The organism is Massilia sp. BKSP1R2A-1 (assembly GCF_050586525.1).
Taxonomy (GTDB): domain Bacteria; phylum Pseudomonadota; class Gammaproteobacteria; order Burkholderiales; family Burkholderiaceae_D; genus Telluria.
On the sequence record NZ_JBOBRE010000003.1, the window covers coordinates 1 to 56,311 of the forward strand.

53 protein-coding genes and 5 tRNA genes (1 of these 58 cut by a window edge) are annotated in these 56,311 nt (G+C 65.2%); 7 read left to right on the forward strand and 51 right to left on the reverse strand.

Annotated features, from left to right (window positions below; translation table 11 throughout):
• Nucleotides 1–337: 337 nt before the first annotated feature.
• From ACQ7JA_RS05535 to ACQ7JA_RS05570, 8 genes are all read right to left on the reverse strand, one after another.
• Nucleotides 338–601: a DUF6959 family protein gene (locus ACQ7JA_RS05535; protein WP_430895406.1), complete on the reverse strand. Its 264-nt coding sequence runs from the start codon at nt 599–601 to the stop codon at nt 338–340.
• Nucleotides 602–994: 393 nt separating this feature from the next.
• Complete coding sequence (locus ACQ7JA_RS05540; protein WP_430895408.1) at nt 995–3,811, reverse strand: TonB-dependent receptor; 2,817 nt, start codon at nt 3,809–3,811, stop codon at nt 995–997.
• A 615-nt stretch (nt 3,812–4,426) separates the two neighbouring features.
• Entirely contained in the window at nt 4,427–5,392 is a 966-nt protein-coding gene (locus tag ACQ7JA_RS05545; RefSeq protein ID WP_430895410.1) for an extracellular catalytic domain type 1 short-chain-length polyhydroxyalkanoate depolymerase, read from the reverse strand.
• Between the two features lie 118 nt (nt 5,393–5,510).
• Nucleotides 5,511–6,128: a phasin family protein gene (locus tag ACQ7JA_RS05550; RefSeq protein ID WP_430895412.1), complete on the reverse strand. Its 618-nt coding sequence runs from the start codon at nt 6,126–6,128 to the stop codon at nt 5,511–5,513.
• Between the two features lie 241 nt (nt 6,129–6,369).
• A complete protein-coding gene (locus tag ACQ7JA_RS05555; RefSeq protein WP_430895414.1) occupies nt 6,370–6,585 on the reverse strand; it encodes a hypothetical protein in 216 nt (71 codons plus the stop codon).
• A 16-nt stretch (nt 6,586–6,601) separates the two neighbouring features.
• Nucleotides 6,602–7,219, reverse strand: a complete 618-nt coding sequence (gene trhA, locus ACQ7JA_RS05560) for a PAQR family membrane homeostasis protein TrhA (protein ID WP_430895416.1) — start codon at nt 7,217–7,219, stop codon at nt 6,602–6,604.
• Between the two features lie 45 nt (nt 7,220–7,264).
• Nucleotides 7,265–7,594 (reverse strand): hypothetical protein, encoded by a 330-nt coding sequence (locus ACQ7JA_RS05565; RefSeq protein ID WP_430895418.1) that lies wholly within the window; start codon nt 7,592–7,594, stop codon nt 7,265–7,267.
• A gap of 108 nt (nt 7,595–7,702) precedes the next feature.
• Nucleotides 7,703–10,102 carry a putative bifunctional diguanylate cyclase/phosphodiesterase gene (locus ACQ7JA_RS05570; protein WP_430895420.1) on the reverse strand — a complete coding sequence of 800 codons (2,400 nt, stop codon included), beginning with the start codon at nt 10,100–10,102 and terminating at the stop codon, nt 7,703–7,705.
• A 245-nt stretch (nt 10,103–10,347) separates the two neighbouring features.
• Between ACQ7JA_RS05570 and ACQ7JA_RS05575 the strand changes: the two genes are divergently transcribed.
• Entirely contained in the window at nt 10,348–10,536 is a 189-nt protein-coding gene (locus tag ACQ7JA_RS05575) for a hypothetical protein (protein ID WP_430895422.1), read from the forward strand.
• Nucleotides 10,537–10,686: 150 nt separating this feature from the next.
• On the opposite strand, the gene ACQ7JA_RS05580 is transcribed toward ACQ7JA_RS05575, so the two are convergent.
• The 3 genes from ACQ7JA_RS05580 to ACQ7JA_RS05590 are packed head-to-tail and all read right to left on the reverse strand — an operon-like array spanning nt 10,687 to nt 15,291.
• A complete protein-coding gene (locus ACQ7JA_RS05580; protein ID WP_430895424.1) occupies nt 10,687–12,672 on the reverse strand; it encodes a BCCT family transporter in 1,986 nt (661 codons plus the stop codon).
• A 37-nt stretch (nt 12,673–12,709) separates the two neighbouring features.
• Nucleotides 12,710–13,927 carry a hypothetical protein gene (locus ACQ7JA_RS05585; protein ID WP_430895426.1) on the reverse strand — a complete coding sequence of 406 codons (1,218 nt, stop codon included), beginning with the start codon at nt 13,925–13,927 and terminating at the stop codon, nt 12,710–12,712.
• A complete protein-coding gene (locus ACQ7JA_RS05590; protein ID WP_430895428.1) occupies nt 13,924–15,291 on the reverse strand; it encodes a chloride channel protein in 1,368 nt (455 codons plus the stop codon). The genes ACQ7JA_RS05585 and ACQ7JA_RS05590 overlap by 4 nt, the downstream gene beginning before the upstream one ends.
• A 288-nt stretch (nt 15,292–15,579) precedes the next feature.
• Here ACQ7JA_RS05590 and ACQ7JA_RS05595 point away from each other — a divergent pair, with 288 nt between their 5' ends.
• Complete coding sequence (locus tag ACQ7JA_RS05595) at nt 15,580–16,857, forward strand: DUF2254 domain-containing protein (protein ID WP_430895430.1); 1,278 nt, start codon at nt 15,580–15,582, stop codon at nt 16,855–16,857.
• Entirely contained in the window at nt 16,850–18,088 is a 1,239-nt protein-coding gene (locus ACQ7JA_RS05600) for a cation:proton antiporter (protein WP_430895432.1), read from the forward strand. The genes ACQ7JA_RS05595 and ACQ7JA_RS05600 overlap by 8 nt, the downstream gene beginning before the upstream one ends.
• A gap of 11 nt (nt 18,089–18,099) precedes the next feature.
• Here ACQ7JA_RS05600 and ACQ7JA_RS05605 read toward each other — a convergent pair whose 3' ends face one another.
• The 31 genes from ACQ7JA_RS05605 to ACQ7JA_RS05755 form a co-directional block, all read right to left on the reverse strand.
• Nucleotides 18,100–18,609, reverse strand: coding sequence for a DUF421 domain-containing protein (locus ACQ7JA_RS05605; RefSeq protein WP_430895434.1), 510 nt, complete (start codon nt 18,607–18,609; stop codon nt 18,100–18,102).
• Nucleotides 18,610–18,636: 27 nt separating this feature from the next.
• On the reverse strand, nt 18,637–19,098 hold the full coding sequence (locus ACQ7JA_RS05610) for a DUF305 domain-containing protein (RefSeq protein ID WP_430895436.1): 462 nt from the start codon (nt 19,096–19,098) through the stop codon (nt 18,637–18,639).
• 208 nt (nt 19,099–19,306) lie between these two features.
• Nucleotides 19,307–20,263: a mechanosensitive ion channel family protein gene (locus ACQ7JA_RS05615; RefSeq protein ID WP_430895438.1), complete on the reverse strand. Its 957-nt coding sequence runs from the start codon at nt 20,261–20,263 to the stop codon at nt 19,307–19,309.
• Between the two features lie 244 nt (nt 20,264–20,507).
• Nucleotides 20,508–20,581 (reverse strand) — tRNA-Cys (locus tag ACQ7JA_RS05620).
• Between the two features lie 76 nt (nt 20,582–20,657).
• A tRNA-Gly gene (locus ACQ7JA_RS05625) sits at nt 20,658–20,733 on the reverse strand.
• Between the two features lie 29 nt (nt 20,734–20,762).
• Nucleotides 20,763–20,838, reverse strand: a tRNA-Gly gene (locus tag ACQ7JA_RS05630).
• A 54-nt stretch (nt 20,839–20,892) separates the two neighbouring features.
• Nucleotides 20,893–20,968: transfer RNA gene (locus ACQ7JA_RS05635), tRNA-Gly, on the reverse strand.
• Nucleotides 20,969–21,049: 81 nt separating this feature from the next.
• Nucleotides 21,050–21,125: transfer RNA gene (locus ACQ7JA_RS05640), tRNA-Gly, on the reverse strand.
• Between the two features lie 107 nt (nt 21,126–21,232).
• On the reverse strand, nt 21,233–21,811 hold the full coding sequence (pgsA, locus tag ACQ7JA_RS05645) for a CDP-diacylglycerol--glycerol-3-phosphate 3-phosphatidyltransferase (protein ID WP_430895440.1): 579 nt from the start codon (nt 21,809–21,811) through the stop codon (nt 21,233–21,235).
• A 298-nt stretch (nt 21,812–22,109) separates the two neighbouring features.
• Nucleotides 22,110–24,014 carry an excinuclease ABC subunit UvrC gene (gene uvrC / locus ACQ7JA_RS05650; RefSeq protein ID WP_430896102.1) on the reverse strand — a complete coding sequence of 635 codons (1,905 nt, stop codon included), beginning with the start codon at nt 24,012–24,014 and terminating at the stop codon, nt 22,110–22,112.
• A gap of 183 nt (nt 24,015–24,197) precedes the next feature.
• On the reverse strand, nt 24,198–24,599 hold the full coding sequence (gene acpS / locus ACQ7JA_RS05655) for a holo-ACP synthase (protein WP_430895442.1): 402 nt from the start codon (nt 24,597–24,599) through the stop codon (nt 24,198–24,200).
• A gap of 1 nt (nt 24,600) precedes the next feature.
• A complete protein-coding gene (locus tag ACQ7JA_RS05660; RefSeq protein ID WP_430895444.1) occupies nt 24,601–25,374 on the reverse strand; it encodes a pyridoxine 5'-phosphate synthase in 774 nt (257 codons plus the stop codon).
• A gap of 10 nt (nt 25,375–25,384) precedes the next feature.
• Nucleotides 25,385–26,188, reverse strand: coding sequence for a DNA repair protein RecO (recO, locus tag ACQ7JA_RS05665; RefSeq protein WP_430895446.1), 804 nt, complete (start codon nt 26,186–26,188; stop codon nt 25,385–25,387).
• A 25-nt stretch (nt 26,189–26,213) separates the two neighbouring features.
• A complete protein-coding gene (gene era / locus ACQ7JA_RS05670) occupies nt 26,214–27,110 on the reverse strand; it encodes a GTPase Era (RefSeq protein ID WP_430895448.1) in 897 nt (298 codons plus the stop codon).
• Nucleotides 27,107–27,874, reverse strand: a complete 768-nt coding sequence (gene rnc, locus ACQ7JA_RS05675) for a ribonuclease III (RefSeq protein WP_430895450.1) — start codon at nt 27,872–27,874, stop codon at nt 27,107–27,109. The genes era and rnc overlap by 4 nt, the downstream gene beginning before the upstream one ends.
• Before the next feature lie 66 nt (nt 27,875–27,940).
• Nucleotides 27,941–28,357 (reverse strand): DUF4845 domain-containing protein, encoded by a 417-nt coding sequence (locus ACQ7JA_RS05680; protein ID WP_430895452.1) that lies wholly within the window; start codon nt 28,355–28,357, stop codon nt 27,941–27,943.
• Between the two features lie 14 nt (nt 28,358–28,371).
• Nucleotides 28,372–29,286, reverse strand: a complete 915-nt coding sequence (gene lepB / locus ACQ7JA_RS05685) for a signal peptidase I (protein WP_430895454.1) — start codon at nt 29,284–29,286, stop codon at nt 28,372–28,374.
• Nucleotides 29,286–31,079 (reverse strand): translation elongation factor 4, encoded by a 1,794-nt coding sequence (gene lepA, locus ACQ7JA_RS05690; protein ID WP_430895456.1) that lies wholly within the window; start codon nt 31,077–31,079, stop codon nt 29,286–29,288. Before lepA ends, lepB begins: the two co-directional genes overlap by 1 nt.
• A 288-nt stretch (nt 31,080–31,367) precedes the next feature.
• A complete protein-coding gene (locus tag ACQ7JA_RS05695; protein WP_430895458.1) occupies nt 31,368–31,640 on the reverse strand; it encodes a glutaredoxin family protein in 273 nt (90 codons plus the stop codon).
• Nucleotides 31,637–33,112 (reverse strand): DegQ family serine endoprotease, encoded by a 1,476-nt coding sequence (locus ACQ7JA_RS05700; protein ID WP_430895460.1) that lies wholly within the window; start codon nt 33,110–33,112, stop codon nt 31,637–31,639. Before ACQ7JA_RS05700 ends, ACQ7JA_RS05695 begins: the two co-directional genes overlap by 4 nt.
• 152 nt (nt 33,113–33,264) lie before the next feature.
• Nucleotides 33,265–33,699: an RseA family anti-sigma factor gene (locus ACQ7JA_RS05705; protein ID WP_430895462.1), complete on the reverse strand. Its 435-nt coding sequence runs from the start codon at nt 33,697–33,699 to the stop codon at nt 33,265–33,267.
• A gap of 29 nt (nt 33,700–33,728) precedes the next feature.
• The gene (gene rpoE, locus ACQ7JA_RS05710) at nt 33,729–34,331 is read right to left on the reverse strand and encodes an RNA polymerase sigma factor RpoE (RefSeq protein WP_258829207.1); all 603 of its coding nucleotides are present in this window, start codon (nt 34,329–34,331) and stop codon (nt 33,729–33,731) included.
• A gap of 63 nt (nt 34,332–34,394) precedes the next feature.
• Nucleotides 34,395–34,895, reverse strand: a complete 501-nt coding sequence (locus ACQ7JA_RS05715; RefSeq protein WP_430895465.1) for a hypothetical protein — start codon at nt 34,893–34,895, stop codon at nt 34,395–34,397.
• A gap of 146 nt (nt 34,896–35,041) precedes the next feature.
• Nucleotides 35,042–36,292, reverse strand: coding sequence for a beta-ketoacyl-ACP synthase II (fabF, locus tag ACQ7JA_RS05720; protein WP_430895467.1), 1,251 nt, complete (start codon nt 36,290–36,292; stop codon nt 35,042–35,044).
• A 32-nt stretch (nt 36,293–36,324) separates the two neighbouring features.
• Complete coding sequence (gene acpP, locus ACQ7JA_RS05725; RefSeq protein ID WP_020653257.1) at nt 36,325–36,564, reverse strand: acyl carrier protein; 240 nt, start codon at nt 36,562–36,564, stop codon at nt 36,325–36,327.
• A 181-nt stretch (nt 36,565–36,745) separates the two neighbouring features.
• A complete protein-coding gene (gene fabG / locus ACQ7JA_RS05730; protein ID WP_430895469.1) occupies nt 36,746–37,483 on the reverse strand; it encodes a 3-oxoacyl-ACP reductase FabG in 738 nt (245 codons plus the stop codon).
• 25 nt (nt 37,484–37,508) lie between these two features.
• Nucleotides 37,509–38,447 carry an ACP S-malonyltransferase gene (fabD, locus tag ACQ7JA_RS05735; protein ID WP_430895470.1) on the reverse strand — a complete coding sequence of 313 codons (939 nt, stop codon included), beginning with the start codon at nt 38,445–38,447 and terminating at the stop codon, nt 37,509–37,511.
• 178 nt (nt 38,448–38,625) lie between these two features.
• Complete coding sequence (locus ACQ7JA_RS05740; protein ID WP_430895472.1) at nt 38,626–39,612, reverse strand: beta-ketoacyl-ACP synthase III; 987 nt, start codon at nt 39,610–39,612, stop codon at nt 38,626–38,628.
• 25 nt (nt 39,613–39,637) lie between these two features.
• A complete protein-coding gene (gene plsX / locus ACQ7JA_RS05745; protein ID WP_430895473.1) occupies nt 39,638–40,666 on the reverse strand; it encodes a phosphate acyltransferase PlsX in 1,029 nt (342 codons plus the stop codon).
• A gap of 206 nt (nt 40,667–40,872) precedes the next feature.
• The gene (rpmF, locus tag ACQ7JA_RS05750; RefSeq protein ID WP_005666806.1) at nt 40,873–41,055 is read right to left on the reverse strand and encodes a 50S ribosomal protein L32; all 183 of its coding nucleotides are present in this window, start codon (nt 41,053–41,055) and stop codon (nt 40,873–40,875) included.
• Between the two features lie 221 nt (nt 41,056–41,276).
• Nucleotides 41,277–41,774, reverse strand: coding sequence for a YceD family protein (locus ACQ7JA_RS05755; protein ID WP_430895477.1), 498 nt, complete (start codon nt 41,772–41,774; stop codon nt 41,277–41,279).
• 175 nt (nt 41,775–41,949) lie between these two features.
• On the opposite strand from ACQ7JA_RS05755, the gene ACQ7JA_RS05760 reads away from it, so the two are divergent.
• Both ACQ7JA_RS05760 and ACQ7JA_RS05765 read left to right on the forward strand, forming a co-directional pair.
• Complete coding sequence (locus ACQ7JA_RS05760; RefSeq protein ID WP_430895479.1) at nt 41,950–42,567, forward strand: Maf-like protein; 618 nt, start codon at nt 41,950–41,952, stop codon at nt 42,565–42,567.
• Nucleotides 42,568–42,578: 11 nt separating this feature from the next.
• On the forward strand, nt 42,579–43,328 hold the full coding sequence (locus ACQ7JA_RS05765) for an SAM-dependent methyltransferase (protein ID WP_430895481.1): 750 nt from the start codon (nt 42,579–42,581) through the stop codon (nt 43,326–43,328).
• 33 nt (nt 43,329–43,361) lie between these two features.
• Here ACQ7JA_RS05765 and ACQ7JA_RS05770 read toward each other — a convergent pair whose 3' ends face one another.
• The 4 genes from ACQ7JA_RS05770 to aceA all read right to left on the reverse strand — a co-directional run bounded on the left by ACQ7JA_RS05770 (nt 43,362) and on the right by aceA (nt 48,348).
• On the reverse strand, nt 43,362–44,627 hold the full coding sequence (locus tag ACQ7JA_RS05770; protein ID WP_430895483.1) for an EAL and HDOD domain-containing protein: 1,266 nt from the start codon (nt 44,625–44,627) through the stop codon (nt 43,362–43,364).
• A 119-nt stretch (nt 44,628–44,746) separates the two neighbouring features.
• Nucleotides 44,747–45,943, reverse strand: coding sequence for a 23S rRNA (adenine(2030)-N(6))-methyltransferase RlmJ (locus ACQ7JA_RS05775; RefSeq protein WP_430895485.1), 1,197 nt, complete (start codon nt 45,941–45,943; stop codon nt 44,747–44,749).
• A 101-nt stretch (nt 45,944–46,044) separates the two neighbouring features.
• Nucleotides 46,045–46,902, reverse strand: a complete 858-nt coding sequence (locus tag ACQ7JA_RS05780; protein WP_430895487.1) for an ROK family protein — start codon at nt 46,900–46,902, stop codon at nt 46,045–46,047.
• 147 nt (nt 46,903–47,049) lie between these two features.
• Nucleotides 47,050–48,348 (reverse strand): isocitrate lyase, encoded by a 1,299-nt coding sequence (gene aceA, locus ACQ7JA_RS05785; protein ID WP_430895489.1) that lies wholly within the window; start codon nt 48,346–48,348, stop codon nt 47,050–47,052.
• A gap of 392 nt (nt 48,349–48,740) precedes the next feature.
• Here aceA and ACQ7JA_RS05790 point away from each other — a divergent pair, with 392 nt between their 5' ends.
• Together ACQ7JA_RS05790 and ACQ7JA_RS05795 are read left to right on the forward strand one after the other, a co-directional pair.
• On the forward strand, nt 48,741–49,496 hold the full coding sequence (locus ACQ7JA_RS05790) for a PEP-CTERM sorting domain-containing protein (RefSeq protein ID WP_430895491.1): 756 nt from the start codon (nt 48,741–48,743) through the stop codon (nt 49,494–49,496).
• Between the two features lie 66 nt (nt 49,497–49,562).
• Nucleotides 49,563–49,865, forward strand: coding sequence for a PEP-CTERM sorting domain-containing protein (locus tag ACQ7JA_RS05795; RefSeq protein ID WP_430895493.1), 303 nt, complete (start codon nt 49,563–49,565; stop codon nt 49,863–49,865).
• 70 nt (nt 49,866–49,935) lie between these two features.
• On the opposite strand, the gene clpB is transcribed toward ACQ7JA_RS05795, so the two are convergent.
• The 5 genes from clpB to ACQ7JA_RS05820 all read right to left on the reverse strand — a co-directional run.
• A complete protein-coding gene (clpB, locus tag ACQ7JA_RS05800; protein WP_430895495.1) occupies nt 49,936–52,542 on the reverse strand; it encodes an ATP-dependent chaperone ClpB in 2,607 nt (868 codons plus the stop codon).
• Nucleotides 52,543–52,643: 101 nt separating this feature from the next.
• Nucleotides 52,644–53,078: an inner membrane protein YiaA gene (gene yiaA, locus ACQ7JA_RS05805; protein WP_430895497.1), complete on the reverse strand. Its 435-nt coding sequence runs from the start codon at nt 53,076–53,078 to the stop codon at nt 52,644–52,646.
• A gap of 96 nt (nt 53,079–53,174) precedes the next feature.
• Complete coding sequence (gene crcB / locus ACQ7JA_RS05810; RefSeq protein ID WP_430895499.1) at nt 53,175–53,549, reverse strand: fluoride efflux transporter CrcB; 375 nt, start codon at nt 53,547–53,549, stop codon at nt 53,175–53,177.
• Entirely contained in the window at nt 53,546–54,052 is a 507-nt protein-coding gene (gene moaE / locus ACQ7JA_RS05815) for a molybdopterin synthase catalytic subunit MoaE (protein ID WP_430895501.1), read from the reverse strand. Before moaE ends, crcB begins: the two co-directional genes overlap by 4 nt.
• A protein-coding gene (locus ACQ7JA_RS05820) for a DUF349 domain-containing protein (RefSeq protein WP_430895503.1) crosses the window boundary here: on the reverse strand, nt 54,049–56,311 show its 3' portion. It continues 356 nt past the right edge of the window; 2,263 of the gene's 2,619 nt are visible here — the last part of the coding sequence; its start codon lies off the right edge, out of view; the stop codon is at nt 54,049–54,051. The genes moaE and ACQ7JA_RS05820 overlap by 4 nt, the downstream gene beginning before the upstream one ends.

Here is a 56,311-nt window from a genome sequence, read left to right on the forward strand (position 1 = left end):
CGATCAGGGCGTACGCCCGTTTTCTGCCGCAAACCGGGCTGTTTGGAGCATTCTTGCTGCTGGTCTTGCCGAGGACTGGAAAACGGTCGGCCAAGGCTATGGCGCTTCTATAGGCTTCAGGATAGGCCGTGAGCCGTACAATTCGGCTTACGGATCCAGCTGAAGAGTTTTTACACAGGCTGGGCCGACAGCTGGCGTCCAGTTTATGCCACCGTAGCGCACATCGAGGCGGAATGAATGTTGGACTTAAACGTTTTTTGTCCGCCCACGGAGGGCAGGATCCGAACCGAAGCGGACGTCTTTGCGGATTCATAACACTCTCGAGAAAGTCTAGTGACTAAAAGGGCGACGGAATACCATGGCTGAGCAGGACCGCCCTATAGTTCGACATCAATTCAGACAAGCTCTCTACGACATCTCTGAGTTCTCCCGCAGCCTCTTCGCTCAGAACATCAGCTTCAGACTGCACAACCAAGAGGGACTGGAGCATGATGCTTAGGGAATCACCCTGGATGAGGCATCCCGGGAAATGTCGCGAGAGATGTCGTATTACGACTGCTTTTGACTCATCAGAGAATACTTCGACTTCTTCGCGACGCATACAACTCCCATTGATGAGCAAGCCTAAATGACCGGTGCAGCACGCTGACGATCGACTGGTTCTTGCCGAAGGCGGCCAATGAGCTCAGCATAGCAGCTCGCCAACTCCGAAACATCGCAGACCGTCACGAGTGACCGGAACCGCCCCATTGCGGACGATGGAGCTACGTTTCTTAGCCGGACATAACTCTGGGATATCTAAGCCGGACACTGCTCGTAACTGCACCATCGTCACTGGCATTGGGCTCCGGGGTCGAAAGCCCTGGCATCGGCTGGACAAAGGAACTAAAACATCCCGGTTCCCGCGATGGCGAGCGTAGTGAAATGAAAAGGGCGTTGCGGTCGTAAACCGAGCAACGCCCTATCCAGCTAGCGGGTCATCTTGACCCAGGACTCACATCTTCCAGCGCATGGCAACCGACACCGACCGTCCAACCTGGACCGTACCGAAATTGGTCAGCTGCTCATTCCCCGCATTACCGAAGTGGTAGTACTGCCGCTGCATTTCATTCGTCAGGTTGATGGCGCCGACATCGACCGACATCCTGTCGTTGACCTTGTAGGAGATCTGCATGTCCACGCTCTTTTCCGGCTGACGCCAGATACCGATCGGATTCGCAAACAGGGCTGCTTCGTTGGCAGCCAGGAAGGCGGAACGCCAGACATAGGACAGGCGCGCGCTGACCGGGCCCTTCTCGTAAGCCAGGGTGGCATTGTAGGAGCGGTCGGACACCCCGAAGAACGGTGATTCAAGCTGGGCGATGATCTCGCCGGCACTGTTCGCCTCGGGAACGTTCTGCGACGAGCTGAGTCGGGTGAAACTACCCTGGAAGCCCAGGCCTTCGAGTGGGCCCGGCAGCCACTTCGGGAAGTAGATCAGGCCGAGCTCGATGCCTTTGATCACACCGTCGGACGCATTGACCGGCGAGTTGATGACGTAGTCATAGCCGTTCGTGTGGTCGCCGCCCGAGGTCGAGTTGCGGAACGGGTCGTCCGCCGGATCGACGTGGATCCTGCGGCGCAGGGGCACGACCAGGCCGTCGATCTTGCGCTTGAACACAGTGCCGTAGAGCGCGCTGTCCTTCTGGAAGTACCACTCGCCCGTCAGGTCGAAGTTCGTCGAGAGCGTCGGTTTCAGGTCCGGGTTGCCGCCGGTGCCCGAGCCGTAACCCACCCGCGACACGTCGTCGGCGAGTTGCAGGACCGGGTTCAGATCGCCGAAGTTAGGACGGCGCAGGGTTTTACCGAAGTTGAAGCGCGTCACCACGTCCTTGGTCGCATCGTAGGTCAGGGTCAGGCTCGGCAGGAACTTGTCGGTCGACTTGCTGGCGCCGGACGGCGTGACTGCCTTGGTGGTGGCGTCGACCTTGTAGAAGGTCATGTCGGTATCGACCTTGGTGTAGCGCACGCCGACGTTGGCGCGCAGGCGATTGCCGAACAGCTCGCTTTGGAAATTCCCCATCAGGTAGAGATTGCTCGTCTTTTCCTCGACCTCGAAGGTCTTCTGCAGCCTCAATTTGTCCGTGGTGAGGAAATTGCTGTTGACCGAGTTATAGAGCTTGCGCCAGTCGTCGATATGGTCGCGGATGTAGTAGGCATTGGGTTCCACCCATGCGCGCGGAACGTCCGAGATGTCCGTGCCGAAGTTCGAGTTGGTAATCGCGTACTGCGGGCCCAGCGAGGCGAGGTTGCGGCCGAGGAAGGCCGATTGCGTCCGGTTGGCCTCCGACGCCTTGCGTACGTCGTGGCGCATGCCGAACTGGAGCGTCTGCAGTGCGCCCCAGTCGGCATCGAAGACGCCCGCCAGGCTGCCCGTGGCGGCGCTGCCCTTGTTGCGGTTGGCGTTGTCGTAGAACTCGGCCACATTCCACTTGCTCGGGTCGGTCAGGTCGGCATTGTTATTGAAACTGAAGGCCGTATCGCCGCCGGCATTGAAGTCGACGTTGATGGAAGGCGCAACGCGATCGATCCGGGTGGCGGTGAATTGCGTGTCGAATTCGCTCGTCTGGTAGGACAGGTCACCGTCCAGCTTCAGGCGCTCGCCAATATTCCATTTGCCGTTCAGGGCGTACACGAAGGAATCGGTCTTCGACGTGGTGTAGTCGCCGCTGTTGAAGCCATAGACGTTATTGACCTTGCGGGTCTTGATGACGTTCGTTCCCGGGAAGGTCGTGATCGTCCCCGCAGGGTTGCTGCCGAGATCGCCCCACCAGTCGACGAAGCTGAACAGCAGCTGGTTGAAGGTCTTGTCGCGATAACCGTTGTACATCGATTCGAAGGTGTAGACCGCATCGCTGTTCGGTTTCCACTGCAAGGCGATATTCGCGGCAGGACGCTCCCGTTCTCCCTGGACGTCGCTCTGGAAAATGGCGTCGCGCGCCAGGTAGTAGGGGTAGGCCTTGCCGTTGAAGTTCAACGTCGAACCCGCCGCCATCGGCAAGCCGGTACGGGTACCCGGGGTCCAGATATTGTTGTCGGTGATGCGCTGCAGAGGCGTATAACCTGGCGGGACTTCGGCCGCATTGGGGCTGGTGAACGGCACCATGGCGCCCGGCGTCACGCTTTCATTGCGGTACTTCGTCTTGGTACCCGCCAGGTTGACCAGGGCGCCGACTTCGCCGATGCCGGTTTCCCAGCGGTTGCTGAACATGGCGCTGACTTGCGGATTCCACTTTTCCGCAGGATCCAGATAGGTTTCACGCGCGGTAAGCGACACTTGCGGCCCCTTGAAGTCGAAGGGCCGCAGCGACTTGACGTCGATCTGGCCGGCGATCCCGGTTTCCAGCTGGCTGGCGTCGCGCGTCTTGAAAACGTCGATCTGCCGCACGAGGGTCGAAGGAATGTCCTGGAGCGCGACCTGCGTGCCCGAGGCGGTGAAAATATTGCGGCCGTTCCAGGTGGTCTGGACGTCGGGCAGGCCACGGATGGACAAGGCGCCGACTTCCCCGCCGGCGCGGTTGGTGACCTGGATGCCCGTCACGCGCTGCAGCGCTTCGACGACATTGTTGTCAGGTAGCTTGCCGATGTCTTCGGCGACGACCGACTCCACCACCTGGTCGCTGATGCGCTTGACTGCCAGGCTCTTGATGAGCGATGCCTTGACGCCAGTGACGACCACGGTCTGGGTGTCGCTCGGCTCCGTTGTATCGGCGCTTGCCTGCGCCCACACCGAGGTGCTGCTGAGCAGACCGGCGCCCATCAGTGCAGTCACGGTCCGCTTCAAGGCTAAAGGACGTGCTGATGCTTGCGATTTCATACGTCTCCTGAATTTTTTAGTTATGGGTAATTTAATTCTTAGACTGGCATTGCTGTAGATCATGGTAGAGACCCACCAATAATCAAGCTAATGATTTTTTCTGGGTTTCCAATATCGGTTTTGATATCACACCAGCCTTTGAAGCAACAAAACCGTCCGAAGAACTCAGCAGGCGTGTGAGTCTCGTCCGTCAACGGTTGCCTGGCCGCTGGCAATGCGCGCGTCGCCGATGCGAAATGAGATCTACTCAAGATCGAAAACACCAAAAGAAACGGGCCTCGAGAATGAGGCCCTTCCGTCGGTAACGTGGAGCGGGGGGTCGAGCACTTGAACGCGCTTGCATCGGGGTCCATTTGTGCAATTTGCTTGTCGGGCGCCTGCCTATCGTCACGCGCGCGAGATACTGATCGGCCCGGCACGTCCCTCGTCAGGCCAGTCAGCGGAACGACCGATGCGCGCGCGCTGTGGCCAGTCTCGCACCGCTGGCGGCGCAGCGTCGCACCGAAACGAACATCGGATGACCCGCGCCGCAGCGCACTGCATGCGCGGCTCACGGCAATGCCTCATCCATCACCCTGCCTGGCCGGATCGGACCGCCGTGTCGCCGATAAAGAAGCGCAGCATCTCTTCGCTGGCATTGGGTCCGCAGGCATCGGTGCAGCTGCCTCGCGGGTTGCCACCCGACCAGGCATGGCCGGCGCCGTGCACGGTCCACTGCTCGGCCAGCACGCCGCCCGTGCTTTCGCGGTGCACCGCGCGGGTGAACTCACGTCCGCCGGTCCGGCCCGTTTGCGCCACCATGCCGACGCCGGCGTTCCTCGCCTGCCCGTGTCGCGCATGGCTGTCCAGGGCCTGGCGGACCACATCGCTGCTGTTCCTTCGATGGACCGTGAGGTCGGCATCGCCATGGGAGACGATGACGGGCACGACCGCATGCAGCGAGGGTGGCGGCAGCGTGGACGGAACCGCCCCGGTACGCATCGCCAGCAGCGCCCCGGCGTCACTGCCCGCGCTGCCGTGCGCCAGCCCGGAGTGGCAGCCAACGGCGCTGAACAGGTCCGGATACGTACGCCCCAGGATGACCGCCATGGCGCCGCCGGCCGACAGGCCCGCGACGGCGACGCGCTCCGCATCGACAGCATGCTCGGCCATGATGCGCCGTGTGAGCCCCGCGATCAGCGCCGGCTCTCCCTCGCCGCGCAGTTGATGGGTCCGGTCATGCCAGTTCCAGCACCTGTTCCAGTGTGCGCTGCAGGACTGTTCGGGATACAGGACCAGGCAACCATGCTCTTGCGCGAGCGTATTCATGCCGGTGCCGGCGGCAAAATCGGCAGCGTCCTGGCCACAACCATGGAGCATGACGATCAGCGGCATGGGACTGCGTTCGCCGCCTGGGATGAACAGGCGGTAGTGGAGCGCACGCTCTTCCTCCTGGTGGAAGCCGTAGGTGAAGCGGCTACCGGCGCCAGGCGCGGCGGGCGCGCCGGCCCAGAGACGGGTCATCGATGACCAGGCGTCGAAGAAGGTAGTAAACATGGTTCGCTTTCCCCAGTGAGGTGATGAAAATGTGTCGCCCTGACGAAAGCGGCGGCGCGACCGTGTGGTCAGCGCCGCCGCAAGGCTCGCCCCCCGGGGCCGGGGGGCGTGGTGAAGATTAGCGTGAGGTCGACGGCGCCTTGTTTCCAGCCTGGCCGTTGCCGCCTTGCGGATTGCCGGGGTTGCGCGACGGACCAGCCTGGCCATCCGGCTTCGCGCCTGCGCCTTCGCCCTGGAGTTCACTCAGGTATTGGGCGCCGATGCTGGCGCCTCGCTGCGCTTCCTGCACGAAGGCCTCGCGCGAGCTCTTCATGGTCTCCTCCTGCTGGCGCAAGCTCTTGTCGGTCGCTTCGGCCGACACACGGGTGACTTCGTCGGCCAGCACGCGTGCGGTACGGGAGGTTTCCTGCACATGCTGCTCGCTCGCGCGGCTCAGGTCGACCTGGGTGGTGGCGGCGAGCTGCGACAGCTGCTGCTGGTAGGACCGCAGCTTGTCGGTGGCAGGCTGGGCGCGCGAGGCCGCCGCCGACAGCGCGTCGGTGGGACGATCCGCCGTCAGCATGCGTTGGGCAGTGCCGGTGGCCTCCTCGAGCAGGGACTGGCCAAGCTGCATGTTCAGCTGGAAGACCTGCTGGAAAGACCGGGAGACGGTTTGTGACAGTTCGTTGAGGAATGCAGCCTGTGCGTCCATATGCGAGCGCACGGCGGGATTGACGGATTGGGGGAACGGATACATGGAGTACCTTTACAAGGAATGGAACGGGATGGGCATGCGGACGCCGGACGCAGTGCGTTGACATGTCTGGCGGGAATGGCAGCACGGCAGGTGCCGTCTGGAAGAGGACGATCTGGGTAGATCGCATTTGACCTTCACACTATGCGCTCTTTTTTTCCTTCGTGCGGCCAAACTGAAAATCTATTTTCGGGGAATGTCAGGCGGCAAAACATTGTCTGGAGAATGCATCCACAAAGCGCGCTCAACGCAGGCAACTGCGCTTTTGCAGGTACATTTCGCGGTCGGCCAGCGCCTTGCCACCGGCCGGATTGCATTCCACCGCACCGGCACGCACCGCGAGATAGCAGGTGCGCTCCTGCATGAGGTTAAATGCATGCAGGTTTTCCCGCGGTCGGGCCAGCATCTCACGCGGATCCGCATCGTCGAGAACGAAGGCGGTGAATTCATCGCTTCCCATGTGGCGCGCTCCGATTTCAGGCGACATGGAGCAGCACGGCAATGTAATGGCAGGCGCTGCCGGCGAGGACGGCCAGATGCCAGATCCCGTGGCCGTTGCGCACCTTGTGGTCGGTGGCGTAGAACACTATGCCGCCTGTGTAGAACAGCCCGCCGGCCGCCAGCCAGGCGAAGCCGGCGCGTCCGAGCGCGCCGACCAGGGGTCCGGCAGCGGCCAGGGCAAGCCAGCCCATCACCAGGTAGACGACGAGCGACAGGACGCGTGTCCCGCTGGTCCGGCAAAGCTCCTGAAGGATCCCGAGCAGGGCCAGCGACCACACCACGCCGAACAGGGTCCAGCCGAGGGTCCCGCGCAGCGTCACCAGCGTGAACGGTGTATACGTGCCTGCGATCAGGAGATAGATGGCGCAATGGTCCATCTTGCGCAGCACGTCCTTGGCCGGGCCACGCGTGCCGTGGTAGAGGGTGGAAGTCAGGTACAGGATCAGCAGCATCGACGCGTAGACGCTGCAACTGGCAATCTTCCAGGGGTCGCCGCCCTGCGCCGCCACGGCAACCAGGACCATGCCGAAGACGGCCGCGAGCACGGCGCCCACCGCATGGGAGATGCTGTTGAAGCGTTCACCGTAATACATGAGCCTCCAGGACGCCCGTGGCGAGGTGCAGCGGCGCGTCCGGAATCAGCCGCGGGGGTGGCGCCGGTAATCGGCGCCTGCGGACTCGATCAGCGTCCGGGCCGGCTGCGATCTCCAGTGCCGGGAAACATAGATACCGTGCTCCTCCAGCTCCCCGGATGCCGGCACGGTGTCGTGCGCGTCAACGGCCGCGGCGCCGGCGCCATGTCCGGGCGACGCCGGTTCCAGCTGCTCCCACCGGAACCTGACGCGCTCGATGACGGCGCAGATTTCCTCCCGGCTGGCGCCGCACTGCGCCAGGTAGGGAACGATCTCTTGCGCGACCGCTTCCCACTGGACGAACGTCTTGCTTGGAAACTCCAGGACATTTTTCATTGCGTGGCCCGCATGGTGGATGTGATTCACCCCACTATGCGCCGCGCCGTCCGCGGACGGGAGAAAAAAGTGTAAGCATTTCCATCGAAGCGATGGACCCGGCAACATTCACATGCGGGAATGCAGCATCGTCCCCATCCTGGCGGCGTCGATCGGCCTGCTGAAGAAGTAGCCCTGCCCTTCGCCGCAGCCGTGCAGCTTGAGGAAGTCGAGCTGCGCCGCATTTTCGATGCCTTCGGCAATGACACGCTGGCGCAGGCTTCGTCCCATGCCGATCACGGCGCTGACGATGGCGCCATTGCTGTTCGCATTCCCATCGATCGCGCGGACGAAGGACTGGTCGATCTTGAGCACATCGATCGGGAATTTGTTCAGATAGCTCAGGCTGGAGTAACCGGTGCCGAAATCGTCCACGGCGATCTCCACACCCATTGCCTTGAACTTCGCCAGCAGGCAGGCGCTGGCCGCGACGTCGCGCATCAGCACGCTCTCGGTCAGTTCGAGCTGCAGGCAGGCCGGATCGGCGCCGGTTGCCTCGAAGATCGCCAGCGCGTGGTCGAAGAAATCGCGGTGCCGGAACTCCATGGCGGACACATTGATCGCGATCGACACCGGCGCCACCCCGCTGTCGCGCCAGCGCACCGCTTGCGCGCAGGCTTCCCGCAATACCCACCGTCCGAGGGGTACGACCAGGCCGCACTCTTCGGCGATATGGATGAAGCGCTCCGGCGCCACCAGTCCCCATTCGGGGTGATCCCAACGCAGCAGGGCCTCGACGCCGGTGATCGCCCCGCTCGCCAGGTCGAGCTTGGGCTGGTAGTGCAGTGCGAACTCGGCGCGTTCGAGCGCCCGGCGCAGGTTGCTTTCGATGAGCTGGCGCTCGACGGCGCGCGCATTCATGTCGTGGCGGAAGAACTGGTAGCCGTTACGGCCGCGCTCCTTGGCGTGGTACATCGCCGTATCGGCATTCTTGATCAGGGAGGCGGCATCCACGCCGTCGAGCGGAAACACACTGATGCCGATACTCGTGGAGGTATGCAGCTGGTGCCCGTCGATCAGGAAAGGCGTCGACATGGCGATCAGGATCTTCTCGGCCGCCAGCGCCGCATCGTGGGCGCGCCGCTCGTCGGCCAGCAGGACGACGAACTCGTCCCCGCCGTGGCGGCTGACCGTGTCCGAGGTGCGCACGCAATCGAGCAACCGTGCGGCGACGGCTTGCAGCAGGCGGTCGCCAACCCCGTGGCCGAGGGAATCGTTGATGTGCTTGAACTTGTCGAGATCGAGGAACAGCAGGGCCGGACAGGTACCGCTGCGCCTGGCCGAGGCAATGGCCTGGCTGATCCGGTCGTTCAGGAGGACACGGTTGGGCAGGTTGGTGAGGAAATCGTGCTGGGCGAGGTGCTTCATCTTCGTGGTCAGCGCGACGGTATCAGAAATGTCACGGAAGACCATGACCGCGCCGACAAGCTGGTTGTCCCAATCGAAGATCGGCGCGGCCGAATCCTCGATCCGCCTGCTTTGGCCGTGCCGATCCAGCAGGATGACCTCGCCGCTCAGGCCTTCGGACAGGCCGCCCTGCAGTACCGTTTCCACCGGATTGGGCACCGCGCTCGTGCCGTCGCCTTCGCCGTCGACCAGGACGAGCACTTCCGCGATCGGCCGCCCCCTGGCTTGCTCGCGCGTCCACCCGGTCATCAGCTCGGCGGCGACGTTCAGGTAGTCCACCTGCCCGAGCATGTCGACGGAGATGACCGCGTCGCCGATCGAGTTCAGCGTGATCTGCGCGCGCATCTGGGCGGCGTACAGCTGCTGCTCGACCTTCATGCGTTCGATGACGTTGCGCAGCGCTTGCGGCACCAGGCTGTTGTCGAAGTAGCCCTTCGCCAGCCATCCCTGGGCGCCGCGCCGGACCGCCTCCCGGGCCTCATTCTCCTGTTCGAGCGTGCACAGCGTCATGATTGGCGTATGGCGCGCCGCCGCATGGACGGGTTCGAAGCTGGCCAGTCCGCAGCTGTCCGGCAGACCCAGGTCCAGCAGGATCGCGTCGATCCCATGCTGCCCGATGCGGTGCAGGCCGCTCTCCAGGGTCGGAACGTCCTCGACGACGAAGGGTCCGTCGGCGGCGTTTCCCAGCGCATGGCGCAGGGTGCGGACATCGTCGGGATTGGGGGAAATGATGAGGATCCGGTTTGCCCCGGCGCTTCCGGAACGCGCCGGCGCCGGCGCCGCGCCCGGATGCGGCACGGCGACGCCCGGCTCGCTGAAGGCCCCGGCAAGCAGATCCCGTTCGAAGGCCAGCACCCATGCGGTGGCATCGCCGATCGGGTACTCCCTGCGGCGGCCGGTCGGCTTGAAAAGGATGTCGACAAATCCCTTGATCGGCGACAACTCGTCGCTGCCGGGGTCGGTGAGATCCACTTCGCGCAATTCAAAATCCAGCGGATCGATGGAGCGGGCGCGCAGCACTCCCAGGTAGCGCCCCATTTCATCGGTTTCGATCAGTCCCATGGCTGGCTCCTCAAGGCCGCTCGGCGTCGATACGACCCATGCTAGCACGATGCACGGCTTATCGCGTGTGCCGCCTCAGCGGGTCCCGTAGATGCGCCGGCACAGGGAGCCTACGCCGCGTGGACGTGCGGCCGCCCTTGTTTTACCCGCCGTGGCGCATCGCAGGCGCATTCGCTTCATCGGGATCGGCTGCGCGCAATCCAGCGATTTTCCTATACAGTGTCTTCCACGAGGAAGAGAATGCAATGAAAATGACAAACGAGGTCACGCTCGGCGCCGACGTGTTCTGCTTCGAGGATGCTGGACGGTTCGCCGAAGCGTGTGCGTGGATCGAGGAACATGGCTGCGATACGGCGCGGTTCCGGGACGCTTTTCCGGAGGCGCGCGCGGTGAGCACCCATCCCTACGGCTCGGGCAATCCGCGCGCCAGCTGAGGCGCGGCGGGCCGCTGCCGGCCAGGTCTGCGCCCAGGGCGGCCAGCGTGGTGTGCTTCACTTGCCATGGCTGCGGCGCTGCCCGCCAACGCCTTCCTGCCGCACTGCTCAGTCACGCTGGCCACCCTGGGCCTTGCGCATCAGTCGGGCTCACGGCAGGCGCCGCGCATGCCGGAACATGGCGTAGCGCTTGAGCAGGTCGTTGATCAGCTGCTCCCTGGTATAGCCGGTCACGTCATGCTGCTGGTCTCCCTCGGAACCGGAAGCGATGGCGCGGTAGTGCCGGCTGTCCGCTTCCATCCCCTCGCTCTCCGTCCAGGCGAAACTCGGCGCCCGGAAGCTGCGTGCCCGCACCGCGTAGCGGAACGCTTCGCGCTCTCCGTGCGGGACGGTCAGCGCGAGCCGGTCTTGGCTCTCCGCCAGGGACGGCACCAGGCCGCTCTCGCGGAACTGGGCGGCGACCGCGTCGAGGGCGGGGCGCGCCGTCTCCGCCAGGAAGGTGGAGATCGCGCGCCGGTCGTAGAAGCTGGTGATGTTGGCCAGCCGCTGCTGCCAGCTCAGGTCGACGTCGGGCGCCGCTTCGGAGGTACTGGACAGGTCGATCGGCGTGCCTGCCGATTCCGTCTGCAGCGCCCGCAGCAATCCGTAGCAGATGAAGATCATGATCGCCGCGAACGGCAGGGCGCTGGCCAGCGCCGCCGTCTGCAGGGCCTGCAGGCCGCCGGCCAGCAGCAGGACCGCCGCCACCAGGCCGGCGCAGGATGCCCAGAAGATGCGCTGCCAGACCGGCGGATTGGGCGCCGCGCCCGAGGTGATCATGTCGATGACCAGCGCGCCGGAATCCGCCGAGGTCACGAAGAAGGTAATCACCAGCAAGGTGGCGATGCCCGACGTGATCAGCGAGAACGGCAGATGCTCGAGCACCTCGAACAGCGCCACCGGCAGGTTGTCGGCGACGGTCTGGACGATCGGCGCGGCTCCGCCCAGGTCGAGTGCGATCGAGGTGTTGCCGAACACCGTCATCCACAGGAAGGTGAACAGCACCGGCACCAGCAGGACGCCGCCGACGAACTCGCGGATGGTCCGCCCGCGCGAGATGCGCGCGATGAACATCCCCACGAAGGGCGACCAGGATATCCACCAGCCCCAGTAGAACAGGGTCCAGTTGCCGAGCCAGGCATTCGGCTCGTAGGCGTACATCCGGAAGGTGCGCTGCACCACCGCGCCCAGGTAAGCGCCGATGTTCTGGACGTAGGCCTCGAGCAGGAATACCGTCGACCCCGCCGCCAGGACGAACAGCAGCAGTGCGATCGCCAGAATGATGTTCAACTCGGACAAGCGCTTCACCCCCCGGTTCAGCCCGGTGCCGGCCGAGAGCGTCGCCAGGCCCGTGATGGCCGCGACCAGCAGGATCTGCACCTGCGGCGAGACCGGCAGGCCGAACAGGTGCGCGAAACCGGCGTTGACCTGCAGCACACCGAAACCGAGCGAGGTCGCCACCCCGAACATGGTGCCGAGCACGGCGAAGATGTCGATGGCGTGTCCGATCGGCCCATGGATCCGGTTGCCGATCAGCGGGAACAGGCTGGACCTGAGCGTGAGCGGCAAGCCGCGGCGGAAGGCGAAATAGGCCAGCGCGAGCCCGACCACGATGTAGATCGCCCAGGCGTGCAGGCCCCAGTGGAAGAAGGTCAATACCATGGCCTGGCGCGCCGACTCGACCGTACGGCCCTCGCCCACCGGGGGCGTGGCGTAGTGCTGGATCGGCTCTGCGACGCCGAAGAACAGCAGGCCGATGCCCATGCCCGCGCTGAACAGCATGGCGAACCACGACAGGTAACTGTATTCGGGCTCGCTGTCGTCCGGTCCCAGCTTCACGTCGCCATAGCGGCTCATCATGAGGAACAGCACGAAGACCAGGAAGAAGGCGACTGCCAGGATATAGAACCAGCCGAAGTCGCGTACGATGCCGGCCTGGAGCGCGTCGAAGGCGCTGCCGACCCGCCGCGGGAACAGCGCGGCGGCGGCGGCGAATGCCAGGATCAGTACGGCCGACACGGCGAACACCGGCGGGTTGACCTGGATCCAGGGACGACGGTCGATGGGATTGTGCTGTTCGGGCTTGGGGGAAGACATTGTTCGCACCTTTCTTCGATGTCTGCTGAGGAAGGCCTCAGAAGTAGTAACCGGCTTGCAGGTTGATCCTGCGCGTGAAGCCCTCATGCGCGGACGAGGTCGCGGCCAGCCCGCCGGCATCCGGCGACAGGTAGGGATGATGTTTGCCGAACATCAGGTCGGTGTAGAACGTCCACTTCCCCGCAGAAAAGCTCAGTCCGCTCACATTTTGCACGGAATCCCTGAACGGGCCGCTTCGCTTGCGCAGGTCGGAATAGTCGTTATAGAGCCTGAAGTCGTGGAAGGGCCCGAGCCTGCCGGGCAGGTCGTAGCTGATGTTGGCGATCCGGATGTCGCCGGCGGACGCCACCGGGAATGGATAGCCGAAACCGCCGAGCATGACGAAGCTGTTCGGATCGAGTCCGGCGTAGGTCTGGTCGGCGCCGTGCGCGGTGCGGTAGCGGTAGCGCAGCGCCTCCAGCATCACCCGGAAGCGCCCGAATTGTCCCCGGTAGTGCAGCGCCAGGGCGCGGCGCCGCGTGCCGGCGCCGCGATCGTTGCGGATCTCCCCGCTCAGCCCCGAGACGCCGAGCTCATGGCGGCCGTCCGACCCGGCATGCCACGCGATGCGCCCCACCAGGGTGTTGCGTTCGCGGTCGCTCTGGCCCGTCCCGTAGCCCTGCTCGGCGTCGTCAGGGACGATGTTGTAGGAATAGCGGTTGGATGCCTCCGCCGTGTTGGACCCGCCGCCATACGCGCCGCCGTCGCGCGGAAAGAATGCCAGATGCCATTGCACGGGGCCGGGACGGCTCGCATAGCTCAGGCCCAGGTCGTACTTGTCTTCCAGTCCCGCATAGAAGGCGATCGATTCGTAAAAATTGTTCGATGCCAGGGGCAGGAGGCCGAAGGGATTCCGATCCAGTCCGATGTGCAGCTCGCTCTGGTCGCTGAAGCGCACCCCGGCCCAGCCATGGTGCAGGAAATGCTGCCAGTAGCCGCCCTGCCCTTTCGGGAAATTGTTATAGCGGTACTGGGCCGATCCGATCAGCCTGCCGTCGTCATAGTTGACATCGAGCCGGGCCGTGTCCAGGCCGAAGAAACCGCTGCGATAGGTATCCTGCCAGCTCTTGTGGACGTAGTTGAAACGAATGGCGCCGCCAAGCGTCAGCGGCGCCTTCAGGGCGTCCTCGGCCCGGGCGCTCACGCAAAGGCATCCCATCAGCCCTGCCAGGACGAAGCGCAGCGCCGGAGCGCGCCTGTCGGTCGATGTCGTCATGTCTCTCGCCTCCCTTCATCCTGGACCGGCTGCACCGGTCGATGTTCCGGACGAGCTGGCAGCTGGATCTTCGCCAGTGCGCCATACAACGGCGGGCTGAGTATGCGCGACAGCGTGCTCGCCACCAGCGCACACGCCATCAGGCTCAGCACCATGCTGTGTCCGTCCACCATCTCCATGACGATGATGAAGGCCGTCAGCGGCGCCTGCGTCGCGGCCGCGAGGAAACCGACCATGCCCAGCGCGATCAGGGCCGCGCCATGCGGGTAGCCGGTCAGCTGCGCGATGTCGTGGCCGAGCGCCGCCCCGATCGACAGGGATGGTGCGAAAATCCCGGCCGGCACGCCCGACCACGCCGTCAGCCAGGTGGCGACGAACTTGAACAGCACATAGCCGCCGGGCAGGCTGGCCCCGTCGTTCAGCAGGGAGTGGGTGGCTTCGTTGCCGCTGCCATAGGTCGCGCCGCCGCTGAGGATGCCGATCGCGGCCACCGCCAGGCCGCATCCCGCGGCGAACCGGATCGGATGGCGTGCGCGCCAGCGGCTCGGCAGGTCGGGCGATCGTCCGCCCAAGCAGCTGACCAGCAGGCGCGCGAACACGCCGCCGGCCAGGCCGCAGGCAAGCGCCACCAGCAAACCGGGCAGCAGGAGCGGCATGCCGATCGGGCCGGGGCGGATCACGCCGAAGTGGGTGCCGTTGCCGTACACCGAGACCGCCATCAGGCCCGCCAGCACGATGCCGGCGACCAGCAGGCCGCTGTTGCGCTGCTCCGGCGCCCGCGACAATTCTTCGATGGCGAACATCACCCCCGCCAGCGGTGTGTTGAACGCCGCGGCGATGCCGGCCGCGCCGCCAGTCACGAGCAGCGAGTGGGCCGTGATGCCGCTGTGGCGCGGCAGCCAGCGCCGCGCCAGCAGCATGATGCCGGCCGCGATCTGCACCGACGGCCCTTCGCGTCCGGCGGACATGCCGCCCAGCAGGCTGGCGGAAGTCAGCATGATTTTCGCCAGGCTCAGTCGCAGCGAGACCAGCAGGGGCCGGCGCCCGCCGGACAGCGCCGGATCGAGGGCCGCCATCACCTGCGGGATGCCGGAACCGGCCGCCCCGCGGGCGTAGCGCCGCGTCAGCCACACGATGGCGGCGCAGCACAGCGGCGTCCACAACAGCGGCGCCCAGCGCGACGCGGCGTTGACCTGCAGGAAGATGGCGAATGCGCTTTCGGCGATCCAGGTAAAACCGACGACGACGAGCCCGGCCGCGGCGGCCAGGCTGACGACCACGATCCGGGTTTGCCATAGCCTCGGCGAGGTAATTTCGCGCTTGAAAGCGCTGCGCACGTCGTGCTGGGTCGTTTCGGGCGGCATGTTCGCGAAGGGTGGCAAAGGCGCTATTTTACATCTACATTTGCACAAATGCTTTTACTGCGAGTTCCGCGCAGCCCCGGCATGCTCGCAGCTGGCCGCGCTCCGGCGCCATTCTCGCCCGCGGCCCGTCTTCGCGGCGCCCGTCTCGGTGCACCGGGCCGGGAACAATGACGCGCCACGGTTCTCCAGCGAACCGACCGCTCCGGACCGGGGGCGCACACTGTCCTCGCAACGCGCATCGCGCACGGCGGCCGTCGACGTCAACCCCTTACCGGAGTAGCCTGGGACATGCGAAACCGTTTTGAATTCCTGCTCAACCGCCTGCGCGAACGGCTATGGGTCAAGCCGCTGATCGCCTGCATCCTGTCGGTCTGCGGCGTCGCGCTGGCGCATTTCGCGGATGAGATCCCGATCGACTGGAAGGTGCCGGAGATCGCCCAGGGTTCGGTGATCGACCTGCTGAAGATCATCGCCGCGAGCATGCTGGGTGTGGCCACCTTCGCGGTCGCATCGATGGTCTCGGCCTATGCGTCCACCGGGCAGTCGGCCACCGCGCGCGCTTTCCCGCTGATCGTGGCGGACGACGTCTCCCAGAACGCGCTGTCGGTCTTCGTCGGCGCCTTCATCTACGCCATCGTCGCGCTGAGCGCGACGACCAATGATTATTTCGGCAAGGCCGGCCGCTTCACCCTGTTCGCCCTGACCCTGCTGGCAATGGTGGCGGTAATCCTGGTATTCGTGCGCTGGGTCGACAGCATCGCCCGCCTGGGCCGCCTTGGGGCCGTGATCCAGAAGGTCGAGCAGGCGACGGCGCAGGCCATCGCGCGGCGCCGGCGCACGCCGTGGCTGGGCGGCGTCGCCGCCTCCGGCCTGCCGGCCGGGCTGGCCGTCCACAGCGAGCGCATCGGCTACCTGCAGCGGGTCGATCTCGCCCGCTTGCAGCGCATCGCCACCGACTGCAAGCTGCGCATCACCCTGGCCGTGCTGCCCGGCGCCATGATCGCCCCCTCCCGTCCGCTCGCGTGGATCCTGCCCGATTCCGGCGACAGCGGACCGCTGTCGCCGGCGGACATCGAGAAAGCCTTCACCATCGGTCCGCTGCGCCAGTTCGACGACGATCCGCGCTTCGGCCTGGTCGTGCTGGCGGAGATCGGCGGTCGCGCGCTCTCGCCCGCCATCAACGATCCGGGAACGGCGATCGCCGTCCTCAGTGCGCTGCACCGGCTGCTCGCCGCCTGGGCCGAGCCTGCCGAAGCGGACGCGCCGGAATGCGAGCGCGTGGCGGCGCCCGCCCTGCTGCCTTACGACATGGTCGACGATGGCTTCACGGCGATCGCGCGCGATGGCGCCCACCTGGTCGAGGTGGCGATGCGCGTCCAGCGCGTGCTGGGCGAGCTCGGCGCCAGCGACGACGCCGCCATGCGCGCCGCCGCGCGCCGCCATGCCGAGCTGGCGCTGGCGCGTGCGGAGCGCGTGCTCGACTTCGCACCGGATCTCGCACAGGTACGCGCCCTCCATGCCGGCTACTGGAGCCAGGCCACCGATAAAACGACGTCCGATGCCTGAATTCCTCCCTGTCTTCCTGGTCGTCACTGCGGTGATCGCCTGGTTCAACGCCCGCTTCCTGCGCCTGCCCTCGACCATCGGCGTGATGGCGGCCGCCCTAATCCTGTCGACGCTGACGCTGCTGCTGGACCATGCGGGCCTGGGTCGCCCGCGCCAGTATGCCGCCGAACTGTTCGGCAGCATCGACTTTTCCGACGTCCTGATGGAGGGAATGCTCAGCCTGCTATTGTTCGCCGGCGCCCTGCAGGTGGACCTGCGGCAACTGGCGCGCTACCGCTGGCAGGTGGGACTGCTGGCCGTGCTGGGCACCGTGGCCGCGGCACTGCTGGTCGGATTCGGCTTGTATTACCTGCTGCCCCTGGCCGGCATTCCCCTGCCGCTGGCCTTTTGCATGGTGTTCGGTGCGCTGATCGCACCGACCGATCCGATCTCGGTGACCGGCCTGTTGCGCAAGGTGGGAGCGCCGGCGAACCTGGAGACCGTGGTCTCGGGCGAGTCGCTGTTCAACGACGGGGTCGGCATCGTCGTCTTCACGGTGATGGCGGCGATCGCCGTCGAGCACCACCTGCCCGGCGCCGCCGAGACTTCGCTGCTGCTGCTGCGGGAAGCGGGCGGGGGCATCGTTTATGGCGCCGCGCTCGGGACCGTGACCTACTTCATGCTCAAGAGCATAGACAGCTACCAGGAAGAGGTGTTGCTGACGGTGGCGGCAGTCCTGGGCGGATACAGCCTGGCCCACGTGCTTGAAGTATCGGGCCCGCTGGCGATGGTCGCCGCCGGCATCCTGATCGGCAACCGCGGCCGGCGCGATGCGATGTCGGACCGGACCCGCGAGCAGCTCGACCAGTTCTGGGAACTGCTCGACGCGATGCTGAACGCCGTGCTGTTCGTGCTGATCGGCTTCGAAGCACTGGTGCTGCCGTTCTCCGGCCCGTTGTTCGCGGCGGGCATGCTGGCGGCCGGCGTGACGCTGCTCGCACGCCTCCTGACCGCGGGATTGCCGGTAGCGGCGCTCGGCAAGCATTCCGGGTTGCCGCGGGGCGCCTGGCAGGTGCTGACCTGGGGCGGACTGCGGGGCGGCATCTCGGTGGCGCTGGCGCTGTCGCTGCCGGCCGGACCCGAACGCGACGTGCTGGTGACGATGACCTACATCGTGGTGGTGCTCTCGGTGCTGGTGCAAGGCCTCAGCGTGGAACGGGTGGTGCGCAAGGTCGTGCCATGCACCGACTAGCCGCAGGCGCGTCAGCCCGTTTCGTCGCCCAGCCTGCCGTAGGCCGACCGGTCGCCGGCCTGGCGTGCGGCGATGACCGACAGGCTGCCGTCGGTCTCCAGCACGACGAGATCGATATCGTGCAGCGATCCGTACCCGTGTTGCCGCACCGCCCCCATGACCTCGTCGCCCGTGACCTGGACACGCTTGAGCGCTTCGTGGCGCAGCTGCCCTTCCCGCAACAGCACCGTCGGCGCGGTCTTGACGATGCGGCTGACGAAGGACGAGCGCACCGACAGCCAGGTGATCGCCAGCTGCAGCACCACCAGCAGGGCCAGCGCCGCCAGTCCCACCGCCAGGCTGACGCTGCGGTTGACCAGGATGGTCGACAGGGTCGAGCCGAAGGCGACCGTCACCACCAGGTCGAAGGACTTCGAGAGCGTGCGGTTGCCGCTGGCGCGCAGCAGCACGACCAGGCCGGCGTAGGCCGCGACGCCGACCACGATGACGCGATAGATATTGTGCCGGCTCTCGAACCACATGCTTGCCTCCGTTTGCGGGTCTTGCGCTCAGCGCTGCGGGCCGTGCGCCTCGATGTCGGCGATCAGCGCTTCCATCTCGGCGATTTCCCTGCGCTGCGTCGCGCCGATCGCATCGGCCAGCTTGCGCACCCGCGGATCGGCAATGCGGGCGCGTTCGCTGGTCATGATGGCGATCGAATGATGGGGGATCATCGCGCGCATGTAGGCGACGTCGTCCACGGTCGCCTGGCTGCGCACCAGCCACAGCGAGGCGGCGAACAGCGCGGCCGCGCCGGCCAGGATCGCCGCATTCGTCCGCTTGCTCGGATACATGCCCAGCATGAACATCAACATGACGATGGCCATGGCCGCTCCCATGACCAGGGCCATCCAGGCGCGGGTCTGGCTGAAATGCACATGCGCCAGTGCGTAGGTATTCAGGTACATCAGTCCGTACATCACCAGCGTCGAACAGCCGATCATCAGGCCGAAGCGTCCATACTTTCCCATGATTTCCTCCAATGCCCCCTCAGGGGCGATTCAGGCGCCAGTGCCGGCGGCCGGCTTGCGCGGGCGCGCCGCTCCCGCCTGCCAAGCGCGCTGCAAGACCGAGTGCATTTGTACAATAATGGTAGCAAGCGCCGCGTATCCCGGGCACGCGTTTGCGCGGGTGCGGTCTTCCACGCCGGGAAGCACGCGCGGCGCGGGCGCCGGCGACTTAGCCCCCGTCGCCGGTCCCTGTCTTCTCCCTGCATTGCCGGGCCGGCGCCGGCACGTCGCCCGGTCCCGCCGGCCAGCCTTCGCGTTGCCGGCGCCGGTCCCCGTCCGTCGCTTCGGTCTGGTCGTGGAACAGGATCTGCTGGGTGGGATAAGGAAGGTCGATGCCATGCTCCGTGAGCAGCGCCTTGACCTTCTCGAGCACCTGGTCCTGCAAGGCAAGGGCATCGGCGCGGCGCGGCGGCTTGACCCACCAGCGCATCCTGAGGACCACGCCGGCGTCGGCATAGGCAAGCAGCAACACGTCCGGGGCCGGTTCCGGCACCACGTCCGGCAGGCTGTGCAGCGCCTCCAGCATCAAGGCCTTGGCCTTTCCGATGTCGTCGCCGTTGCCGACCACGACGTCATACTGGAGGCGGCGGGTTGCATAGGCGGTGTTCACGATGAAGGTGCCCTTGTACAGGTCGGCATTCGGGATCACCACCAGGCGTCCGTCGTAGGTGCGCATCTTGGTGGCCCGCGTCTCGATCTGCTCGACCGTCCCTTCGTAGGCGCCGAAGACGATCTGGTCGCCGATCCGGAAGGGTTCGGTCAGCAGGATCAGAATCCCCGCCAGGAAATTTTCGAAGATATCCTTGAAGGCGAACCCGATCGCGATGCCCGTGATGCCCAAGGCACTGATCAGGTTTCCCGGCGTGAAGGATGGAAACGCAATCGTGACCGCCAGCAAGGCGCCGAGCAGGAGCAGCACCCATTGGCTGAGGCGGCCGAGCACGATGACCAGGTTCTCGTGGTACCTGCCGGTGTTGATGCGCTGGACCAGGGCGCGCAACTTGCGCGCCGCCAGGATGAACACCATCAGGACCAGCAGGGCGACCACGATGTTCGGCAACAAACGCATGGCGCTCATGCCGAGGGCATGCATGCGTTGATAAGCAATTGCGATTTCTTCCGACATTCTTTGCGATCTCCCCGCCCAGCCCTGTGAAGGCCGGGTCAGCCATGCAGGCGGCCGGACACATTTGTGCAATGATGGTATCAGGCAGCACCGATGCGCCGCACCCGCTTCGTCCGGAGAGATTGATGCCTGGGGGGCTGGGAGGGCTGGCGCCGGCAGCGGTGGATGGAGAAACAAAAATGGCCTCCGTGAGGGAGGCCAGTTTCGTCTTGCGTCAGCACCCGGGATCAGGTGTGAGATATGCTGGAGGCGAGGACGGGAGTCGAACCCGTCTAGACGGCTTTGCAGGCCGCTGCATAACCGCTTTGCTACCTCGCCAGATTTCATCTTAAGCTAGCTGATCCGGCGGGTTATGTGCCGTATCAAGCGAGAAGAACGATCTTCTCAAGAATTCTGGAGCGGGAGAAGAGTCTCGAACTCTCGACCTCAACCTTGGCAAGGTTGCGCTCTACCAACTGAGCTACTCCCGCATTGGAGTACAACGTGTCGTAAAACCTTTTGGAGCGGGAGAAGAGTCTCGAACTCTCGACCTCAACCTTGGCAAGGTTGCGCTCTACCAACTGAGCTACTCCCGCATTGGAGTCTTACTATCTACTGCGCCTGTCGCGCCGATTCACCGCTAGGCAAACTGGAGCGGGAGAAGAGTCTCGAACTCTCGACCTCAACCTTGGCAAGGTTGCGCTCTACCAACTGAGCTACTCCCGCATTCAGGACAATCATTATTACAGAACTTTGACATTTTTTCAAGATTGCCTATCGTGCAGAGCACTGGTCATCTTGAAATTTTGGAGCGGGAGAAGAGTCTCGAACTCTCGACCTCAACCTTGGCAAGGTTGCGCTCTACCAACTGAGCTACTCCCGCTTCGTCTTTCATTCTGCAACGATGTCGTCGCAACAGGCAGGCATTATAGAGATTCTATTCCGTACGTCAAGGATGACACCGAACATTTCTTGTTTCGCAAAAAACCGTTAAAGCGAACCGGCTTTCTCCTTGATCAGCGGCCAGGCCTTGCGCAGGTAGTAGAACATCGACCACACGGTCAGCACACCCGCGAGCCACAGGAAGTACTCGCCCCAGTAGTGGGTGTCGATGCCGAAGATGACATCGTGGAAAAGGAGCATCGGGATCGCCGTCATCTGGGCCGCGGTCTTGATCTTGCCGAGCGAGCTGACGGCCACCGATTTGGTGGCGCCGATCTGCGCCATCCATTCGCGCAGCGCCGAGATGGTGATCTCGCGGCCGATGATGATGAAGGCGATGATGGCGTTCACGCGGTCCAGCTGCACCAGCACCAGCAGCGCGCCGGCCACCATCAGCTTGTCCGCCACCGGATCGAGGAAGGCGCCGAAGGCCGAGGTCTGGTTCCAGCGGCGGGCCAGGAAGCCGTCGAACCAGTCGGTAATCGCGGCGATCACGAACACCAGGGTGGCCGCCAGGTTGCGGTCGGCCAGCGGGAGCCAGTGGGCGGGGAGGTAGAAGACACCGACAACGAGGGGAATCAGCGCGACGCGTAACCAGGTCAGGAGAATCGGGATGTTGAAAGGCATGGAAAGAGCACTGATTGCGGGAATGAAAGTGTGGGCGTTAGTCTACATGGGTATTGCAAAACGGACTAGGTGACTCGTCTGTATGTGACGCCCAAAAGAAAACCGGGGTCGAAGCCCCGGTCTGAAATCAGTCGTAGGGTGGGCAATCCTATGCCCACGCGTTCAAATGGCAGAGGCGTCGCGGCTTGCATCCGTAAGTTGAACGCGTGGGCGGAGGACCGCGGGGCCGCCCAGGCCCACCCTGCAAACTCAGCAACTCACGAGTGACTGGCATGCGCCCATGGGCCGCGGCCTGGAATCAGTGCAGCTGCCGGTAAATCTCTTCCGCCAGCGTACTCGAAATCCCCTCCACCGACATCAGGTCTTCCACGCTGGCGTCGATCACGCCGCGCAGCCCGCCGAAACGCGCCAGCAGGCGCTGGCGGCGCTTGGCGCCGATGCCTTCGATCTCCTCCAGGCGCGAAGCCTGCCGGGCCTTGGCGCGCTTGGCGCGCATGCCGGTGATGGCAAAGCGGTGGGCCTCGTCGCGGATCATCGCGACCAGCATCAGGGCAGCCGATTCCTTGCCCAGTTCCTGCGGCGCGCGGCCGTCGGCGAAGATCAGGGTCTCCAGGCCCACGCGGCGGCCCTCCCCTTTCGCCACGCCGACGATCATCGAGATACTCAAGCCCAGCTCCTCGAACACCTGGCGCGCCATCTCGACCTGGCCCTTGCCGCCGTCGACCAGCACGATGTCCGGCATCACGCCCTCGCCGTTGGCCACCTTCTCGTAGCGGCGCTGCAGCACCTGGCGCATGGCGGCGTAGTCGTCGCCCGGCGTGATGCCGTTGATGTTGAAGCGGCGGTATTCGCCGTTCTGCATCTGGTGGTGGTGGAAGACCACGCAGGAGGCCTGCGTCGCTTCGCCCGCCGTGTGGCTGATGTCGAAGCATTCGATGCGCAGCTCGTCGAGCGTGTCCTGGTCCAGCTGCAGCACGTCCGCCAGCGCGCGGGTGCGCGCCTGCTGCGAACCCTGCTCCGACAGCAGGCGCGCCAGCGCGATCTCGGCGCCCTTGCAGGCCATCTCCAGCCACTGGCGGCGCTGGCCTTGCGGCTGGAAGATCAGGTTGATGCGGTGGCCGCACTGCTCGCTCAGGGCCACGATCAGCTCCGGCTGGTCGAACTCGATGTTCAGGATCAGGGTGCCCGGGATGAACTGGCCCGCGTAGTGCTGGGCCAGGAAGGCGCACAGCACCTCGGTCTCGATCGGGCAGTCGCCCAAGGGTCCGCCCAATGCGTCGCCCACGTGGGTCGGGAAGTAAGCGCGGTCGCCCAGGTGACGCCCGCCGCGCACCATGGCCAGGTTCACGCAGGCGCGGCCGCCCTGCACCACCACGGCGATCACGTCGACGTCGGCGTCGCCCACCGTCTCCATGCTCTGCGCGTGCAGCACTTTCGAGAGCGCCTGGATCTGGTTGCGGATGCTGGCGGCCTGCTCGAACTTGAGCTCCATCGCGTAGGCCTGCATCTTCTCCTCGAGGTCCGCCAGCACCTCGGTCTGGCGCCCGCGCAGGAAGCGCGCCGCATTGTCGACGTCGCGCGCGTAGTCTTCCGGCGTGATCAGGTCGACACAAGGAGCGCTGCAGCGGCCGATCTGGTGCAGCAGACAGGGACGCGTGCGGTTGCTGTACACGCTGTCCTCGCAGGTACGCAGCAGGAAGACCCGCTGCAGCAGCTGGATCGATTCCTTGGCCGCCCAGGCGGAAGGGAAAGGACCGAAGTACTGGTTTTTCTTGTCCAGCGCGCCGCGGTAGTAGCCCAGGCGCGGCGCTTCGCCGCCCGTGATCCGGATATAGGGATAGGACTTATCGTCGCGGAACAGGATGTTGTAGCGCGGCTTGAGCGACTTGATCAGGTTGTTTTCCAGGATCAGCGCCTCCGCCTCGCTGCTCGTCACCGTGGTTTCCAGGTGCGCGATCTGCGAGACCATCATCGCGATGCGCGGGCTCGAGAGGTTCTTCTGGAAGTAGCTCGAGACGCGGTTCTTGAGATTGCGCGCCTTGCCCACGTAGAGCACGTTCTGGTTGGCGTCGAAATAGCGGTAGACGCCGGGCAGCCCGGGCAGCTTCGCCACCGTCGCCAGCACCTGCTCGCGCGCCGATTCGCTCGGCTGCACGGGTTGCGCGGCGTCGCCCTTCAATGTCGCTTTCAATTCTTCTTTCATCGCCTGCCAACTGTCCGGCCGCACGCGCGGCGCGCTTGATTCCTGCTTCCTGATCCCGGGTCTGGCGGCGCCGATACGCGCCGGCACAGGCATCGCCGCCCCGCCACTCGCCACATGGGCGACCGCCCCCTCGCCCCCTGCGGGACCCTGCTCTTCCTTGCTCACTTCCTGCTCACTTCTACCTTATGCGGCCATGTCCCTGGTGACGATCACGAAGGCCACCGCATAATCCGCTTCGTCGCTGATCGATACCTGCGCGCTCAATCCATTCGCGCGCATGAATTCTTCCAAAGCCCCGCTGCACACGATGACCGGCTTGCCGCCGGGCGCGTTGAGCATCTGGGCCGAACGCCAGGTCATGGGCATGCGCATGCCCAGCCCGATCGCCTTCGAGAATGCTTCCTTGGCCGAGAAGCGCGTGGCCAGGAAGCGCAGTCCGCGCACCGCGTGTTTCGCGCTGCGTGCGTGGTATTTCGCCAGTTCCTCGGGGCCGAGGATCTTCTCGGCGAAGCGCGGCCCACTGCGCGCGAGCGCTGCCTCGACACGCGAGATCTGGACGATGTCGGTGCCGATCCCGTAGATCATCTCACTTCCCCGATCCATACGAAACGCCCAGGCGCGCGGCGACCATGATGGCCTTCATCTCGCGCACCGCGTTTTCCCAGCCCGCGAACAGGGCGTGGGCGACGATGGCGTGACCGATGTTCAGCTCGTGGATGTCGGGGATGGTCGCGATCGGCTGGACGTTCGTGTAGTGCAGGCCGTGGCCGGCGTTCACGCGCAGGCCGCGCGAGGCGCCCGCATGCACGCCGACCTTGATGCGCTCGATCTCGCGCAGGGCCTCTTCGCCTTCCGCTTCCGCGTAGCGGCCCGTGTGCAGCTCGATGACCGTCGCGCCCACGTTCTTCGCGGCCTCGATCTGGGCCTCGTCCGCATCGATGAAGAGCGAGACGCGGATGCCCTCTTCCTTCAGCTGTTTGACGGCCGCTTCCACTTCCTTGTAGTAGCGGATCACGTCCAGGCCGCCCTCGGTGGTCACCTCTTCGCGGCGCTCGGGCACCAGGCACACGTCCTGGGGCTTCACGCGGCAGGCGAAGTCGATCATCTCGGTCGTGACGGCCGCTTCCAGGTTCATGCGGGTGGCCAGCTGCGGGCGCAGGGCCAGCACGTCCGCGTCCTTGATGTGGCGGCGGTCCTCGCGCAGGTGCAGGGTGATCAGGTCGGCGCCGGCCTGCTCGGCCAGCAGCGCGGCGCGGATCGGGTCCGGATAGCTGGTGCCGCGGGCATTGCGCACGGTGGCGATGTGGTCGATGTTGACGCCCAGGTCGATGACCGGGCCGGCGGGTTGCAGGAAGCTCATGGGTACCTTGTTATAACTGGCTGAGGTCGATCAAAATCTGGCGCGTGTTCAGCGGCGCGCCGTTCAGGTGGTGGGCCAGCAGGAAGCGCATCAGCTGCTTGCTCTGCGCCTGGGTGGCCGGGTCGCTGTAGTCCTCGCCTTCCATGTCGAGCAGGGTCTTGCCGCTGACGACCGGCCAGACGTCGGCGGGCAGCGCCTCGCGCGCGCCTTTCTCGGGGTCGACCACGTAGTCGCATGCCGGGTCCACGGGCCCGCGCGTGGTCGTGCAGCGCCCCAGGTCGGCGGCGACGCCCGTTTCCTTAAGTAGGGCCCGTTCGAACTTTCGCAAGACGATGGGAGCAGGCTCGCCATGGGCCAGCTGGTTCAGTGTCGAGACATAGTGGTCGAACAGGGCCGGATGCTTGTCGTCGCGCGCCAGCAGCTTCACCAGCAGCTCATTCAGGTAGAAGCCGCACAGCAGCGCCGTCCGTTCCAGCGGCAGCATGCCGCCGACCCATTCGGCATCGATCAGGGTGCGCAGTTCCGACTTGCCGCTGAAGGAGAGCGAGAGCGGCTGGAAGGTCTGCAGCACCCCGCGCAGCTTGGACAAGGGCCGCTTGGCGCCCTTCGCGACCACGCCCACGCGGCCGAAGTCGCGCGTGAACATGTCCACGATGAGGCTGGTTTCCTTGTAGGGGTAGCTGTGCAGCACGAAGCCGGGCTGGCCCGTCACGCGGGTGTCGCGTACGGGTGGGCGGCTGCGCTTGGCAGTCGCCGGAACCTGTTTATCCAACTGGGGTTCCGGCGTATCGATGAGGTCGTCTGTGCTGGGCATGCGCTCTAGAACGGCCTCCGGTGGATTATTCGTAACCGTAGGCGCGCAGGCCGGCTTCGTTGTCGGCCCAGCCTGATTTTACCTTGACCCAGATTTCCAGGTACACCGGGCCACCGAACAGCTTTTCCATGTCCAGGCGCGACTGGGTCGAAATCTCTTTCAGGCGCGCGCCCTTGTTCCCGATGATCATGGATTTATGGGTGTCGCGCTCGACCAGGATGGCGCAGAAGATGCGGCGCAGATTGCCCTCCTGCTGGAACTGCTCGACCAGCACGGTGCTCGTATAGGGCAGCTCGTCGCCCAGCAGGCGGAACACTTTTTCGCGCACGATCTCGGCGGCGAGGAATTTCTCGCTGCGGTCGGTGATGTCGTCCGGCCCGAAGATCGGCGGGTTTTCCGGCAGGTGGCGCTTGATCTCGGCTTCCAGGGCATCGACCTGGAAACGCATCTTGGCCGACACCGGCACGATGGCCGCGAAGTCATGGAGAGCGGCGACCTTCTGCGCGAAGGGCATCAGGACAGCCTTGTCCTTCATGCGGTCCGATTTATTGATGACCAGCACCACCGGCACGTTCTTCGGCAGCAGCTCGAGCACCTGCTGGTCGGCCGGGCCGAAGGTGCCCGCCTCCACCAGGAACAGGATCACGTCCGACGACGTGAGCGTATTCGAGACGGTCTTGTTCAGCGTCTTGTTCAGCGCATTCGCATGGCGGGTCTGGAAGCCGGGCGTGTCGACGTAGATGTACTGGGCGTCGTCACGGGTCTGGATGCCGGTGATGCGGTGGCGCGTGGTCTGGGCCTTGCGCGAGGTGATCGACACCTTGGCGCCGATCAGCACGTTCATCAGGGTCGACTTGCCGACGTTCGGGCGGCCGACGATGGCGATATAGCCGCAGCGGAATTGTTCTGGGGTGGTGCTCATGCTGGTGTATTTCCTGGTTGTTCCGTTGGCGCCGACGGCGTGTCGCCCTGGATGGTGCCGATGCCCAGCTTGAGCTGGGCGGCGCGCGGTTTGCTCTTGCGGCTGGACGGCGCCTTGGTCAGGGCCGCCTGGGCGGCCTCGAGCGCCAGCCGGGCGGCGGCCTGCTCGCCGGCGCGGCGGCTGCCGCCACGGCCGAAGACCTGCACGTTCAGCTTGGGCACCAGGCATTCGACCTCGAATTCCTGGCTGTGGGCGGCGCCGTGGGTCGCCACCACATTATAGGTCGGCAGCGAGATTTTCTTGCTCTGCAGGAATTCCTGCAGCAGGGTCTTGGCATCCTTGCCCAGGGTTGCCGGATCGACGGTATCCAGCAGCGGGATGATGAAGGCGCGGATCACGTCGCGCGCGGCATCGAAACCGGTGTCCAGGAAGATCGCGCCCAGCAGGGCTTCCAGGGTGTCGGCCAGGATCGAGGGACGGCGGAAGCCGCCCGACTTGAGCTCGCCCTCGCCCAGGCGCAGGAACTGCGACAGCTCGAGCTTCTGGGCGATCTCGAACAGCGACTGCTGCTTGACCAGGTTGGCGCGCAGGCGTGACAGGTCGCCCTCGTCCAGGTTGGTGAAACGTTCGTACAGGATCGAGGCGACCACGCAGTTCAGGATCGAGTCGCCGAGGAATTCCAGGCGTTCGTTATGCACCGCGCTATGGCTACGGTGGGTCAGGGCTTGCTGGAGCAGGCCCGTGTCCCGGAACGTGTAAGCCAAGCGCGTTTGCAATAACTGTAGATTCATCGTGTCTCTTGATGGCACCCGGCTGCGCCGGGCGCGGGTTTACTGTCCGCCCTCTGCGGGAGCGTCCTTGGCCGCCACCGCGCCGCTCGGATCGGTCGTGCCTTCGTAGTCGATCACCAGGCTGACATTGCCCATCAGCGGCACCCGCTTCTCGTAGGCGAAGCTGAGTTCCGGTGTGCCGTTGTCGCGGGTGATGACGAGGTCGGCGCCACGGATGGCGGTGACGTTGTTCATGTCGGCGTTCTTGTCGAAGGCTACCTGCATTTCACGGTTCGTGCCGCCAGCTTCCTTGGCGCGCTGCATTGCCCCCTTGATCGCGCTGTATTCCATATAGGTCGGAACCAGCTTCATGGCGAACACGGCGGCGACGCCGAGCACGGCCAGGACAAAGATCAGGCCGGTCAGCGAAATGCCGGCCTGGCGCGAAAAGGATTGCTGTCGACGCGAAGTGAACATGAGATTCTCCGTTGTTACTGGATGCCGCCAATCCGTTTCGGATTGCCGAAGTTCATCCAGACGACGATCGCCTTGCCAACAATGTTCTTGTCCGGTACGAAGCCCCAATAGCGGCTGTCGGCACTGTTGTCGCGGTTATCGCCCATCATGAAATAGTTGCCTTCCGGTACGATACAGGTAAATTTATCGTAGGTGTACTCGCAGGCTTCACGATTGGGGAAATTCTCGACAGCACCGAGGTCGAGCGTGCGTTTGTTGTCCGTATTCAGGATACGGTGCGGCACGCCGGCCAGGTTTTCCATGAATTGCTTGTGGTAGATCGGATGCTGGTCGTCCAGGTAGTCGTCCAGCGCGGTATATTCTACCGGCTTGCCGTTCACGGTCAGGCGCTTGTTTTCGTAGGTAATCTTATCACCCGGCACGCCAATGACCCGCTTGATGTAGTCCTGGCTCATGTCTTTCGGATACTTGAACACCATCACGTCGCCGCGCTGCGGATCGCCGATCGGGACGATCTTCTGGTTCACGATCGGCAGGCGGATGCCGTAGGCGTACTTGTTCACGAGGATGAAGTCGCCCACCAGCAGGGTCGGCACCATCGACGAGGATGGGATCTTGAAGGGCTCCCACAGGAAGGAACGCAGTACGAAGACCAGGGCGATCACCGGGAAGAAGCTGCCCGAATACTCGATCCACACCGGCTGGCGCAGGTTGGCCTGCTCGATTTCGGCGCGCTTGCTGGCGTCGACCTTGATGCCTTCGGCCTGCAGCTTGGCGTTGCGCGCGTCGTATTCGCGCAGGGCCGCGTCGGCAGCGCGGCGGCGCTGCTTGGCGAGAACAAACACATCCAGGCACCAGATAACGCCCGTGATGACCATCAAGACGAACAGGATCAGGGCGAAGTTGCCCAGAACGGTTTGCAGGTTCATTATTTTTCTTCCACCTGGAGGATGGCGAGGAAGGCTTCCTGCGGAATCTCCACGGAACCGACCTGTTTCATGCGCTTCTTACCGGCCTTCTGTTTCTCCAGCAGCTTTTTCTTGCGCGAGATGTCGCCGCCATAGCACTTGGCCAGCACGTTCTTGCGCAGCGCCTTGACGTTCTCGCGCGAGATGATGGTGGCGCCGATCGCGGCCTGGATCGCCACGTCGAACATCTGGCGCGGGATCAGTTCGCGCATCTTGGCCGCCACCTGGCGCCCGCGGTAAGGCGCGTTGGCGCGGTGCACGATGATCGCCAGCGCATCGACCTTCTCGCTGTTGATCAGCATGTCGACCTTGACGACGTCGGCGGCGCGGTATTCCTTGAACTCGTAGTCCATCGAGGCATAGCCGCGCGAGGTCGACTTCAGGCGGTCGAAGAAGTCCAGCACGATTTCCGCCATCGGGATCTCGTAGTGCAGCTTGACCTGGCGGCCGTGGTAGGCCATGTCCATCTGGACGCCGCGCTTGCCGTTACACAGGGTCATGACCGCGCCCACATACTCTTGCGGCATGTACAGGTTGACGTCGACGATCGGCTCGCGCACTTCGTTGATCTTGGACGGTTCCGGCATCTTCGACGGGTTGTCGACGCGGACCATGCTGCCGTCGCGCATCTCGACCTCGTACACCACGGTCGGCGCGGTGGTGATCAGGTCCATGTCGAACTCGCGCTCGAGACGTTCCTGCACGATCTCCATGTGCAGCAGGCCCAGGAAGCCGCAGCGGAAGCCGAAGCCCAGCGCCTGCGACACTTCCGGCTCGTACATCAGGGCGGCGTCGTTCAGCTTCAGCTTTTCCAGCGAGTCGCGCAGCGCGTCGTACTGGTTGGCTTCGACCGGGAACAGGCCGGCGAAGACCTGGGGCTGGACTTCCTTGAAGCCCGGCAGGGGTTCCGGCGCCGGCTTGCTGGCCAGGGTGACGGTATCGCCCACTTTCGCAGCGGTCAGTTCCTTGATGCCGGCGATGATGAAGCCCACCTGCCCTGCCGACAGTTCCGGCAGCGAGACCGAACGCGGCGTGAACACGCCCACGCTCTCGACCAGGTTCACGGAACCGGTCGCCATCAGGAGGATCTTTTCTTTCGGGCGCAGGGTGCCATTGACCACGCGCACCAGCATCACGACGCCGACATAGGGGTCGTACCAGGAGTCGACGATCAGGGCCTGCAGCGGCGCGTCCTTGTCGCCCTTGGGCGGCGGGACCTTCGCGATCAGGGTTTCCAGCACGTCTTCCACGCCCAGGCCGGTCTTGGCCGAGCAGGTGGTGGCGTCGGACGCGTCGATGCCGATCACGTCCTCGATTTCCTTCTTGGCGTTGTCCGGGTCGGCGTGCGGCAGGTCGATCTTGTTCAGGATCGGCACCACTTCCACGCCCAGGTCGAGGGCGGTATAGCAGTTGGCGACGGTTTGCGCTTCCACGCCCTGGGAGGCGTCGACCACCAGCAGCGCGCCTTCGCAGGCCGACAGCGAGCGCGAGACTTCATAGGAGAAGTCGACGTGGCCCGGGGTGTCGATCAGGTTCAGGTTATAGGTCTGGCCATCGCGCGCCTTGTACTGCAGCGCCGCGGTCTGGGCCTTGATGGTGATGCCGCGCTCGCGCTCCAGGTCCATCGAGTCGAGCACCTGCGCATCCATTTCGCGTTCCGACAGCCCGCCGCACAGCTGGATGATGCGGTCGGCCAGGGTCGATTTGCCGTGGTCGATGTGGGCGATGATGGAAAAGTTACGTATGTTGTTCATTAACAAGCTCAAAACCAAAAGGGCCGCGGGCGGCGCGGCGACAGTACGACGAATATGCTCGACTGATGCGAACCGGACAATGCAAAAAAGCGCTCCGTGGGGGCATGCCGGCCCCGGCCGAAGCGCCTCGATAGTGCTGGAAACAGCCCGAAGATCAATACGCGGCTTTTCCGACCCGGCATTTTACCGGATTCCGGGCGGGAAAGCCCGGTTTTGACCGTGGAGAGGGGCAGAAAGCGCCGTTTATGCGTGCCGGCAAGGAGAATATGCGGCGCTGGAGGCGCGGATTCAAGCCGCGGCGGCGGTGCGGGCGTCGGCCCAGCCGCGCGCAGCGGCCGGGTCGAGGAAGTAATGACACAGTTCCGCGCCCTCCGGGTCGCCGTACAGGACCGGCACCAGCTCGTCGAAGCGGGCGACGAGGGCCGGGTCGGCGTCGACGTCGACGACCTGCACGGCGAAGCGCTCACCCGGCTGCTGCAGGGCCAGCAAGGCCTGCAGCATGTCTTCGCAGAGGTGGCAGTAGCCGCGCGAGTACAGCGTGAAGGGAACCACGCGCGTCATTGGCGCGGCTTCACGACAACGTACTGCGACACGTTCTCGCGCCGCACCAGCAGGGCCACCGGCTTTTTCGGATCGAGCTTGGCGACCAGGCCGTTGAACTGGGCCGCGTTCGCCACCGCCGTATTGCCGACCTGGGAGATCACGTCGCCCGGGCGGATGCCGGCCGTCGCGGCGCTGCCGTCGGCGTTCTCGACCAGCACGCCGCCGTCCACGCCCAGCTCGCCGCGCTGGGCCGGGCTGATGTCGGTGACGACCAGACCGAGCGCGTTCGGGGCGGCGCCGGGGCTTGGCTTCTTCGGCGTCGGACGGGCGGTCGGGCTGCGCTCTTCCTGCAGTTCGACGATGGTGACCGGTACGTCGAGCTGGGCGCCGCGGCGCCAGACGGTGACGGTGGCGCGGCTGCCGACCTTGGTGGCGCCCACCAGGCGCGGCAGGTCGCGGGTGGTTTCGATCGGCTGGCCATTGAATTTCAGGATGATGTCGCCGACCTTGATGCCGCCCTTCTCCGCCGGCCCGCCGGCCTCGACCATCGACACCTCGGCGCCGCGCGCCTTGCCGAGGCCGAGCGATTCGGCGACATCCTTGGTGACTTCGCTGATCTGCACACCCAGGCGGCCGCGGGTGACCTTGCCGGTGGTCTTGAGCTGGTCGGCGACGCGCATCACCTCGTCGATCGGTACGGCGAAGGAGATGCCGTTGTAGGCGCCGGACAGCGTGGCGATCTGCGAATTGATGCCGATGACCTCGCCGCGCATATTGATGAGCGGGCCGCCCGAGTTGCCGGGGTTGACGGCCACGTCGGACTGGATCAGCGGCAGGTACTCGCCGGTATCGCGCGACTTGGCCGAGATGATGCCGGCGGTGACGGTGTTGTCGAGATTGAAGGGCGAGCCGATGGCGACGACCCATTCGCCGACGCGGATCTTGCTCGAGTCGCCGGTGCGCAGGTAAGGCAGATTATTGGCGGCGAGCTTGAGCAGGGCGACGTCGGAGCGGCGGTCGGCGCCCAGCACCTTGGCCTTGAATTCGCGGCGGTCGGTGAGGGTCACGGTGACCTCGTCGGCGCCTTCCACCACGTGGGCATTGGTCAGCACGAAGCCGTCCTGCGAGATGATGAAGCCGGAACCGACGCCGCGCGCCACCTGCTCTTCCTGCCCGTCCTGGCCTGGGGGCGCCCGGCGTCCGCGCGGTGTCGGCATCTGGCCGCCGAAGAAGCGGCGCAGGAATTCCTGCATCTCTTCCTCGCCCGGCGCGCCTTGCCCGCGGGTGACGCGCTCGGTGGTGCGGATGTTGACGACGGCCGGGCCGACCTTGTCGATCAGGTTCGAGAAGTCGGGCAGGCCGGTGACGAGCGGCGGGGTCGCGGGCACCGGTTGCGCGGCAGCGGCGGCGGCATCGGCGGCTTGGACGGTGAACGACAGGCCGGACAGCAGCGCGGCCGAGAGGAACAGACGGGCAAATGATCGGGACATGAGTTGGCGATATCAAGGCTGAGATTGACTTTATGGTAAGCCAAAATCGCCACTTTGTCGCGCGCCCGGACCCTGTCCCGTGCCCCCACCGGGTGGGGGACTGCTTTGGCCAGAAGGAATGGAAATAGCCCTATGGATACTTGCGCAGGGAACTAGGTCAATCGTTTCCGCGACTCCTTGGCCGGCCCGTCCAGCGGCGCCAGCGTGGTCACGGACTGGGCCTCCTCGGCGGCGCCATTGACCGGATCCGCCCCCACCACCCCGGGTGCGATCTTGGCCAGCGCCTCGGTGGGAAGCGGCGCCCTGCCCGCCCCGCGCCGCAGGGGCGTGGGCTCGGCCGACAGCCGCGCCGCCAGGCGCTCGGCGAAATCGGGCGAGAGGCCGGGGGGAGCCGGCTCGGCGCGCAGGGCGTCGCCGATCTCGTGGTAGAGCCGCCAGGCTTCCCACCCGTCGGCCTCGCGCAGGGCCGCCAGGGCCAGTTCGAGGTCGGCGTCCGGCAGCTCGCCGTCCGCAAAGGCGGATAGGTAGTCGCGCATTTTCTTGTTCGTGTCCATCTTCTTGCCCGTCGCCATCGTCGGTGTAGTCAATTAGCCGTTCCCATCTACGATCCCGCTACCTAGCGACGTTTGTCAACCGGGTAATCGAGCAGTGGGCGCAATTTCTCGGCGATTACCTCACGTGCACGAAAGATACGGCTGCGCACAGTGCCAATCGGACACGACATCACTTCGGAAATTTCTTCGTAGCTCAATCCTTCAATTTCGCGCAAGACGATTGCGGTTCGCAATTCCAGCGGCAGGGCTTCCATCGCCGCGTTCACCGTATGCGCAATCTGCTTGCTCGCCAGTACCGACTCCGGCGTGTTGATATCCCTGAGGCTGTCCGCATCCTCGAACCCTTCGGCCCGCTCGGCGTCGGCCTCGGTGGAGGTCGGCGCCCGGCGGCCCTGGGTGACGAGGAAGTTCTTCGCCGTGTTGATCCCGATGCGGTACAGCCAGGTATAAAAGGCTGAATCGCCGCGGAAATGACGCAGTGCGCGGAAGGCCTTGATGAAGGTTTCCTGGACCACGTCCTCGGCTTCGGCCGGATCGTGGACGAGGCGCGACACCAGGCGCATCAGGCGGCGCTGGTACTTGGCCACGAGCAGGTCGAACGCCTGCCGGTCGCCGGCCTGGACGCGCTCTACCAACACTTGATCACCCTCGCGTTCTGTTGTCACGGACCATGCCCCGTCGGCAGCAAGCGGTCCTCCTGCAATAAGAGTTGGCTCGCTGCAATAAGTTCAAGCTATTTCGCGTTCATCGACCACGCCGGCGCCCTGCCCGGCCACGGCGCCGAGCGCCACCGCGAGGGCACGAAAGGCATCCGGCGCCACACTATCGTGGAAAACGACAACGCAGCGCCCTCGGCCAGCCCTGCCGCCGGCGGCAGCCACGGGCCCGAAGCGCAGCAGCATCAGCTGCGGCCACAGCGTCGAACCCGGCAAAAGCGCCACCTGCATGCCGCCAGGCGCATCGGGCCGCAGATCTTGTTGTACCGTCAGGCGTAGCCGACCGACTCCAGAAATATCAATGCGATGCACCATTGCAGGACGCAGCGCAGCATGCAGCAGGCATAGGCCGGCAAACAGCAGCGTGGCCGCGACAAGGGCTCCCGCGCTGTAGTGGACAGGCGATAGCAGACCCGCGGCAAGCGCCGCTGCGGCAAGGGATGTGCCGAAGCCGGCGGCAAGCATGCGCAGCCGGCGCGAAGGCGCAACGACGACAGTCATCGCGATCGACATGGTGTGGTTGGAGGTACGGCGGGCGCCACGGGCCGGGGCCAGGGGGCGGGAGGACTTGCGGGGGAAAGCGCAGGACCGGACGACGGAGACTGGAGGACACCCATTCCGGTTAGACCGGAATGGGCGGAGTCAGTTCAAGCGAATGCTCAGACTTTTGCGAACACCAGGGTACCGTTGGTACCGCCGAAGCCGAAGGAGTTCTTCACCGCGTAATCGATGCGCATATCGCGCGCCGTGTTGGCGACGAAGTCCAGGTCGCACTCCGGATCCTGGTTGAAGATATTGATCGTCGGCGGCGAGACCTGCTTGTGGATCGCCAGCACGGTGAACACCGATTCCAGGCCGCCCGCGCCACCCAGCAGGTGACCGGTCATCGACTTGGTCGAGTTCACGACGAGGCCACCCTTGGCGTGGTCGCCGAAGACGCGCTTGATGCCGCGCACTTCCGCCACGTCGCCCAGCGGCGTCGAGGTGCCGTGCGCGTTGACGTACTGGACTTCGCTGGCGTTGATGCCGGCGTTGTGCAGTGCCGCCACCATGCAACGGGCTGCGCCGCTGCCATCCTCGACCGGCGAGGTGATGTGGTTGGCGTCCGCGCTCATGCCGAAGCCGATGACTTCCGCATAGATCTTCGCGCCGCGCGCGACCGCGTGTTCGTACTCTTCCAGCACCATCACGCCGGCGCCCTCGCCCAGCACGAAGCCGTCGCGGTCCTTGTCCCACGGACGCGACGCGGTGGTCGGGTCGTCGTTGCGGGTGGACAGCGCGCGTGCCGAGGCGAAGCCGCCCAGGCCCAGCGGCGAGACGGTCGACTCGGCGCCGCCGGCGATCATCACGTCCGCGTCGCCGTATTCGATCAGGCGGGCGGCCGCGCCGATGCAGTGCAGGCCGGTGGTGCAGGCGGTGACGATCGCCAGGTTCGGGCCGCGCAGGCCGAATTTGATCGAGAGATCGCCCGAGATCATGTTGATGATCGATGCCGGGACGAAGAACGGCGAGATCCGGCGCGGACCCTTGGCCGTGTATTCTTCCTTGGTCGCTTCGATCATCGGCAGGCCGCCGATGCCCGAACCGATGGTCACACCGATGCGGTCCGCGTTTTCCTCGGTCACGACCAGGCCCGAATCCTGCAGGGCCTGGATGCCGGCGGCCATGCCGTAATGGATAAAGCTATCCATATGACGGCCTTCCTTGCCCGGCAGGTATTCCTCGACATTGAAGTTCTTCACTTCGCCGGCGAAACGGGTCGTGAACTGCGAGGCATCGAACTTGGTAATGTTGGCAATGCCCGACTTACCGGCCAGCGCCGCGTCCCACGCCTCGGCAATGGTGTTGCCGATTGGTGAAATGCAGCCCAGGCCGGTAACGACGACACGGCGGTTGCGTGAACGGCTCAAGCGATTCTCCCAGAAACTTTTAAAGCTACTACTTAGGCCTTGACGTGCGCGGTTGCGTAGTCGATGGCTTGCTTGACGGTGGTGATCTTCTCAGCCTGCTCGTCAGGGATCTCCATTTCGAACTCGTCTTCCAGTGCCATCACCAGCTCCACGGTGTCCAGCGAGTCAGCGCCGAGGTCGTCAACGAACGAGGATTCGATTTTGATGTCTGCTTCTGCAACACCCAGTTGCTCAGCGACGATTTTTTTAACGCGTTGTTCGATATCCGACATGTTATGGCTCCATTAAGGTATGTGTTGCGGAAAGTGCGCGCATTTTATCAGGTTTGCGCGATGAAAAACTACTTTCGGCGATTGCGACTATTTCCACCGAAATTACTGCTAAAAGAGGCGAATCCGCCGGATTTTCTTCGCAAAGCTGCGTGCATCCCGGGTGTCGCCTCTATTAAACCTCTTAATTCATGTACATGCCGCCATTCACATGCAGCTCGGTGCCGGTGATATATGCGGCCTGCGGACCCGAAAGGAAGGCCACCGCATGGGCGATGTCTTCCGGCTGGCCCAGGCGGCCCAGCGGGATCTGCGCGAGCAGCGCTTCGTGCTGGCCTTCGCCCAGCGCCTTGGTCATGTCGGTATCGATGAAGCCCGGCGCCACGCAGTTGACAGTGATGTTGCGGCTGCCGATCTCGCGCGCCAGGGCGCGGGTCATGCCGGCCACGCCGGCCTTGGCGGCGGCGTAGTTCATCTGGCCCGGGTTGCCCGAGGCGCCCACCACCGAGGTGATGTTGATGATGCGGCCGTGCTTGGCCTTCATCATTCCGCGCAGCACCAGGCGCGACAGGCGGCCGACGGCGGTCAGGTTGGTCAGAATGACCGAATCCCACTCCTCGTCCTTCATGCGCATGGCCAGGTTGTCCTGGGTGATGCCGGCATTGTTGACCAGGATCGAGAGGCTGCCGAAGGACTTCTGCACGTCGCCGACCACGGCTTCGCAATTGGCCGCATCGGTCACGTTCAGGACCAGGCCCTTGCCGCCGAATTCCTTCAGGTATTCGGTGATGGCTGCCGCCCCGGATTCGCTGGTGGCGGTGCCGACGACCTTGGCGCCCTGGCGTGCCAGTTCCAGTGCGATGGCCTTGCCGATGCCGCGCGATGCGCCGGTCACGAGGGCGACTTGGTTTTCCAGATTCATGCTGTTCCTCTTCTTATGTGTTTGTTCAGGCGGCCTTGACGGCGGCCAGCACGCGCTCGAGCGATGCCTGGTCCACCAGGGCTTCGCCGGCCAGCGCCGGGTCGATGCGCTTGGCCATGCCGATCAGGGTCTTGCTCGGGGCGCACTCGATGACCTGGGTCACGCCGCTTGCCGCCATCTTCTGCATGGTCTCGACCCAGCGCACCGGGCCGGCGGCCTGGCGCACCAGGGCGTCCTTGATCGCAGCCGGATCGTGCAGGATAGCGACGTCCACGTTGTTGATCAAGTCGATCTGCGGTGCGGAGAATGCGATGTTTTCCATGTACTCGCGCAAACGGTCCGAGGCCGGTTTGAGCAAGGACGAGTGGAATGGCGCCGAGACCGCCAGCTTCATGGCGCGCTTGGCGCCCTTGGCCTTGGCGATCTCGCAGGCGCGGTCGATCGCGGCGGCGTGGCCGGCGATGACGATCTGGGTCGGCTCGTTGAAGTTCACGGCTTCCACGACCTCGCCCTGCGCGGCTTCCGCACAGACCGCGCGCACGTCGTCGGCCTGCAGGCCCAGCACGACGGCCATGCCGCCCTGCCCCACCGGCACCGCGTCCTGCATCGACTGGGCGCGGAAGCGCACCAGCGGCACGGCGTCCTTGAACTGGATCACGCCGGCGGCGACCAGGGCCGAGTATTCACCCAGGCTATGGCCGGCCACCAGGTTCGGCACCGGGCCGCCGGCGGCGATCCAGGCGCGGTACACGGCCACGGCCGCGGTCAGCATGACGGGCTGGGTGTTGGTGGTGAGGTCGAGGTCTTCCTTCGGGCCTTCGGCGATCAGCTTGCCGAGGTCGAAGCCGAGGGCTTCCGAGGCTTCAAGCACGGTCTGCTCGACGACCGGGTTGCCGGCGAAGCCGTTCAGCATGCCGACGGCCTGGGCGCCCTGGCCCGTAAACAGGAATGCGAATTTGCTCATGTTCTTGTTCTCTCTGTTCGACTATGTGTGTTGATCGCTGTCCGTAGGGTGGGCAGATTCTGCCCACGCGTTCAACAAGAAGATGCGTCATTACTGGGCGTCCGGGAGCTGGACGCGTGGGCGGAGGACCGCCCACCCTACGTTCTACCGCGGCATATGCGCCGCGGCACGAAACGAATTACATGCGGGCGAGGATCGCGCCCCAGGTGAAGCCGCCGCCGACGCCTTCCATCAGCACGTTCTGGCCCTTCCGGATGCGGCCATCGCGCACGGCTGCGTCCAGCGCCAGCGGGATCGAGGCGGCCGAGGTGTTGCCGTGCTGGTCGACGGTGACGACCATCTTTTCCATCGGCAGGCCCAGCTTCTTGGCCGTACCCTTCATGATGCGCAGGTTGGCCTGGTGCGGGATCAGCCAGTCGACATCCGACGGCTGCATCTTGGCGTGCTCGAGCGCTTCCTTGGCGACTTCTTCCAGCACGGTGACGGCCAGCTTGAAGACCGCCGGGCCATCCATGTAGAGGAAGCCGCTGCCGGCCACGGCGCCGCCGGCCAGGTTGCCCGGGATCGACAGGATGTCGGCGTGGCTGCCGTCGGCGTGCAGCTTGGTGGCCAGCACGCCCGGCTCGTCGGAGGCTTCCATGACGACGGCGCCGGCGCCGTCGCCGAACAGCACGCAGGTGGTGCGGTCGCTGAAGTCGAGGATGCGCGAGAACACTTCCGCACCGATCACGAGCACGCGCTTGTAGACGCCGGCGCGGATGAAGGCGTCGGCGGTCGAGACCGCGTAGACGAAGCCGCTGCACACGGCCTGCACGTCGAACGCGGCGCTGTTGTTGCCCATGCCGAGCTTGGTCTGCACGATGCAGGCGGTGCTCGGGAAGCTGCCGTGGAAGTCGGGGGTGGAGCTGGCGACGATGACGAGGTCGATCTCGCCCGGGCTCTTGCCGGCGGCCTCCAACGCCTTGCGCGCGGCATGCACGGCCAGGTCGGACGCGTTTTCATCGGCCGCCGCATAGTGGCGGCTCGAAATGCCGCTGCGGGTCACGATCCATTCGTCGGAGGTCTCGATGCCCTTCTCGGCCAGCTGGGCCGCGAGTGCATCGTTGGTGACGCGCTTGGCCGGCAGGTAGCTGCCGGTACCGGTGATCTTGCTGTAGACAGTCATCTCTCCACCATCCTGCTCAGTTTGCTTATGCCTGGCTTGTCGATTGACCAGGCGACGTCGGCATCAGTTCGGCGATCAGGGCCGACAGCTGCTCTTGTACATCGTATTTTGCTGCGTCGTAGGCGCGCTGGAGCGCCCATTCGAAGGCATAGGCGTTGGCGCCGCCGTGGCTCTTGAACACCAGGCCCTTCAGGCCCAGCAGGCTGGCGCCGTTGTAGCGTTCCGGGTTCAGTTTCTTGAGCGACTTGCGCGCCAGCAGCGCGCCGGCCATCGAGAAGATGTTCTCGGTGAACACCGACTTGACGAAGCGCGACAGGCCCTCGACCGCCTTCAGGGTGACGTTGCCGACGAAGCCGTCGCAGACGACCACGTCGACCGTGCCCTTGAAGATGTCATTGCCTTCGACGTTGCCGTAGAAATTCAGTTTACCGCGTTCGTGGTCGGCTTTCAGGATCTGGCCGGTGGCTTTCACCACGTCATTGCCCTTGATCTCTTCGGTGCCGACGTTCAGCAGGCCGATGGTCGGGCGCGGATTGCGCTCCATGGCCGAGCACAGCACCGAACCCATGATGGCGAACTGGTGCAGGTGGTGCGGCTCGCAGTCGACGTTGGCGCCGAGGTCGAGCATATAGGTCGGGCCGCCCTTCTGGTTCGGCATGATCGAGCAGATCGCCGGACGGTCGACGCCGGCCATGGTCTTGAGTACATAACGCGAGACGGCCATCAGGGCGCCGGTGTTGCCGGCCGAAACGCTGGCGTTGGCGCTGCCGTCCTTGACCAGTTCGACGGCCACGCGCATGGACGAATCCTTCTTCTTGCGCAGGGCGATCTCGACCGGGTCGTCCATGGTGACGACTTCGGTGGCGTTCTTGACGGTGAGACGGTTGTGCCCTTCGGCGTGGTGTTTCTTGAGTTCCGCGCGCAGCGCCTCTTCCAGGCCCACCAGGATCAGGTGAACGTCAGATTGTTTTTTCAGGAAGGAGATGGCTGCCGGAATGGTAACTGAGGGGCCGTGGTCGCCGCCCATGCAGTCAATGGAAATTGTGATTGTCATTTGCTGGGGGATGCCGGCTCACGCAAAGCGGGCGGCAAGGTTGGATCGGGGCGTGGCTTGTGGCCCGCCGGGTTCCGCGCAATTCAAAATGACGGAGTGCAAGCTAGATTTGCAGCCGCAAAAAACGAAAATGCGAAAGAAAAAGCGGTGCGACGCAGAAATCATACGTTGCACCGCTTTCATGGTACTAAAGGACAAGACGTCGATTACTCGTCGTTCTTGGTCTTCAGGACTTTGCGACCACGGTAGAAACCGTTCGGGCTGATGTGGTGACGCAGGTGGGTTTCGCCGGTGGTCGGCTCGACTGCCAGGTTCGGTGCGGTCAGGAAATCGTGCGAACGGTGCATGCCGCGCTTCGACGGGGACTTCTTATTCTGCTGAACTGCCATGATGACTCCTAATACATAAGTTCTAAAATTCTAACACATTCGACTTGCAAATACTTGCAGATCGAGTATCCCAGCGGCAATTTCTTATTTCATCCATTGCCGACATGTTTTAACGCTGCCTACATCAACTGCCTACTGCCATACTCGACTACTGCACGCGTTTGACACGTTCTTTCAGTCGTACTGCGGTTACTGCGGTACTACGTGATTCTGTTACTGCTTTATTCGGGCTTGAGATTTTTCAGTGCCGCGAACGGCGAGACCTTCTCGGTCTTCAGGGCGTCCAGGAGCTTGGTGTCCGGACATACCTCATGTTTCGGCGACTGCGGCAGGGCCAGCAGGGCCTCGTCTTCCAGCAACTGGCGGATATCGCACTCGTGGCTGCCGACGATCACGTCGATGCTCTCGTCGTCGAGGACTTCCTCGATGCCGTCGGCGTCCTCATCATCCTTGCCGAGCACGAGCATGGTCGACGAATCGATCTCATACGCCATCGGCGTCAGGCAACGCTGGCACACCAGCTTCACGGGACCGGCGACCGCCAGGGTCATCGACGGATAGCCCTGCTTGGTCAGCCCGCCTTCGATCGACCAGCGGATCTCTCCCGAGCTGTCGGCGCAATCTGCTGCCAGTCGGCTCATCTCGGCGACAGGCGTCACGCCCTCGCGGTGTCCGCTATTCCGGCAAAACTCGAAGGCGTCAATGACAAAAGCGCTCATTTGGAAAACTTCCCCGGAAAACCTGCGATAATAACAGGCTTCTCCCCGCAGAGTCAAAGACTTACAGCGTTTTGGGGCCGCTGGCGTTGCAGGATGTCGGCAATTATAAGATTTGCTTGCCGAACTGCATAATCTATCGGCTTTGCTTATAGTTTTGATTCTTTGATAGCCCACCATGATACCAAGTTCCGCGCCGCCCCGCCTGATTCTCGCATCCAGTTCCGCCTACCGCCGCGAACTCCTGTCGCGCCTGCACCTGCCCTTCGAGGCCATTGCTCCCAGCATCGACGAGGCCCCGCAGCCGGGCGAGGCGCCGCAGGACACCGCCCTGCGCCTGGCGCGCGAGAAGGCGCAAGCCGTGGCGCGCCAGGCGCCGGGCGCACTGGTGATCGGTTCCGACCAGGTCGCCACCCTCGACGGCCTGCAGATCGGCAAGCCCGGCGACCATGCGCGGGCGCTGGAACAGTTGCAACTGATGCGCGGCCGCCGCGTCGTCTTCCATACCGCCCTGTGCCTGTGGGATGGCCGCGTCGACGATCCCACCCAGGCCGCCCAGGTGGAAAACGTCCAGGTCTTCGTCGACTTCCGCGACCTGCCGGACGCCGAGTTGGACGCCTACCTGCGCATCGAGCAACCCTATGACTGCGCCGGCAGCGCCAAGAACGAGGGCCTGGGCATCGCCCTGCTCGAACGCATCGAGTCAAGCGACCCGACCGCCCTCACCGGCCTGCCCCTGATCGCCCTGACCGGCATGCTGCGCCGCGCCGGCCTGCGCTTTTTCGACACTGAATAAACAAGAACAAGATGCCTGGAACCCTCTACCTGATCCCGAACACCCTCGGCCCCACTACCGCCGCACCCGGCGCCCTGGCCGCCCTGCTGCCCACCCAGGTCCAGGCGCTGACCGCCCGCCTCGACTATTTCGTGGCCGAGAACGCCAAGACCGCGCGCGCCTTCCTGAAGCTGGTCGCCGTCGACCATCCGCTCGCGAAGCCGCTGCAGGAAATCGAGATCGCCGAACTGAACGTGAACACGCCGCCGGCCGCGCTGGCCCAGTTGCTGGCGCCGCTGCTGGCGGGACGCGATGCCGGCCTCGTGTCGGAAGCCGGCGTGCCGGCCGTGGCCGATCCGGGCGCGGATCTCGTGCGCCTGGCCCACCAGCACGGGATCGCGGTGCGCCCGCTCGTGGGTCCGTCTTCCCTGCTGCTGGCCGTGATGGCGAGCGGGCTGAACGGCCAGAGCTTCGCTTTCAACGGCTACCTGCCGACGGACGCGGCCCAGCGCACCAAGCGTATTGGGCAACTGGAGGGGCGTTCGCGCACGGAGAAACAGACCCAGCTGCTGATCGAGACGCCCTACCGCAACGGGCAGATGCTGGAAGCGCTGGTGGCAGGCTGCCAGCCGGGCACCCTGATTTGCGTGGCGACGGACCTGTCGCTGGAAACCGAGTCGGTCAAGACCTTGACCGCAGCAAAGTGGAAAGCGGCGCTGGCCGCCGGCAAGGGGCCGGATTTCCACAAGAAGCCGACGGTCTTCCTGTTCCTGGCCCAATGAGCCGACTGATACTGCAATTCCGCACGGCGGCGCTCAACGCGCCTCGTGCGTCAGCTCCCTCACCCAGTCGAAGGCAGCCAGCTCCAGCTCGCGCATCTGCTTGACGCTCAGGCCCAGCTTGCGCAGCGCCTGCGCCAGCTTGCAGCCGCCCTCGGCCGCCTCCAGCAGTTCGGCCACGCGCAGCATGGTGCCGAACTCCCCCTCCCGGTGCAGCAGCGCCATGCGCACGTCCTCGGCGACCTCGACATTGTCGAGGATGTCCGCCATCGGGATCGAAAACAGCGCGTCCGCGAGCGACATGATGCCCACCGTGAAAGCGCGGTCGGCGCTGGCGGCGTCGTTGGGCCGGCGCGCCAGGGTCATGAGTTCCAGCAGCTTGCCGCGGGTGGTGGCCAGCTGCAGCAGGGGCGATGCCAGTTCGACGCCGCCGGCCGTGGTGTAGAGGAGGATCTGCAGCCAGCGCTGCAGCTGGCGGCGCCCGAGCTGGCTCAGGGCCTGGGACAGCGATTCGATCTGCGGACCCGGCGCGGCGCGGCTGTTCACCAGGCGCAGCAGGTTCAGGCTGATCAGGGCGTCGCGCTTGACGGCCGTTTCGATCACCTGGGCGTCCGCATCGGAACTCACCAGCTCCAGCAAACGCAGAATGGCCATCTCGGACGGCGTGATCTTTTTGCCCGACAGAATCACTGGACGGGCAAAGTAATAACCCTGGAAGTATTCGAAACCCAGGTCCATGCACAGCCTGAATTCGTCGAGGGTCTCGACTTTTTCCGCCAGCAAGGTCTTGCCGGTGGACTTCAGGGAGGCGACCAGCGCCCTGAGTTCATCGCGCGGCACCAGCTTGACGTCGACCTTGATCACGTCGACCAGGCCGACCAGGCGGTCGAGCTCGGGAGAATGCTCGATCACGTCGTCGACCGCAAACTTGAAACCGAGTTCCTTCAGCTCTGCGACCCGCGCCAGCAGTGCCTGAGTCGGCTTGACGGTTTCCAGGATTTCGAGGATAACTTTGTGTGGGGGCAGAAAGCGCACGAAGTCGCTCATCAGGACGACCTCGTCGACGTTCACGAAGGCCAATTGCTCCCCCACCACCTGCTCCATACCGAGCTGGGATGCGTGCGAAATGACCGCCGCCGTCGCTGCAGCGTTGTCGGTCAGCTTCGCGTCGTCGTCCTCGCCGGCCGCGCGGAACAGCAGCTCGAATGCCACGAGGTGCTGGTCCCGGCCGAGAATGGGCTGACGCGCGAGGAAAAAATCGTTGGACGGCACGGATGCCGCTGCCGTTGCTTCGGCATGCATCTGACAACTCCCGGGAAACTGTTGCGGCACGCACGAGCGCGCCAGGCAGGCGCGTACGCCTGCCTCAAAGACTATACTACAAAAAAGCTAACCTTAGCATTTTTACATCGAATCGCACCTCAGCGCTTGCCGCCACCGCCCGGACGCGGGCCGCGCGGGCCAGCAGGGCGTGGCGCGCGTTCGGCCGTTGCAGCCGGACGCTTGCCCAAGGCAGGCGCCGCGCCCTGCGGCTTGGCGGCGGCGCTGCCGTCCGGATGCCAGGCGCGGCGCGGTTTCGGCGCCGGGGCCGCCGGCTTGTCCTTGTCTTCCTCACGGACCATGCTCTGGCCCGGCAGGCGCAGGCTGCCCTTGCCCGACAGCGGGCTGGCGCGGCGTGCATTGCCGACCGGGGCACGCGGACCGGCGCCGGTCTCGCGCAGGCCGGCCGCACCGGTCACCTGGGTGCCGGTCTCGATCGTGAAGCGTGCGCCGCTATCCTTGCCCAGCACCTGCACCAGATAGGGCATGGTTTCGCGCAGCATCTTTTCGAGCGTATAGGGCGGGTTCAGGATGAACATGCCGCTGCTGTGCAGGCCGATGCCGTCGGGACCCGGGGTCGAGACCGTGAGCGTGACGTTCAGCCACTCCTTGGCCGGCAGGCGCTTGAGCTTGTCCGGGAACTGGCGCGATTCCATGCGCTGCAGAACCGGGTACCAGACCGCGTACATGCCGCTCGGGAAGCGCCCCAGGGCATCATTGAGCGCGTCGCGGACCTTCTGGTAGTCGTCCTTGACCTCGTAGGGCGGGTCGACCAGCACCAGGGCGCGGCGCGAAGGCGGCGGCAGCAGTTTCTTGAGGCTCTGGAAGCCGTCGCCATGCTCGACGATGACGCGCTTGCCGCGCGCCCGCTCGCCCTGCTCGGCCTTGTGCGCCTCGGCCTTGCGCACGTTCTCGTTCAGGATCTTGACGTCGGCCGGATGCAGCTCGAACAGGCGCAAGCGGTCTTCCAGGCGCGACATCTGGTCGGCCACATACGGCGAGCCCGGGTAATAGCGCATCTTGCCGCTCGGGTTCATCGACTTCACCAGGTCCAGGTAGGGCTGCAAGGCTTCCGGCACCTCGGTGGCGTTCCACAGGGGGCCGATGCCGGTGTCGAATTCGGCGGTCTTGGTGGCCTGGAAACTGTCGAGCGCGTAAACGCCGGCGCCCGAGTGGGTGTCGATATAAGTGTAGGCCACGTCCTTCTGGTTCATGTAAAGGTGCAACTGGACCTGGACAAAGTGCTTGAGGACATCGGCGTGGTTACCCGCGTGGAAGGCGTGGCGGTAGCTCAACATAAGCTGGAATTCCTGAGAAGAGGGTCGGTAGCGTGCGTGACGCGGCGGCATATATCGCCATTATCCACTAGAACCTTGCCTACCACCTAAAATGCCACCTGTCAGTCGCCCGTCCGCACGGCCAGGCCCGCCAGCGCCATTCGTGCGGCGCCGTCCGCGACCAAGTCCTCGATCTCGTGCACCAGCCGCACCTCGCACGCGGCCAGCATGCCGGGCAAGGCGCCTTCGGCCAGCGCCTGCCGTGCCGCCGGCCAGTAACCGGACAAGCGCAGCGCGCCGCCCCCGACCGCGAGGCGATGCGGGTTGAGCAGGTTGACGAGGCCGGCGAGCGCGTCGCCCAGGGCCCTGCCCCCCTCGGCGACCACTGCGCACGCATGCGGTTCGCCGGCGGCTGCGCGCGCCGCAAGGTCGCGCCCGTCGCAGGCGAGTCTCGCGGCCATGAAGCTGCCGCCTGCGACGAGATCCAGCCGCCCGCCCGCACCGTGTTGCAGCGGCCAGTAACCGAGTTCACCCGCCCAGCCGGATGCTCCCCGCAGGACCCGCCCATCGACGACGATGCCGCAGCCGACTGCGGTCCCGGCCATCACGGTTGCTGCGACGCCGCCTTCGGGCAAGTCCGCAGTCGTGGCATGCAGCGCCGCCTTGGCGTCGTTGACCAGCACCAGCGGAACCATCGACGACAGCGCGGCTTCCGGGCTCCAGCCGGCAATTCCGGGCAGGACGTCACAAGCGGCGATGCGCGCTCCATCCTCGACCAGGCCCGGCACGGCAATGCCCAGTGCGGCCGGCGCGACGCGCTGCTCGTCCAGGAAGCGCTGCAAGACGGTGCTCAGCTGGGCGGCGCCGAATCCCGGACCGGTATCCTGCCGCAGCCATTGATCCCGGTAGCGGACCAGGAGCTTGGTGCCGCCCAGGTCCACGCCGGCGGCAGTATCGAAGGGAAATGCGGGATCGGACATGCGTCTGGGCCTCCTGGTCGAGATGCGGCACCGGCGCCGCATGCGTAGCGGGAGTATAGGCGCGACAAGGGGTGGCGGCACAGAAAAAAGCCGCGGACCCTGGAGGGCACCGCGGCCAATCTGGGAGGAGTGATGAAGCGCTACCGCTTACGCGACCTTCTTCTCGTCGAAGAACTGTTCGTCCTCGGTCGAGCCATGCAGGGCCGTGGTCGAGCTCTGGTTCTGCTGGATGGTCTGGGTCACGGCGTCGAAGTAGCCGGTGCCGACTTCGCGCTGGTGCTTCACGGCGGTGAAGCCCTTTTCGGCGGCGCTGAATTCCGCTTCCTGCAGTTCGACGAAGGCCGACATGCCGCGGCGCGCATAGCCGTGGGCCAGGTTGAACATGCCGTAGTTCAGCGAGTGGAAGCCCGCCAGGGTGATGAACTGGAACTTGTAGCCCATGGCGCCCAGCTCTTTCTGGAACTTGGCGATGGTGGCGTCGTCCAGGTTCTTCTTCCAGTTGAAGGACGGCGAGCAGTTATAGGCCAGCATCTTGCCCGGGAATTTCGCATGGATCGCCTCGGCGAACTGCTTGGCGAAGTTCAGGTCCGGCTTGCCGGTCTCGCACCAGACCAGGTCGGCGAACGGCGCGTACGCCAGGCCGCGCGAGATGGCCTGCTCGATGCCCGGCTTGACCTTGAAGAAGCCTTCCACGGTGCGCTCGCCCGTGCAGAAGGGCTTGTCGTTGTCGTCCACGTCCGAGGTGAGCAGGTCGGCCGCTTCGGCGTCGGTGCGGGCGATGACCAGGGTCGGGGTGCCCATCACGTCGGCGGCCAGGCGCGCGGCGTTGAGCTTCTCGACGGCTTCGCGGGTCGGCACCAGCACCTTGCCGCCCATGTGGCCGCATTTCTTCACCGAGGCCAGCTGGTCTTCGAAGTGCACGCCGGCCGCGCCCGCGTCGATCATGGCTTTCATCAGTTCGAAGGCGTTGAGCACGCCGCCGAAGCCGGCTTCCGCGTCGGCGACGATGGGGGCGAAGTAGTCGATGTCGTCCTTGCCCTCGGACCACTGGATCTGGTCGGCGCGCTGGAAGGTGTTGTTAATGCGGCGCACGACCTGCGGCACCGAGTTGGCCGGGTACAGCGACTGGTCCGGATACATTTCGCCGGCAACGTTGGCGTCGCCCGCCACCTGCCAGCCCGACAGGTAGATGGCCTTCAGGCCGGCCTTGACCTGCTGCATCGCCTGGTTGCCGGTCAGGGCGCCCAGGGCGTTGACGTAGGGTTCGTTGTTGACCAGGTCCCACAGCTTCTCGGCGCCGCGCTTGGCCAGGGTGTGTTCGATCTGGACCGAGCCACGCAGGCGCACCACGTCGGCCGCGGTGTAGTTGCGCGTCACGCCCTGCCAGCGCGGATTGCTCTCCCAGTCTTGCTGGAGTTGGGTGATCTGTTGTTCGCGAGTTGCCATGCTGTTTCTCCTGGATGAAATAAACAATTGCGGGGGAAGCTGTTGGAATCATCATAGTCCAGTTTGTGCACGGCACAACAACTCTTATATAAGACATCAAAAGATTTTTTAATCCTTATTATTCAATACCTTGCAGATCATGTTTCATGATGTGGCATGAAGTTTCTCACGATGAGAATGGGAGCGCACCCAGGATTGCTGCGCATTTCGCAATGCGAGGATTCCATTTCGGGATGTGAAATATCGGGCCTCCGCCGACAGCTTTGTTGTCATTCCTCCCATTCAGTGTGTGATTACGGGAAATGAATGTTAATAAAATGAATTTATATTGACGGAGAGAATGAAGAATGCGAACCTTGGCGCGTCGTCATATTCATCAAATAAAACTCTTCATGAATCGCAAGCTTCGCACCGCCCTGCTTCCCCTCCTCTTCGCTGCCGCCGGCAGCGCCTCGGCGGGGGTGCTCACCCTGAACGGCGTGGTGTTCACCACGACCTACACGGGCAATGTTCTGACGCTGGAAATCGACGCTGCCAATCGCAGCGGCGGCTGGGCGGCCGCCACCGCCATCGATGCGCTCGGCATCAAGACGGTGGGCAGCTTCGACAGCGTGAAGGCGACGAGTTCGACCGGCGCCGCGTGGACGCTGTCGAGCGCCGAACTGAACGCCAAGGGATGCGCCGGGAACGGCAAGGGCAATGGCAACAACGGCAAGATCTGCTACAGCGGCGGCAAGATCGACCTGGCGGACAATATGGTCTTCACCTTTGCCTTCGAAGGCAGCCCGACGCTGGGCGCCCCGCACCTGAAGGTCCACTTCGTCACCGCCGGCGGCGGCAAGGCCGGCAGCCTGCTGTCGGATGATTTCCCGCTGGAAGCCGAGCTCGTGAAAGCACCCGTCTCCTCCGGCGGCACGGAGCAAGGCAAGGACGAGGACAAGGGCGAGACGCCCGGCAGCCTCGATCCGGTCCTGATGCCCGGCACGGAACAGGGCGGTGCGGGCGGCGGCGCAAGCGCCGGCGGACCGGTGATCCCGCCGACCGGCATCGGCGCCGGCGACGTCCCGGAACCCGCGACCCTCGCCATCCTCGGCGCCGGCCTTGCGGGCTTGTGCGCGGCGCGCCGCCGCAAGCGTCCGCAGGCGTGAGCCTGCCCTCCCCCTCGAACGGACCGCCAGCGCGGTCCGTTTTGCCATCGTGCGCCAACTCAGCCATTGCTTGGACGCCTAACGGAGAGCGCCTCCCGAAGCGCCTGTTCTCGACTCGCGTGCTCAACGGTACCCAAGTCCGGACCGTTCGCCGACGACCTGGTCTTCCAGTTCCGCTTCGACGGCGGCGCACCCAGCCTGGATGCGCCCCACCTGAAGGTCAACTTCTTCGGCGGTGGGGAGCGCAAGGTGGGCAGCCTGCTGTCGCAGACCATCGCGCCGGTGCCGGAACCGCAGACCCATGCCCTCTTCCTGGGCGGCCTGGGCATGATGGGATGGATGGCGCGCCGCCGCCGCAAGCAGGCCTGATCGCTCGAGGACGCACGAAAAAACGGCGCGTGCCTTGCGGGACGCGCCGTTTTCGTTTCCAGAGGACCGCTTACTTGGCCAGCTCGACCTGCTCGCCGAACACCAGCTGGCCGCCCCGCACCCGTACCGGAATCGTGTCCTTGGGCCCGAACCTGCCCGCCAGGATGGCCTTCGAGAGCGGATTCTCGATCTGCTGCTGGATCGCGCGCTTGAGCGGACGCGCCCCGTACACCGGGTCGAAGCCGGCTTCCGCGATCTTCTGCAGGGCCTCGTCGTCGATGTCGAGCTGCATCTCCATCTTGGCCAGGCGCTCTTCCAGGCCGTGCAGCTGGATCTTGGCGATGGCGCCGATGTTCTTCTCGTCCAGGGCATGGAAGACCACGATCTCGTCGATGCGGTTGATGAACTCGGGGCGGAAGTGTCCGCGCACCTCGGCCATCACGGCCAGCTTCACCACCGCCGGATCGTCGCTGTCCATCGACTGGATCTTGTGCGAACCCAGGTTCGAGGTCATCACGATGACCGTGTTCTTGAAGTCCACGGTGCGGCCCTGGCCGTCGGTCATGCGGCCGTCGTCCAGCGCCTGCAGCAGCACGTTGAACACGTCCGGGTGCGCCTTCTCGATTTCGTCCAGCAGGATCACGCTGTAGGGCTTGCGGCGCACGGCCTCGGTCAGGTAGCCGCCCTCCTCGTAGCCGACATAGCCCGGCGGCGCGCCGATCAGGCGGGCGACCGAATGCTTCTCCATGAATTCGCTCATGTCGATGCGAACCAGGGACTCCTCGGTATCGAAGAGGAAGGCGGCCAGGGCCTTGCACAGCTCGGTCTTGCCGACCCCGGTCGGGCCCAGGAACATGAAGGAACCATACGGCTTGTTCGGATCCGACAGCCCGGCGCGCGAACGGCGGATCGCATCCGACACCGCCTCGATCGCCTCGTCCTGGCCCACCACGCGCTTGTGCAGCTCGTCCTCGATGTGCAGCAGCTTGTCGCGCTCGCCCTGCATCATGCGCGCCACGGGAATGCCGGTGGCGCGCGCCACCACTTCGGCGATTTCCTCGGCGCCGACCTGGGTGCGCAGCAGTTTTGGTTTGCCTGCCTCGCCATCCGCCGCAGTGGCCGCGTCCTCGGCCTGCTTCAGCTGTGCTTCGAGTTCCGGCAGGCGGCCATACGACAGCTCGGACATGCGGCTGTAGTCGCTCTGGCGCTTGGCTTCCTCGATCTGGTGGCGGACCCGCTCGATCTCTTCCTTGATGTGCGCGGTGCCCTGCACGGCCGCCTTCTCGGCCTTGAGGATTTCCTCGTAGTCGTTGTACTCGCGCTCCAGGCGCGCGATCTCCTCGCCGATCAGCTCGAGGCGGCGCAGCGAGGCTTCGTCGGTTTCCTTGCGCACGGCTTCGCGCTCGATCTTCAGCTGGATCAGGCGGCGCTCGAGTTTGTCCATCACTTCCGGCTTGGAGTCGATCTCGATCTTGATCTTGGAGGCGGCCTCGTCGATCAGGTCGATCGCCTTGTCCGGCAGGAAGCGGTCGCTGATGTAGCGGTGCGACAGTTCGGCCGCGGCGATGATCGCCGGGTCGGTGATCTCGACCTTGTGGTGCAGCTCGTATTTCTCCTGCAGGCCGCGCAGGATGGCGATGGTCGCCTCCACGCTCGGTTCGTCGACGATGATCTTCTGGAAGCGGCGCTCCAGCGCGGCGTCCTTCTCGACGTACTTGCGGTACTCGTCCAGCGTGGTGGCGCCGACGCAGTGCAGTTCGCCGCGCGCCAGCGCGGGTTTCAGCATATTGCCGGCGTCCATCGCGCCTTCGGCCTTGCCGGCGCCGACCATGGTGTGGATCTCGTCGATGAAGACGATGGTCTGGCCCTCGTCCTGGGCCAGTTCCTTCAGCACGGATTTCAGGCGCTCCTCGAACTCGCCGCGGTACTTGGCGCCGGCCAGCAGGGCCGCCATGTCGAGCGAGAGCACGCGCTTGCCCTTGAGGGAATCGGGCACCTCGCCGTTCACGATGCGCTGGGCCAGGCCTTCGACGATGGCGGTCTTGCCCACGCCTGGTTCGCCGATCAGCACCGGATTGTTCTTCGAGCGGCGCTGCAGCACCTGGATGGCGCGGCGGATCTCGTCGTCGCGGCCGATCACCGGGTCGAGCTTGCCCATGCGGGCGCGCTCGGTCAGGTCGAGGGTGTATTTTTTCAGCGCTTCACGCTGGCCTTCGGCGTCCTGCGAGTTCACCGACTCGCCGCCGCGCACGGCCGAGATGGCCGACTCCAGCGCCTTGCGCGCCAGGCCGTTCTCGCGCGCCAGGCGGCCGGCGTCGGACTTGTCCTCGGCGAGGGCCAGCAGCACCATTTCCGAAGAGAGGAACTGGTCGCCGCGCTTCTGCGATTCGCGGTCCGCGAGATTGAGCAGCGCGACGAGCTCGCGCCCCGCCAGCACCTCGCCGCCGGTGCCGGAGACCTTGGGCAGGCGCTCCAGCGCCGACTTGAGGGCAGTCGAGAGCCCGCCGACGTTGACGCCGGCGCGCTGCAGGAGGGAACGGGCCCCGCCGTCGTCCTGGTTCAACAGGGCGACGAGCAGGTGCACCGCTTCGATGTACTGGTTATCGTTACCGACCGCCAGGCTCTGGGCATCCGCCAGCGCTTCCTGGAGCTTGGTCGTCAGTTTGTCTTGCCGCATAGTCTTGCTCCCTAGTGGTGTTCCTTAGTGGATTACTAACTGAGAAGCAAAATTGGGATGGCAATCCGCTTTTCAAGATGTGCAATGCTCAGCAAGCCGACTCAGGCGACGTCGGGCCTGGTCTCGGCGCCCTTCAGGCCGGCCAGGTCCCGCACGTTTTTCTGGACAGCAACGACGGCGAACAGGCTGAGGGTGAAGGACATGGCATAGAAACCCGTTTCGCTGGGCGCCATTGTCGCGTTCCACAGGCCGACCGTGAGCAGCAGGACGGCGGCCATCAGGGAAATCCAGCACAAGCCCACGTAGAGGCCGGTCACCTGCAGGCCTTCGCTGCGGTCGCGCACGGTTTTTTGCAGGGACACGGCGGCGAACAGGCCGTAGAGCAGCAGGGTCAGGTAGTAGCCCTTTTCGTTGAGCTGCATCTGGGCGTTCCATAGGCCGATCAGGTAAGCGCAGGCGCCGATCAGGAGTGCGCCCCAGGAAGCGCCCACAAAAGCGGCGGTCGGGCGCTGGGTCGTTTGTGCGGTGCTGTGCATGGCGTGTCCTCGGGGTGAAATGAACGAGCCGCCAAGGTAGCACGGCCATCCCGCCAAACACTTGCGCAAGTGCATTGGTATTAGATCATGATACCGTCAGCCCCGCAGGGCGCGCCATGTCGCGAAACCGGCCGCGCAGCACAGCAGCGAGCCGAACAGGTGCAGGGCCGTATGCAGCAGCGCCCAGCCATATTGCCCGCGCTGGAGCAGCACCACCGATTCGCCCGAGAAGCTGGAAAACGTCGTCAGGCCGCCGAGGAAGCCGGTGATGGCGAGCAGCCGCCATTCGGGAGCGATCCCGGGATGCGCGGTGAAGAAGGCCAGCGCCAGCCCGACCAGGTAGCCGCCGACCAGGTTGGCGGCCAGGGTGCCGACCTGCACATAGGCGTGCAGGCTGCCGAGCAGGATGCCCAGCCGCCAGCGCAGCCAGGCGCCCAGCGCCGCCCCCGCCCCGACCGCGAGCCAGCTCAACGCCCGCTTCCCTCGATGGCCCACCTGGTTTTGGCCGAATCGTCGCTGGCGCGGGCATCGACCCAGCGCGCGCCCTGCGGCGTCTGCTCCTTCTTCCAGAACGGCGCGTCCGTCTTGAGGTAGTCCATGATGAACTCGCAGGCCGCGAAGGCCTCGCCCCGGTGCGCCGACGCGCAGGCCACCAGCACGATCTGGTCCAGCGGCGTCAAGGGACCGACCCGGTGCAGGACGGTGATGCCGAACAGGGTCCAACGCGCCCGTGCCTGGGCCACGATGTCTTCCAGGGCCTTTTCCGTCATGCCGGGATAATGCTCCAGCTCCATTTCAGAGACAGCAGAGCCCTCGTTCAGGTCGCGCACCGTACCCACAAAGCTGACCACGGCGCCGACCCGGCCGTCGCCTTCGCGCAGGCGGGCGACCTCCAGCGACAGGTCGAAGTCGGCCTGCTGGACCCGGATTTCGGTCCTGGCCCCGGGCGTCTTGACGTCCAGCACCGCGTTCACCGGCCATCCTTCGCGTGGCGCACCAGAAGCTGCTCGATGCGGGTCTCGGTGCGGGCGTCGGCCAGGGCCGGCAGGCCCAGGAGCTCGCGCAGGCCGGCCGCCTGCGTGCCCGGCTTCTGGCCCGACTTCAGCGAGCTTTGCAGCACTTCGACCTGCAGCTTGAGGCGCTCGCGCGCGAATTCGGCGCCGCTGTCGATGCCGGCCGCGATCTCGAGGCGCAGCAGCTCGTGCAGCAGCTGCTCGCGGTTCGCTTCCAGCCGGCGCGCATGGGCTTCGCGGCCGTTGTCCAGTGCCGCCAGGGCGGCGTCGAAACGGCCCCGCAGGATCGCCTCGTAGCCGCCTTCGAGCGGCAGCAGCGCGTCCCAGCGCGCGTGCCAGTCGGCCGGATTGGTGTGGGCGTCCGGATTGACGAGGGCCGCCTCCAGCGCCTGGATCAGGCGCAGCTTGTCGCGCACGGCGCCGGCCAGGGCCATGCCGGCGGCACGGCGGGCCACGTCGGCGTGGTGCTGCACGGCGGCGATGGCGGCGTGGTAGCGCTTCTCGATGCGCGCCTCGTGGGCGCGCGGCACCGGGCCGATCGCATGCCACTCGGCGGCGGCCTCGCGCAGCAGCTTGCCGGCGCTGGCGGGGGTCGCGTCCGGCGCGGCCGCTTCCAGCCGCGCGCACAGGGCTTCCTTGGCGGCCTCGTGCGAACGGCGCTCGGCGTCGAGGGCGTGCGCATGCTCCTTCTTCCGGGCGAACAGGGCGTCGCAGGCGGCGCGGAAGCGCTGCCACAGCGCCTGCTCGGCCTTGCGCTCGAGCGGCAAGGCGCGCGCATGCTCCTGCCAGCGCTGCTGCAGTCCGCGCAGGGCGTCGACCGCATGGCGGTCGTGCGGGTCGAGCGCCAGCGCTTCGTCAATCAATTGCTCGCGCACGGCCATCTCGCCCTTGCGCTGCGCTTCGAGCGGACGCTGCAGTGTGTTCAGGGCCTCGGAGAACAGGCCATCCAGACGTTTTTTATCCTTGCGGTCGATGGCGCCCAGGTGGCTCCAGGCGGTACGCAGGCGCTGCACCGTGCCGGAGACGTGCTTCCAGTCGGCGCTGCCGTCCTGCAGGCGGCCAATCTCGGCTTGCGCTTCCTCGACCAGGGCCTGGGCCCGCGCAGCGTTCGCATGGCGCTCGTCGGCCAGGTGGCGGAAGTGGGCGGCGGCCGGCGCATAGGCCGCGGTGCAGGCGGCGTCGAAACGCTCCCACAGCGAGCGCGGCGCGGCGCCGGACAGGGTGTCGAGGGCCTTCCAGCGCTCGCGCATGCTGCCGACCTTCTTGGCCAGCTCGCTCATCGCCAGGTTCTGGCCCGGCAAGGCCTCCACCGACTTGATCAGTTCTTCGCGGGACACATTGCCGCCCCAGCGCGCCCAGTCGGACAAGCGCTTGAGCTCGGCGCGCACATGGGCCAGGCGGTCGGCCTGGGCCGGGGTCAGGCGCATGCCCTTGTCCTTGCTTTCCTTTAGCGACTTGTCGAGTTCGGCGGCCGTGCCGAGCGAACCCTGCTGCAGGGCCGCTTCCATGGCGTCGAGGCGATCGAGAAAGTGCTGGTCGGCGCCCTTGTTCTGCGCCTTGGGCGCTTTCGGCTGGGCCTCCGGCACCGCCGGCCTGTGCTCCTGTTTCGCCTTCGGCGCCTCCTGCGGCAAGGTGGCGAGCAGCGCCTCGAAACGGCGCTGCAACTCGACGCCCGGCGGGCTGGCGGGCAGCGCCGGCAGACGGTTCCATTCCTTGCGCAAGGCGTCGGCCTTCAGTTCGGCGGCCGGCTGGGCCTGCCATTGGCCGAGCGCCGCCTCGCGCGCGGCGAGTGCGGCCCGGTCTTGCGCCAGGGTCGCCAGGCTGGCGCCGAGGCGCGCATGCTCGGTGGCGAACTCGGCCACCAGCGCGCGCGGCAGCGAGGCGTGGCCTTGCGCGACCAGGGCGGCGGCCTGCTCTTCCTGCAGGCTTGCCAGGCGCTGGGCGAAGGCCTCGGGATCGAGGCCGGCGGACTCGAGCTGGCGCAGCGCGGCCAGGCGGTCGATCATGGCGCGCTGCAGCTGCACCTGGTCTTCCAGGCGCTTGCCGAGCTCGGCGCGGATGGTATCGAATTCCGGCGCCAGCTCGGGCGCCTTGATGACCGTCCATTCGCGGTCGAGTTCGGCCACGTGGTTAGGGGTCAGGAATTCATCGTTCAGGAGGGCGCGTGCGTGCGCCAGGGCTTCCTGGCCACGTCGCAGTTCGGCTTCGTGGTGGCGGATC

Bases quoted from the DNA above. Each gene is read 5' to 3' on its own strand.
- ACQ7JA_RS05600 (WP_430895432.1), top strand. From the start codon at position 16,850: ATGCCTGAATTCCTCCCTGTCTTCCTGGTCGTCACTGCGGTGATCGCC.
- ACQ7JA_RS05610 (WP_430895436.1), bottom strand. From the start codon at position 19,098: ATGGGAAAGTATGGACGCTTCGGCCTGATGATCGGCTGTTCGACGCTG.
- recO (WP_430895446.1), bottom strand. From the start codon at position 26,188: ATGCCCAGCACAGACGACCTCATCGATACGCCGGAACCCCAGTTGGAT.
- ACQ7JA_RS05660 (WP_430895444.1), bottom strand. From the start codon at position 25,374: ATGAGCTTCCTGCAACCCGCCGGCCCGGTCATCGACCTGGGCGTCAAC.
- ACQ7JA_RS05605 (WP_430895434.1), bottom strand. From the start codon at position 18,609: ATGTGGTTCGAGAGCCGGCACAATATCTATCGCGTCATCGTGGTCGGC.
- ACQ7JA_RS05590 (WP_430895428.1), bottom strand. From the start codon at position 15,291: ATGCCGCCCGAAACGACCCAGCACGACGTGCGCAGCGCTTTCAAGCGC.
- fabG (WP_430895469.1), bottom strand. From the start codon at position 37,483: ATGAATCTGGAAAACCAAGTCGCCCTCGTGACCGGCGCATCGCGCGGC.
- ACQ7JA_RS05595 (WP_430895430.1), top strand. From the start codon at position 15,580: ATGCGAAACCGTTTTGAATTCCTGCTCAACCGCCTGCGCGAACGGCTA.
- ACQ7JA_RS05550 (WP_430895412.1), bottom strand. From the start codon at position 6,128: ATGTATCCGTTCCCCCAATCCGTCAATCCCGCCGTGCGCTCGCATATG.
- uvrC (WP_430896102.1), bottom strand. From the start codon at position 24,014: ATGAAAGAAGAATTGAAAGCGACATTGAAGGGCGACGCCGCGCAACCC.
- plsX (WP_430895473.1), bottom strand. From the start codon at position 40,666: ATGACAATCACAATTTCCATTGACTGCATGGGCGGCGACCACGGCCCC.
- ACQ7JA_RS05775 (WP_430895485.1), bottom strand. From the start codon at position 45,943: ATGTTGAGCTACCGCCACGCCTTCCACGCGGGTAACCACGCCGATGTC.
- ACQ7JA_RS05715 (WP_430895465.1), bottom strand. From the start codon at position 34,895: ATGTCGATCGCGATGACTGTCGTCGTTGCGCCTTCGCGCCGGCTGCGC.
- ACQ7JA_RS05765 (WP_430895481.1), top strand. From the start codon at position 42,579: ATGCCTGGAACCCTCTACCTGATCCCGAACACCCTCGGCCCCACTACC.
- ACQ7JA_RS05680 (WP_430895452.1), bottom strand. From the start codon at position 28,357: ATGTTCACTTCGCGTCGACAGCAATCCTTTTCGCGCCAGGCCGGCATT.
- ACQ7JA_RS05695 (WP_430895458.1), bottom strand. From the start codon at position 31,640: ATGACGCGCGTGGTTCCCTTCACGCTGTACTCGCGCGGCTACTGCCAC.
- yiaA (WP_430895497.1), bottom strand. From the start codon at position 53,078: ATGCACAGCACCGCACAAACGACCCAGCGCCCGACCGCCGCTTTTGTG.
- acpP (WP_020653257.1), bottom strand. From the start codon at position 36,564: ATGTCGGATATCGAACAACGCGTTAAAAAAATCGTCGCTGAGCAACTG.
- aceA (WP_430895489.1), bottom strand. From the start codon at position 48,348: ATGGCAACTCGCGAACAACAGATCACCCAACTCCAGCAAGACTGGGAG.
- era (WP_430895448.1), bottom strand. From the start codon at position 27,110: ATGAGCACCACCCCAGAACAATTCCGCTGCGGCTATATCGCCATCGTC.
- ACQ7JA_RS05555 (WP_430895414.1), bottom strand. From the start codon at position 6,585: ATGGGAAGCGATGAATTCACCGCCTTCGTTCTCGACGATGCGGATCCG.
- ACQ7JA_RS05755 (WP_430895477.1), bottom strand. From the start codon at position 41,774: ATGAGCGCTTTTGTCATTGACGCCTTCGAGTTTTGCCGGAATAGCGGA.
- ACQ7JA_RS05780 (WP_430895487.1), bottom strand. From the start codon at position 46,902: ATGTCCGATCCCGCATTTCCCTTCGATACTGCCGCCGGCGTGGACCTG.
- trhA (WP_430895416.1), bottom strand. From the start codon at position 7,219: ATGTATTACGGTGAACGCTTCAACAGCATCTCCCATGCGGTGGGCGCC.
- ACQ7JA_RS05580 (WP_430895424.1), bottom strand. From the start codon at position 12,672: ATGTCTTCCCCCAAGCCCGAACAGCACAATCCCATCGACCGTCGTCCC.
- ACQ7JA_RS05585 (WP_430895426.1), bottom strand. From the start codon at position 13,927: ATGACGACATCGACCGACAGGCGCGCTCCGGCGCTGCGCTTCGTCCTG.
- acpS (WP_430895442.1), bottom strand. From the start codon at position 24,599: ATGATCTACGGGATCGGCACCGACATCGTCCAGATCTCGCGTGTCGAG.
- ACQ7JA_RS05575 (WP_430895422.1), top strand. From the start codon at position 10,348: ATGAAAATGACAAACGAGGTCACGCTCGGCGCCGACGTGTTCTGCTTC.
- pgsA (WP_430895440.1), bottom strand. From the start codon at position 21,811: ATGCCTTTCAACATCCCGATTCTCCTGACCTGGTTACGCGTCGCGCTG.
- ACQ7JA_RS05615 (WP_430895438.1), bottom strand. From the start codon at position 20,263: ATGTCGGAAGAAATCGCAATTGCTTATCAACGCATGCATGCCCTCGGC.
- lepB (WP_430895454.1), bottom strand. From the start codon at position 29,286: ATGAACCTGCAAACCGTTCTGGGCAACTTCGCCCTGATCCTGTTCGTC.
- ACQ7JA_RS05760 (WP_430895479.1), top strand. From the start codon at position 41,950: ATGATACCAAGTTCCGCGCCGCCCCGCCTGATTCTCGCATCCAGTTCC.
- lepA (WP_430895456.1), bottom strand. From the start codon at position 31,079: ATGAACAACATACGTAACTTTTCCATCATCGCCCACATCGACCACGGC.
- ACQ7JA_RS05740 (WP_430895472.1), bottom strand. From the start codon at position 39,612: ATGACTGTCTACAGCAAGATCACCGGTACCGGCAGCTACCTGCCGGCC.
- ACQ7JA_RS05535 (WP_430895406.1), bottom strand. From the start codon at position 601: ATGCGTCGCGAAGAAGTCGAAGTATTCTCTGATGAGTCAAAAGCAGTC.
- ACQ7JA_RS05790 (WP_430895491.1), top strand. From the start codon at position 48,741: ATGAATCGCAAGCTTCGCACCGCCCTGCTTCCCCTCCTCTTCGCTGCC.
- ACQ7JA_RS05545 (WP_430895410.1), bottom strand. From the start codon at position 5,392: ATGTTTACTACCTTCTTCGACGCCTGGTCATCGATGACCCGTCTCTGG.
- fabD (WP_430895470.1), bottom strand. From the start codon at position 38,447: ATGAGCAAATTCGCATTCCTGTTTACGGGCCAGGGCGCCCAGGCCGTC.
- rpmF (WP_005666806.1), bottom strand. From the start codon at position 41,055: ATGGCAGTTCAGCAGAATAAGAAGTCCCCGTCGAAGCGCGGCATGCAC.
- ACQ7JA_RS05570 (WP_430895420.1), bottom strand. From the start codon at position 10,102: ATGGGACTGATCGAAACCGATGAAATGGGGCGCTACCTGGGAGTGCTG.
- ACQ7JA_RS05700 (WP_430895460.1), bottom strand. From the start codon at position 33,112: ATGTCCCGATCATTTGCCCGTCTGTTCCTCTCGGCCGCGCTGCTGTCC.
- ACQ7JA_RS05565 (WP_430895418.1), bottom strand. From the start codon at position 7,594: ATGAAAAATGTCCTGGAGTTTCCAAGCAAGACGTTCGTCCAGTGGGAA.
- ACQ7JA_RS05770 (WP_430895483.1), bottom strand. From the start codon at position 44,627: ATGCATGCCGAAGCAACGGCAGCGGCATCCGTGCCGTCCAACGATTTT.
- clpB (WP_430895495.1), bottom strand. From the start codon at position 52,542: ATGCGGCAAGACAAACTGACGACCAAGCTCCAGGAAGCGCTGGCGGAT.